The following is a 56731-nucleotide window of genomic DNA, read 5'->3' on the forward strand; positions in this document are numbered from 1 at the left end:
GCTGATTCTTTAGTCAGGTTTCCGCCATGCATCCCGCAGCCGAACATTCGCCGCTGGGCAAATCCAGCGAATACATCGCCACATACACGCCGTCCCTGCTGTTCCCGATTCCGCGCACCGCGAAATGGGCCGAACTGGGCCTGACCGCCGAAACCCTGCCGTATAAAGGTGTGGATTTCTGGAACTGCTTCGAGCTGTCGTGGCTGCTGCCGTCGGGCAAGCCGGTGGTGGCGATCGGCGAGTTCAGCATTCCGGCGGATTCGCCGAATATCATTGAGTCGAAGTCGTTCAAGCTGTATCTGAACTCGCTGAACCAGACGGCGTTTGCCGATGTTGCCGCATTGGAGGCGACGCTGGTCAAGGATTTGTCGGCCGCCGCCGGTAAACCGGTGGGCGTTCGGGTCCGCAGCTTGAAGGACGTCGAAGCGGAAGGCGTCGTGGCGTTGCCGGGCGTATGCATCGACGATTTGGATATCAGCGTCAGCAACTATGAGCATCCGCGCCCGGAACTGTTGCGTTGCGATGATTCGCGGATTGTTGAAGAGACGGTCTATAGCCACCTGCTCAAATCCAATTGCCCGGTGACCAGTCAGCCGGACTGGGGCACGGTGGTGGTGGAATATCGTGGCTCGGCACTGGATCATGCGAGTCTGCTGGAATATATCGTCAGCTTCCGTCAGCATTCGGACTTCCATGAGCAGTGTGTGGAGCGGATTTTCCTCGATCTGCAGCGCTTGTTGAAACCCGAGAAATTAACGGTATTTGCACGTTACGTGCGTCGTGGTGGTCTGGATATCAATCCGTATCGCAGCACCGAAAGCGTACAGCTGCCGAACCACCGGCTCGTACGTCAATAAAGATCCAGAATGTGCGATATCCCATGAGGGAGCGAGCTTGCTCGCGAAGGCGTCGTGTCAGTCGACATCATCGTTGAATGACTCACCGCATTCGCGAGCAAGCTCGCTCCCACAGAGAAGTGTGTTTCAAGTCCGGAAATGAAAAAGCCCTGCCAGTGATGGCAGGGCTTTTTGCGTTTCGGGGGGAATCAGATCCCCATGCTGCCCAGCGCGTTGACGATATTGCGCAAGGTGCCAGCTATGGTTGGATGGTCAACTTCAAAGCGTTCAACGGCGAGGTTCACGCCGTCGGCAATGTTCGAATCGTTGGTCTTGGTTTCGAGTTCAAGTTCCAGTTCAATCTGCTTCATCAGCGCGTGCAAATCTTCCCGTTCAGCTTCCGACAGCGGCGGATTCTGCTCCAGCTGCTCGCGCAGGGTATCGAGCTGTTTTTGCAGTTCTTGGGCGGGCATGGTGTTTTCCTTTTATCAATAGGCACTGGCATTGACCGCAGCCGCGCGCCAAAGGTCTATGGCTGACCTTTAGATTAATCCACTCCCGGCAAACCTGCATGATCCCGGTCAGGGCTTTTCGCCTTTGAGGCGGCGCAGGCGGATGTCCGCCAGGCAAGTGTCGAGTTCACCCAGGTGATCGATTACCGAATGCACGCCCAGCCCGAATAACTGCACGGTGGCCTTGCCACGCAAGTGTTCGCGTTCTTTCTGGCTCAAGGCTTGCCATTCCTGAGGTGCCAGGCCGCAGAGCGAGCCGCAGGAGGCGAGGCCGATGGTCCACAGGCCGGCATTCAGTCCAGCTTCCAGCAGGCGCGGTTCGCCACTGACCAGCACGCAACCGTCCAGGCTGCCGACGTTCAGCGTCATCAATGCTTGCCAACAGGCGTTCGGGGCGGGCCATGGATTGATTGTTGCCGAATGTTGCACAGGTTTGATCCACGCTGGCAATGAGACCGACAACGCTTGCGCGAGGGGCGGGGGCAATTCATCCAGCCAGGCGCAGGGAATCTGCTGGCGCTGCAGGCTGTGCAGGCTCTCGAGTGCGCCGGGTGTGGGCTCGGCATGCTCGGGCAGGGCGATCGTCTGTTGCCGGGCGCGAGCACCGAAATCCACCAGACAACCGCTGAGTCCGAACAGTACGGCCGTCAGGCTGGGGGCGGCGACGGGCAAGGTTTCGGCGTGTGTCATGGCAACGTCCCTGAAATAACGATCAGGCTAGGGCGTCTCAGTGACAGTTGGATGACAGAGGTGTGAAGGCGACGCGCGAAGCGTCCTACAGACTGCTTCATTGCGCAGACTGTCCAAACGGGCTTTTGCGCTTATACTAGCGACCTGAATACCCGGACCCAGAGGTCCGCGACAGTACCATTCCAAGGAGTTTTTCTATGCGCTGGAGCAATCCGCTCGCTCAGCTTTGTGTATGTGCCGGCCTGTTGCTGGCCCCGTTTGCCTCTCAGGCGGCAACGGAAGAAGACCCTTGGGAAAGCGTCAACCGTCCGATCTTCCAGTTCAACGACTTCGTTGACACCTACGCGCTGAAGCCATTGGCGCAGGGCTATGAGTTCGTTACACCGCAGTTTCTCGAAGACGGCATTCACAACATGTTCCGCAACGTCGGTGACGTCACCAACCTTGCCAACAACATCCTGCAGGCCAAACCGGCTGCCGCTGGCGTCGACACTGCACGTCTGATCTTCAACACCACGTTCGGTCTGCTCGGCTTCTTTGATGTCGGCACCAAAATGGGCCTGAACCGCAGCGATGAAGACTTTGGTCAGACCCTCGGTTACTGGGGCGTCGGCAGCGGTCCGTACGTAATGCTGCCATTGCTCGGCCCAAGCACCCTGCGTGATGCACCGTCGAAATACGTCGACAGCTACACCGGTATGTACCGCTACATCGACGACGTGCCGGCGCGTAATTCGATCTTCGGCCTGAACATCGTCGACACCCGCGCGAGCCTGCTGTCGAGCGAGAAGCTGATCAGCGGCGACAAGTACACCTTCATCCGCAACGCTTACTTGCAGAACCGCGAGTTCAAAGTGAAGGATGGCCAGGTCGAAGACGATTTTTAATCTCGACCGGTAAAAAGAAAGGCGACCTCAGGGTCGCCTTTTTTGTGTGTAGCTATTTCATCTTCAGGATGGTCAGACCGAGTTTCTGGCCGCCGTCATCCTGTGCTCGAATCCAGACCACTTCGGTCTCGGCCTCAAGGCCGCTGAGTGCGGCGTGATCGGAGTCGATGCGCACGCTCAAACGATCACCGACCGCGAACTGGCGCGGTGCTTCGATCTGCATGCCGGTGCTGGAGAGGTCGATGCACACCCCTGAAACTTCATCACCTTCATGAATCAACACGACATCGGCATCGACCCGCATGCGGATGAAATCGCGCTTTTCGCTGTAGTCCCGACTGGTTTGACTCATAGGTTCGTCCTTCCATTGGGTTACGGTTTGAGCTGTTCTTATAACTCTCGGTGATTTGACAAGTAAAGTCGTCAAGCGACCATCGGCGCATGCTTGAAACGCTCTGCGGATGGGAGTACCGTCTGCGCCTTAGAAGGGCACCTCTGGTGCAACCGCGTTTGCAGTCAATGCTCGAAAGCGGTGCAGCAGAGAGGCTAGAAAGCGAATCCAGTAGTCTGCGCAGGGCCAGATGCCCCGCCAACTACGCCAACCTAATTCTGGCGCCGTTTGCCCACATGCCAAAAACCAGTGCCACGCTGCTGATAATCGATGATGACGAAGTAGTGCGCGCGAGCCTCGCGGCCTATTTGGAAGACAGTGGTTTCAGCGTCCTGCAGGCCAGCAACGGCCAACAGGGTCTTCAGGTATTCGAGCAAGACACGCCCGACCTGGTCATCTGCGATCTGCGCATGCCGCAGATGGGCGGTCTCGAACTGATCCGTCAGGTCACCGAGCGATCGCCGCAAACGCCGGTGATCGTGGTGTCGGGTGCCGGCGTGATGAACGACGCGGTCGAGGCCCTGCGCCTGGGCGCGGCGGATTACCTGATCAAGCCTCTCGAAGATCTGGCTGTGCTCGAGCACTCTGTGCGCCGGGCCCTCGATCGTGCGCGCCTGCTGCTGGAAAACCAGCGCTATCGCGAGAAGCTGGAGAAGGCCAACCGCGAGCTCGAGGCCAGCCTGAACCTGCTCCAGGAAGACCAGAACGCCGGTCGCCAGGTGCAGATGAACATGCTGCCGGAAAGCCCGTGGAGCATCGACGAGTTCAAGTTCGCGCACCAGATCATCCCGTCGTTGTACCTGTCGGGTGATTTTGTCGACTATTTCCGTGTCGACGAGCGCCGGGTCGCGTTTTACCTGGCCGATGTATCCGGGCATGGCGCTTCTTCAGCCTTCGTCACCGTGCTGCTGAAGTTCATGACCACGCGCTTGCTGTTCGAATCCAAGCGCAACGGCACATTGCCGGAATTCAAACCTTCTGAAGTCCTTGGTCATATCAACCGGGGGCTGATCAGTTGTAAGCTGGGTAAACACGTCACAATGGTCGGTGGAGTCATCGACGAGGAGACCGGTTTGTTGACCTATAGCATCGGCGGCCATCTGCCGTTGCCTGTGTTGTACACGCCTGACAGTGTTCGTTATCTCGAAGGGCGTGGTCTGCCGGTGGGCCTCTTCAATGAAGCCACCTACGAAGACCACGTGCTTGAGCTGCCGCCGACATTCAGCCTGACGCTGATGTCCGATGGCATTCTGGATCTTTTGCCAGAACCTACGCTCAAAGAAAAAGAAGCCGCTTTGCCTCAACGGGTGAAGTCGGCGGGCGGCAGCCTGGATGGTCTGCGGCAAGTGTTTGGATTGGCCACGCTAGGGGAGATGCCGGATGATATCGCCCTGTTGGTGTTGAGCAGGAATCTTTAATGAGTACCGGTAGAATCCAGTTCGCCGAGCAGGACGGCACCTTCGTCCTGAAGTTCGTCGGTGAAGTTCGCCTGACCCTGTGTTCGGCGTTGGATGCGACTATTGAGAAAATCTTCACCGCGCTGAATTTCAACGCGATCGTGATCGATTTGACCGAAACCCGCAGCATCGACAGCACGACGTTGGGCCTGTTGGCCAAACTGTCGATCCTGTCGCGGCAGAAGGTCGGCCTGCTGCCGACCGTCGTTACCACCCACGAAGACATCACCCGTCTGCTGCAATCGATGGGTTTCGAGCAGGTGTTCAACATCGTCAACCACCCGGTGCCATGCCCGGAGTGCCTGGACGACCTGCCTGATCAGGACCAGTCGGAAGAAGTGGTGCGGATCAAGGTGCTTGAAGCGCACAAGATCCTCATGGGCCTGAACGATTCCAATCGTGAAGCGTTCCATGACCTGGTGAATGCCCTCGAGCGGCATTGATCTCATGACGTGATGTTGTCCCGGCCGGCCTCTTCGCGAGCAAGCTCGCTCCCACACTGGATCAGTGTCGATCACCAATCCCCTTGTGGGAGCGAGCTTGCTCGCGAAGGCTTAAGTTCAGTCAACGCGGCTCCCAATGCAGAATAAAAAAGGGCGAACCTGTGAAGGTTCGCCCTTTTTGCATTTCACCCACTCAAATCACAGCTTGGCCTGCAACAGCGCCTCAAGCTTCTCCTGGTCGCGAGCAAACTGACGGATGCCCTCAGCCAGTTTCTCGGTAGCCATCGCGTCTTCGTTGGACAACCAGCGGAACTGCGCTTCATTGAGGCTCAGACGGGCTTCACCGGCGTTGCCCGGTGCCAGTTTGCGCTCCAGCTTGCCGGTATCGGCCGCCAGCTTGTCGATCAGGTCCGGGCTGATGGTCAGGCGGTCGCAGCCGGCCAGTTGCTCGATCTGATTGAGGTTGCGGAAGCTCGCGCCCATGACCACGGTCTTGTAGTCATTGGCCTTGTAGTAGTTGTAGATGCGGGTGACCGACTGCACGCCCGGATCATCAGCGCCGGTGTAGTCGTTGCCGTTGGCCTTCTTGTACCAGTCGTAGATGCGGCCCACGAATGGCGAAATCAGGAACACGCCAGCGTCGGCGCAAGCGGCGGCCTGGGCGAAGGAGAACAGCAGGGTCAGGTTGGTCTGGATGCCTTCCTTCTCCAGCACTTCGGCGGCGCGGATGCCTTCCCAGGTCGAGGCGATCTTGATCAGTACGCGATCGCGGCCAATGCCGGCCTTGTCGTACAGCTCGATCAAGCGATGCGCGCGTTTGAGCACCGCATCCTTGTCGAACGACAGACGCGCATCCACTTCAGTGGAGATACGGCCCGGGATCACTTTGAGAATTTCCTGGCCGACCGCGACGCCGAAACGGTCGCTGGCCAGGCCGACATCGCCCTTGCAGTCGCTGACGCAAGCATTCAGCAGTTCGGCGTAGGCCGGAATGGCTGCCGCTTTGAGCAGCAGGGACGGGTTGGTGGTGGCGTCGACCGGTTTGACTCGGGCGATCGCTTCGAAGTCGCCGGTGTCGGCAACAACGGTGGTGAATTGTTTGAGTTGTTCCAGCTTGGAAGTCATGGGCGTGCTCTGTCCTATGGGTCTGATGACATTACCCGAGCGCTGACGGCCACTCAAGGGTAGGTGCGTGTATCGATGGCCCCTGCAGCAACAACCTGAAAACGATTGTTTGAAAGGCGGGGCGCGGTATCGATGAATACGATGCCAAAACAGCCAACAGGTTCAAAGCAACCGACCTGCGAACAGGCCGGTTGTGCATGCGCTACTGGGCGTTCAACAGGGCTTCGACGGACATACGCGCCGGTTTCGGCTGCCCGTCAGAGGTCAGCAGGCCGAAGTTCTTCTCGCGATCGTTACTGCCCGAATCACTGTTCTTCCATTCATAAATGGACGTCAGCGGAATATTGAGCTTTTTAACATCGCCGATAAACGTGTTGATCTTGCTCGCTTGTCCTTCAGGCCCACCATTGGAGGCGAGCGCCGAGATGCCCCATTCACTGATGACTCCCGGCAGATGGAAGTTTTGCTGAATGAAGTTTTGCGCATTGCTGATCTGCGTGGCGGTCATGCCGTAGGGGTGGTAGGACACGGCGCTCAGGCATTTGGGGTATTCGCTGACGATGCGGTTCAGCGCCACGGTTGCAGCCGAGCCTGCGCTAGGCGGGCGGGCGAAGCCGTAACCGATCACGGGTGTCGATGGAGGCTGCTCCTGCAGTGCCTTGCACACGCCGCTCATGAACGGCACAAACGTGGTGTCGAAATTGCGCGTCGGCCAGTAGGTTTCCAGGTCCGGCTCATTCCATAACTCGATCGCCACCAGTTGCGCGCTGTACGACTGTTGCAGCCCCGTCACGGCTTTGGCGAAGCCTTCACCGGCAGTGCTCAGCTCGGCGCTCGAGGTGGCGGGCAACGCCTTGATCGCGCGGACCGTCAGCAACACCGGCAGGCCCGCAGACTGGGCTGCGGCGAAGGCATCGCTGACCTGTTTCTGATAAGCCTTGGCTGTCAGGCTGTCGCTCCACACACCGAAGCGGACAAAACCGAAGCCTGCCGACTTGATCTGCGCGGCGTCGGCGGCCGTGAAGCTCTGGATCTTCACCTGCACACCGATGTTCTTGGCTGGAAGGTTGGGAAACACTTCGCTAGCGTGAACCTGAGTCGTAGCCCCTGCCACCATCAATGCCAACGCGCCGAGTTTTTTGAGATGTGTTGTTTTCATGTCTGCTCTCCCGAAGAGAAGTGACAACTGCGAATAAATGATCTCGTTTCTCAATTTTCGAGTGAGGTGATGGCACTTAGTGCGCGAATGTTAGTTTTTGTCGGAAAACAATCACTCGAAAATCACAGTTATTTTTAGTCCGTTAATAGTGGTTGGGGAGCTTTTAAACGCTGTGGTACTTAATGCTTCGGTACTAACAGGGCGAATCTATTTCTGAGTGCAGGAAGATCTTGAGGGTTCATTCAATTGCTCTCGGATGTTGGCCGTTTGACATTACACAGGAAAGTAAAACCTTGTTCAGAAAGATCCTTGTCGTTTGCGTGGGCAATATATGCCGTAGTCCGACGGCAGAGCTGATGTTGCGTAACGCGCTGGCCCCCTCAGCGATCACCGTTTCCTCCGCAGGCCTGTCGGCGCGGGTGGGCGAGGGTGTAGAAGCGTCCGCGCGGCAAGTGCTCGAAGACCATGGCCATAACGCCGAAGGCTTCATGGCACGGCAACTGACCGCAGACATCGTCAATGAATCAGACCTGATTCTGGTCATGGAAAAACAGCATGTTAATCAAGTACTGAAGATTGCCTCTCACGCCAGAGGCAAAGTGTTTCTGCTCGGCAAGTGGCAGAGCGAGCGCGAAATACAGGACCCGTATCGTCAAGGCAAGGCCGCTTTTATTCATGCCCATGCATTGATTGAAGATGCTGTTAGTTCATGGGCGCAGCGCCTCGGGCATTGATGAATATTCTTCAGATCAGTGAATGGTAAGAACAGACTTATGCAGTTACCGTCAGTAATCGGCACCCGTGACAACGATCAAGACAGTATTGATCTGCTCGGCATATTTGGCAGCCTGATCGATCAGAAATGGTTGATCGGCGCGCTCACCGGCGCCTTCATGGTGACCGGTGTCGCGTACGCGGTTTTGGCCACGCCCGTATACCTGGCCAATGCGCTGGTGCAGGTCGAGCCGAAAAAGAACGACATGCTCGGTTTCTCCGACCTCAACAGCATGCTCGGTGGGCAATCGCCGTCGGTGACCGAAATCGGCATCATCAAATCCCGCGCGGTGATCGGCAAAACCGTCGACGACCTGCGGCTGGACATCGATGTCACCCCCAACACCTTCCCGATGATTGGCGGCTTTCTCGCCCGGCGTTATCGCGGCGAGACTGAAACCAGTGTCGCGGCGCCGCGTTTCGGTCTGAACAGTTACGCCTGGGGCGGTGAGCGCCTGGAGTTTGCCCGGCTCAATCTGCCCAAAGAGTTGTTGGGCAAGAAACTCACCCTGATCGCCGGCGAACAGAAGCACTTCCAGTTGCTCGATGACAACGACAATCTGCTGGTCGAAGGCGTCGCCAGCGAAGCGTTCGCGCAGGACGGCGTAGAAGGGCAGATCACTCAGTTGTTGGCCAATCCCGGTACGCGTTTCGAAGTGGTGCGCAATCCGCGAATCGTGACCATTCAGGGTTATCAGGACGCGCTGGATATCTCCGAGCAGGGCAAGGAATCGGGAATTATCAAACTGGCGCTGGCCAGCAGCGACGCCGCTGAAGCGGTGAAGATCCTCAACAAGATCGCCGCGCTGTACGTCGATCAGAACGTGCGCCGCACCTCGGCCGAAGCAGCGCAGAGTCTGGCTTTCCTGCAAAGCCAGTTGCCGCAGGTCAAGCGTGATCTGGCCAAGGCCAGCGATGCGTTGAACGCCTATCAGACCCACGGCAAGACCGTGAACATCTCGCTGGAAACCCAGTCGGTGCTCGGTCAGTCGGTAGCGCTGGAAACGCGGATCTCCGAGCTGAAAATGCAGCAGGCGGAGATGGATCGCAAGTTCACCAAACAGCACCCGGCCTATCGCGCGTTGATGAGCCAGATCGGCGAACTGACCCAGCAACAGAAATCGCTGGAAGGCAAAGTCGGCGATCTGCCCGCGACCCAACAAGAGCTGCTCAACCTGACCCGCGATGTCGAAGTGGCCTCGCAGATCTACACGCAGTTGCTGAACAAATCCCAGGAGCTGGACATCGTCCGCGCCGGTGCCGTGGGTAACGTGCGTCTGGTCGACGCAGCGGATGTCGACCTGACCAGTCCGGTCAAACCGAAAAAAGCCCTGATCGTGCTGATCGCCACCTTCCTCGGCGCTTTTGTCGGGGTGGCGCTGGTGCTGTTGCGCAAATCCCTGAGCCGTGGTCTGGAAGGCCCGGAAGCCATCGAGCAACTCGGTTTGCCGGTGTACGCGTCGATTCCGTACAGCGCCTTGCAGGATGAAGAAGACAACAAAAAAGGCCGCGCCCGCGACGGTGTCGACAAACCGGCGTACCTGCTGGCCCTGCGTAATCCCACGGATCTGTCGATTGAATCGATCCGCAGCCTGCGCACCTGCCTGCATTTCGCCGGGCTCGATTCGACCAACAACCGCATCATGATTTCCGGGCCGAGCCCACAGGTCGGCAAGACCTTCGTCTCGTCCAACCTCGCCGCGGTCATGGCGTTGAGTGGTCAGCGCGTGGTGCTGATCGATGCCGACATGCGCAAAGGTCACCTGCACAAAACCCTCAACACGCCGATCACCAACGGCTTGTCCGATCTGCTGGTCAAGCGCTGCAGCATCGATCAGGCAATCAACAAGGTCGAAATCGACAACCTGCACTTCATCAGCCGTGGCCAGGTGCCGCCGAATCCTTCCGAGCTGTTGATGCACGCCAACTTCCGCGAGCTGCTGGCGGAACTGAGCGAGCGCTACGACCTGGTGATCATCGATACGCCGCCGCTGCTGGCGGTGACCGATGCGGCCATCGTCGGCCGTGAAGCCGGGATCAGCCTGATCGTCACGCGCTTCGGGGTGAACCCGGCCAAAGAGATCGAACTGACCATTCGCCGCTTCGCGCAGAACGGCATCGAGTTGAAAGGCGCGGTGTTCAACGGCGTCGAGAAGCGTGCGGCCAGCTACTACGGCAATGGCGGTTACGGCTATTACAACTACGAATACGCGTCCGACAAATCCTGACTGTCAGCGACTGTTTTTTCCTGTTTGAAGTGGGTGATTTGTGAAGAAAATACTGCACGTGGCAGAGACGATCAAAGGTGGCGTCGCGACGGTGATCCGGACGATTTCGGCTTCGCCTGAAGGTGATGCGGCGAACTACGAGTTGGTGTACCTGGTCCCGGACGATCAGGCCAAAGAGTTGCACGGCATCGGCGCGCAGCAGATCCGCACCTTTCCCCGCACTGGACGCAATGTGCCGTCGTTGCTGCGTTTCGCCTGGCGTTTGACCCAGGTGATGCTCAAGGAAAAACCCGACGTGGTGCATTTGCACAGCACCTTTTCCGGCGTGATCGGGCGATGCGTATGTGTGCTGTTGCGACCGTGGCGCAAGCCGAAAATCGTCTACTGCCCGCACGCGTTTTCGTTCCTGATGGAAAGCTCGCCGACCAAGCAAAAAATCTATGCATGGATCGAGCGGGTACTGCAGAAAGTCACCGATGTGATCATTTGCGTCAGCCAGTATGAACTCGATAAAGCCGCGCGCTTCGGTATCGAGCGCAAGCGCATGAAGCTGATCTACAACGGCATTCACCACAAGGATGACGCGCCGAAAGCGGCGAGTCCCGAGCCGATTCATCTGCTCTTCGTCGGTCGCCTCGATTATCAGAAAGGCTTCGACGTGTTGCTCAAGGCCTTCGCCAACGTGCAGCGCAAAGACTTGAAGCTGACCGTGGTCGGCAGCGCGGTGAACGAGGACGCGGTGGAGTGCCCGCCGATGGACTCTGTTGAATACCTGCCATGGGTCACGCCGAGCGAAGTGCAGGCGCTGTACCAGAAAGCCGATGCGCTGATCGTGCCGAGTCGCTGGGAAGGTTTCGCCATGGTGCCGCTGGAAGGCATGGCCATGGGTTTGCCGGTAATCGCCAGCAACTGCACCTCGCTGCCGGAACTGGTCACCAATGAAGTCTCCGGTTATGTCTTCCCGTCCGGTGATCACCAGGCATTGGCCGACGTGCTGACGATTATCCAGAAACCACGCTTGCTCGACCTCGGCAACGAAGGACGGAGCATTGTCCGCGAGCGTTTCAGCGCCGCGTTGATGATTCGCCAGACCTACGACCTGTATCGCGCTCCCACTTTTTAAGTAGAACTCAAGCATATGAACGTAACGATTTTGCATGGCTACAGTGCGTCCAACTCCGGTGACGGCTTGCTCGTCGATCTGGCCATTGCCCTGGTGCAGCGCAACTTTGGCGAAGACACCGCGATCAGTGTCGTGGCTTCCGATCCGGATTCTTTCAGCTACTTGCCGCACCCGCGTTTCGACGCGCCGGTGATGGCGGCCAAGGGTTTGGGCCGGGTCAAGCAAGCGGTGTTTCTCAATCAGTCCTACGCCGGGCTGGCGGATCTGTTGAAGAAAACCGACCTGATCGTCGGCGTCGGCGGCGGCTACATGCGCTCAAAAAGTGCTTTCGAACATATCAAGTTGAAACTCGGCCACGCCAAGCAACTGGAAACCGCGATCCTCAGCAAAGTGCCGTCGGTGTACCTGCCGCAAAGCATCGGCCCGTTCCATGGCGAAAGCAGCAAGATCGTCGAGCATTACGCCAGCGCCGACGCGGTATTCGTCCGTGACAACCGCTCTTCGGCCATTTTCGATGCCTGCGCCAACGTCTACCGCGCGCCGGATCTGGCGGTGCAATCGCTGGCGAGCAAAATCCTCCAGCAAGCAAAATTCACCCGCTGTGCGTCATCGCCAGCCACGGTGTGCGTGGTACTGCGCAAGCCGCCGGAGTGGAGCAAGGAAAAGAAAATCGCTTACGTCGCCAATCTGAAGTTGCTGCTGCAGCGCTTGAAGAACAAAAGCAAAGTGGTTTGCGCCGTACAGAGCGCGGTGCGTGGCAACGATGACGGTGCGTTCTATCGCGAGCTGGGCATTAGCGAAGACTTGCTGTCGTTGAAGGCGACGATTGCCAAGTATCAGCCGGACCTGGTGATTTCCGTACGCCTGCACGGCGCTATCGAATCGCTGCTTTCCGGCGTGCCGGCGTACCACATCAGCTACGAACGCAAAGGCTTCGGCGCCTATCAGGACATGGGCGTGGAAGACTGGGTGATCAACGGCGGCGACATCAATGTCGACACCATCATCGACACGGTTTACGCGCCGAATGCGTTGTCGAATTTCGGCAAGCGCCTGACCGATACCTGCCGTGAAATCGAGGCAAAAACCGTGGCCATGGACGAGATCATCAAAGGTGTCGTTCGATGATATTTCGGCTACTGCTTCGCGGCGGTGCATTGGGCGCGAAGTTTTTGCTGGTGTTGGCGATCACCCATTACCTCGGGTATGAAGCGCTGGGTTTTTACGGTGTGGTGGTCGCCGCTTCGTTGATCGCGTCGAAGTTCTACAGTGTCGGGTTCAGTTCCGAGATCAATCGCTTGATCAGTGTCGGCGGCAGTTCGCGCCGCGTGGTCGACAAGGTGCTGCTGCTGTACCTCGCCGTTGGCGTGATCTTGTCGGTGGTGACGGTGCTGATTTATTCACTGTTCCAGACAGTTGAAGCGAGCGCCGCGCTGATTCTCTGCGTGACGCTGGTGTTGCTCACTGAGCACCTGTCGTTCGAGATCAACTCGTTCGTGTTTTCCGCGCAGAAAGCCACGGCCGGTGCGCTGCTGTTTTTCATCAAGACTGGCCTGTGGGCGCTGTTGGCGGTGGGCGGGATGATGCTCGACTGGGTCTCGGGAATTGCCAGCGTGTTGTGGCTGTGGGTCGCCGCCAACGTGCTGGTGATCATCGCCGGTTACCTGATCGTGGTGAACGTTCATCACGGCCGGGAAACCGGGACACTGGCCACTGCTACTGTATGGAAAGCGGGATTACCGTTTTACCTCGGCACCGGGTTGATCGCGTTGAGTCAATGCGCCGAGCGGTTTCTGATCGCCGACCTCGAACCGTACGCCAAACTGGGTCAATACGTGTACGCGTGGTCAGCAGCCAACACCTTGCAGGCGCTGTCGTATGCGGTAGTGGCGGTGATCGGGATTCCGTTGTTGGCCAAGCGTTTTCAAGCCGATCAGCAGGCGTTCACGGTCAAGCAGTTGTTCGTCAACAAGTGGGTCATGCGCTCGCTGGTGGTGTCGGCGGCGGTGGCGGTGGCGATCTATGTGTTTTTCAACGTGGTGCTCGATTACGTCGCCACCAGCGTGCCGCGTCCGGACAATGCGATCCTCGGCGTGCTGATTTTTTCCTTCGCTTTGCGCGCGATTGGCGACATCGTCTGGGGCGGTTTGATTGCCTCGAAAAACAGTCGCGTATCGCTCGCCAGCGCGGCGATCTGTCTGCTGGTTTCGGTGCCGGTCAGCTATGTGTTGATCAAGCACTATTCGATCTACGGCGCGGCGTGGGGCAACGTCTTCGCGATCATCGTGCAACTGCTGGTGATTGCCGTGCTGACCCGCGCAACGGCCGGGAAAAAGGCTGCGTTGTCATGGGCCTGAAACTGCCGTGCATCGAGTTTCGCGGCAAGCGACTCGATTCGTATGTCTCGTTCCTGATCCTCTTCACCGGGCTGTTTCTGTCGGTGGCGATGCCGCTGTTGATTCCACGTGATCCGGGACCGGATGCGATGACGTTGTGGTCGTCCTACGCCCGCGCCGACAACTGCAATTTCTGGAACCCGTTCTCGCCGGATCGCTCGTCCTACGAGTGTTCGGCGTTCCTGCTGCGGCCCACCGGGATCAACCTGACCAATGCCTGGGCCTACGGCATGTTCTGCAATTTTTTCCTCACGGCGATTCCGGTGGTGGTTTTTCGGCGCATGCCGTTGGCGATCTTCGGCACCCTGTGCCTGTGGGGCATCGTGCGCTCGTTCTTCCTTGAGAACCTGACCAAGGAAATCATTGTGTCGGTGGCGGTGTTGAGCATTTTGCTCAGCTCGCTGACGCGAAAATATCGCGGCGGATTTTTCCTCTCGGCAGTGATCTACGGCGTGCTGATTCGGCCCTACTGGATTTTGTTTTCGCTGTCGTGGGTCGGCGTCTGTGTGATGAAAAAGTACGTGTCGCGCACGACGTTCTTTCTGATGCTGTTCCTGTTTTATCTGGCGGTGGCGATGTCGATCCAGCTCGCCCTGGGCTTTCCGGTGTCGTCGATCCGCGCCAGTAACAACGAGTTACGCACGGCGGGCGAGGAGGGCTCGAAATCGTTGATCGTGTCGTGGCTCAGCGGCAGCGACTTCGTTTCGCAGGCGCTGGACTCGATGATCATTTTCTTCCGCTTGTCATTCCCGGTGGAGCTGATTCTGCTGTCCGGCCCGGGTCAGGTGATCTTCGTCGCGTTGATGATCATGACTGCGTTGCTGTTGTTCAAAGTCATCACCTCGACCGACTACAAGGGCGCGCCGATCCAGACCAAACCCAAGGAACTGATCGCGATTCCGCTGGCGTTTCTGCTGGTGCAAGGCCTGTTCGAGCCGGACTTCGGCTCCTTCGCCCGGCACTTCTCGATGGTGGTGCCGGTGTTGTTCGTGGGGCTGGGCTTGATGCTGCGGGCGAACAAACCGGTGCAGGTTGAATCAAGAATTCTGAATTGAGGCAGGTGCTTTATGTCGAGCAAGAAAAAGTCCCTGGAGATCGAAACCCTGCGCGGCCTGGCGTGCCTGTTGCTGGTGCTCTATCACGTCATCGGCCCGCTGGGTGGCGGGTTGAAGATCGATATCGGCTCGCCGTTCCGGGTGCTCGCCGATTCGATGGTGTACGTGCGCATGCCGTTGTTCACCTTCATCTCCGGGTACATCTATTCGATCTACAAAATCCGCGGCAATGACTTTTCCGCGTTCTTCAGCGGCAAGGTGCGCCGCTTGATCGTGCCGCTGTTTTGCGTCGGTGTGCCGTTCTCGGTGTTGCAAGCGGTGGGGCCGGGGGTGAACAAGGATGTCGGTGTGATCGACGCGTTGTTGTCGTTCTGGGTGCCGATCAACCACTTCTGGTTCCTGCAGGCGGTGTTCATCATTTTCATGTTCGTCGGGCTGCTGGAGTGGCGCGGGATGTTGCGTTCGGCGACGCGCTTGTATGGGCTGTTTGCGTTTGCGGCAGTGTTGTTTCTGCTGCCGCCGTTCAAGTTCGACGCGTTCGGGATCAACGGGGCGATTTATCTGTTGCCGTTTTTTGTCGCGGGGATGATTGGCCAGGAGAACGTCGATGCGCTGAAGCAACGCTTCAAGGTGATCGGGCCGTTGGTGTTTGTGTTGATCTCGCTGACGTTGTTGTATGTGGCAGCGATTGATCGTGAGTTGATTGTTGATCGCCGTAGCCTGATCGGTCTGACCGTGGGTTGCGTATCGTGCATCGCCTTGCTTTCGAGTGATATGCGCTCGAAAGCGCTGACCTGGCTGGGTGGCTATTCCTATGCGATCTTTCTGTTCCATGTGCTGTTCGCGGCGACGTCGCGGTTGGTGCTGGGGCGGTTGGGGGTGAAGGATGAAAGTTTGCTGGTGCTCGGTGGTTTGACCTTTGGTTTGCTCGGGCCGGTGCTGTTGTCGATGATTTTCAGCCGATTCAATTTCACCTCGGTGTTGTTCCTTGGGGAGCGGGCGGCGAAGAACAAACCGGCGGCGCCTGTCACCCCGGTGGTGCAACCACAAAACAGCTAAGAGCTTCGCGAGCAAGTCGAATCGTCGCACCGTCGCTCCCACAGGTTTTTTTGGTGTACACAGATTTAGTGGATGACCGCGACAAATGTAGGAGTGAGCCTGCTCGCGATAGCGGTCCGTCAGTCAGCATTTCAATACCTGACCCACCGCTATCGCGAGCAGGCTCACTCCTACAGTTGATCTCTGTACATCCCGGCATTCAGTGGGCCATTTCAGACTGAAGGAAATTTTGCATGTTGGCAGTAGATGACGCGCAACCCGTCGCAGCGTCGGTGGTTCAGGTGGGCGATGCCCGCGAGCGTTTCGCGCAGTGGCGTGAAGGCAAGGCCGGTGAGGTTTTGTCGGTCTCGGTGATCGGCGACAGCTACAGCGCCGGGCAGGATTTCTACCTGAACAAACTGGTGCAGCGCGTGGCCGGGGAGGTGGGTTTTGCCGGGCCGGGTTACGTCGGTTTCAATCACGGTGCCGCGCTGGGCGGCACGCACTTCAAATACACCCGCAGCAGTGACAAGTACTTTGGCGGCGACTGGAAGGTTTCAGAGTTGGGGCAAGCAAGCCCGGACAGCCGCACAGTGACGGGCCGGCCCGGTGCGTGGTTGCAGGTGGATGCCAATCCTTCGCCGCGCATCGATACGGCGGTCACTCAGGCGAAACTGCTTTACCTCGGCACTGGCGAATCCTCTGAGATCCGTTACCGCTGGTCACCTTCAGAAGATTGGCAGCCGATGACGCTGACAGGCGCCGGGGTTCAGGAAGTGCCATTGGCAGGCCTGTCTGCAGCGAAAGACTGGTCCTTCAAACTGGAAGTGGTGAAAGGCGCCCCGACGTTGTTCGGCCTGTGGATGAGCAACGATCAGAACGGCGTGCGGGTTTCGAAACTGGCGGCCTCCGGTGCGGCGTCTGCGGATTTCTATCACCAGGATCCGCAATGGCAGGTGCAGTGGAAAGCTGCCGTGTCGAAGATCCCCGCTGATGTTTACCTGATCATGCTCGGTGGCAACGATCAGGGCTTCGGCGTGAAGCCCGCGCAGTATCTGCAGAACGTTCAGGGATTGGTCGGCATGCTGCGTGAGATTCAGCCGCAGGCGAGCATCAACCTGATCATGCGTCAGGACACCACGCGTTCCAGCGCTTATCCGATGTCGGCGTACGCGCAGGTGCTGGAACCTTGGGCGCGTGAGCAGCATTTGGGGTATGCCAATCTGCAATGTGCGTTCGGGCCGGACGTCAAACGCTACGCGGCGGCGATGATCGGCCCGGACAAGATTCATCCGGTGCCGGCCACGGGCGGGAAGGTGATTGCCGATTACTTTTATGGCTGGATTACCGGCGCCAAGGATCGGTGCGACGCCTCCCCTAAATAACACGCAAACCCCAGAGCGGTGATCGTTCCCACGCTCTGCGTGGGAATGCCGCCCGGGACGCTCCGCGTCCCTTCGCTGGGTGACGCAGAGCGTCACTGGATGCATTCCCACGCAGAGCGTGGGAACGATCAGGTGAGGGGAGTTATTCGAAGGCGTCGACCTGCTCGAGCAACTCCGCAATCTTCTGCGGCATCAACCGCGTATCGCACCGTGTCTCAACGTTGATGATGATCGCCGGGTCGTTGCAGCAAATCCGCACGCGAAAGCGCCAGTCGCTGAAGATCACTTTCAGGCCATCCTGGTCATCCATCTCCAATGCCTGCTCGCCATACAGCTTTTTCAGATGAGCAAGCAGGGGATAGGGATCACGCAGCGGCCGGCGGATATCACCGGACGCCGGAAATACGCCAATCCGCTCCACCAGCAGAATCGTGCCCAGCCAGGACTCGTTGGCGCTGGGCAACGGTTGATGGCGCGACAGCCAGCTCATCACCCCGAGGTTACCCACCTCGCGTTCAATCTCTACGGAATGTTGTGCAATGTTCAAGGTGGCCTCGTTGGGTGAAGGGAGCCGTCTCAGCGGCCCTTGAGATAGACGTTTTCGTAGCAGAAATTGGTCGCCTGCAAGTAACCCTCGGCGTCACCGCAGTCAAAGCGCAGGCCTTTGAATTGGTAGGCCAGCACGCAACCGTTCTGCGCCTGTTTCATCAGTGCGTCGGTGATCTGGATTTCACCGCCCTTGCCCGGTTGGGTGTCGGCGATCAGGTCGAAAATGTCCGGGGTGAGGATGTAGCGGCCGATGATTGCCAGGTTCGACGGCGCGTCTTGCGGGGCCGGTTTTTCCACCATGTTGTTGACGCGGTAGATGCCGTCGGACATCAGCTCGCCGGCGATCACCCCGTACTTGTGGGTCTGGTCGGCCGGGACTTCCTGGATGGCGACGATCGAGCAGCGGAATTTCTTGTACAGCTCAATCATCTGCGTAAGCACGCCGTCACCTTCCAGGTTCAGGCACAGGTCATCGGCCAGCACCACGGCAAACGGCTCATCGCCGATCAGCGGACGACCGCTGAGAATCGCGTGGCCCAGACCTTTCATTTCCACCTGCCGGGTGTAGGAGAAGGTGCAGGTGTCGATCAGCTCGCGGGTGCCGGCTAGGAATTTCTCTTTCTCGGTGCCGCGAATCTGGTGTTCAAGTTCGTAGCTGATGTCGAAATGGTCTTCCAGCGCACGCTTGCCGCGACCGGTGACGATGGCCATGTGTTGCAGGCCGGCGTCCCGCGCTTCTTCAACGGCGTACTCGATCAACGGCTTGTTGACGATCGGCAGCATCTCTTTCGGCATGGCTTTGGTGGCCGGCAAGAAACGCGTGCCATAGCCGGCAGCGGGGAACAAACATTTACGAATCATAAAAGTATCCTGGACAGTCATGGAACACAGGCGACGGATGCGAGCCATAAACAATGGCTGCAAGTTTCAATGTTGATTGAAGGCCTACTTTAATACCTGAGTCAGGTTGTTAATGGCAATTAGTTGGGCCGGTAAAACATGACAATGTTATGAGATGTCGGCGAATGCTTTATTAGTTATTTTTAGTCGGTATCGGTTGATAGTGATGAGCGCACAGGGAGTGCTAATAAGTAGCGGGCAATACAGTGTGACCTGCAAAAATATTTATTGCCAGTCATTGAACTAGTTTTGTTTTCGGTTGTTGTCGCCTGTTTGTGTGAGTTGTGACACATCTTCAATAAAACAGGCTTGACACGCTACTTGTCACTCATCCAAAGACGGATAGCACTATGAAGATTCTGGTAACGGGTGGCGCCGGCTATATCGGCTCGCACACCACACTTGCTCTACTTGAAGCAGGTTATGAAGTTGTCGTACTGGATAACCTTTGTAACAGCAGCGAAGCCGCGTTGCACGCCGTTGAGGGCATTTGCGGCAAGAGTGCCTGGATGATCCGCGGCGATGTCTGTGACCGGGCATTGCTTGACCGGATTTTCCGCGAGCACAACATCGAAGCGGTGCTGCATTTTGCCGGCCTGAAAGCGGTCGGCGAGAGCGTGCGCAAACCGCTCGAGTACTACGAGACCAACGTCAGCGGCAGCATCAATCTGTGTCAGGCGATGGCGGCGGCGGGGGTGTTCCGGCTGGTGTTCAGCTCGTCGGCCACGGTGTATGGCGAGCCTGAGCAGATGCCGATTCGCGAGGATTTTCCCACCGGCAATCCGACCAATCCCTACGGCCAGTCCAAGCTGATCGTCGAAAACGTCCTGCGTGACTTGAGCCTGGCCGAGCCGCGCTGGAGCATCGCCTTGCTGCGCTACTTCAACCCGATCGGCGCCCACGCCAGCGGGCACATGGGCGAAGACCCCAACGGCATCCCGAATAATCTGGTGCCGTACATCAGTCAGGTGGCGGTCGGCAGCCTGCAAGAGTTGTCGATCTTCGGCAACGATTACCCGACGGTCGATGGCACTGGCGTGCGCGATTACATCCACGTCGTCGATCTGGCCGACGGCCACCTGAAGGCGTTGCAGTCGATCTCCGAACGCAGCGGCATTCACACCTGGAACCTCGGCACCGGCGATGGCTACAGCGTGCTGCAGGTGCTCCACGCGTTCGAGCAGGCCTGCGGGCAACCGGTGCCGTACCGGATGATGCCGCGCCGCTCCGGGGATATCGCCGAGAGTTGGGCCGACGCCTCCAAGGCGGCAAAAGAGCTGGGCTGGAAAGCTACGCGCAACTTGCAGGACATGGTCACTGATACTTGGCGCTGGCAATCGAACCATCCCCAAGGCTACTCGCGATGATGGCCATTTAGTCCAATGTTATTTTCAGTCAGGTTGTTAGATAACGTCGGGAAATTACACTGGCAATGCCTTTTGCAAATCCGTAGATATAAACCTGCCGTTCGACTTTTATCAGTTGGGTAAGACTGTGAAAGAACGACGGATCATGTTCGCGCTTTTTGCGGACTTGAACTCACCACCGCTAACTCAGGCCGGTTTTTTAACAGGTCGAATGTTAGAAAGGAGTTGATATGAAAAAAGTGATGGCAGTTGCCCTGTTGACGATGTTGAGCAACTGGGCTGTCGCCGCTGAAGCACCGTTGACAGCGGTAACCAATGTAGGTGGCAACGTGGCGGCTTCTCAAGCGCCCGCAGCCAGTACTGCAATGGTTGCCAGTGCTGTAGCGGCGTCTAACAGCGGTGGCAGTGCCAACGGCGGTACCACCGGTACGACGGGTACCACCGGTACAACCGGCACGCATAACTAACAGGAAGTTCTGTTAGTGCAGTACAGGGTCGCCCGACGCAAGTCGGGTGACTTTGTTTTTGGATTCGCCCTTGAATAGCGTAGTGCCATTATGACTCGTAGTGTTTATCTTTTAATGTTGGCAAGTCTCGCTTTGCAAGGTTGCATGTTTTCCCCCGGTCAATACCTCAGCACCAGTGACATCACCCGCCAGGGTGCCAGCGAAAGCAGCCGGGTCGAGCTGATTCCGATCACGCCGAAGCTGATTGCCATGAACCGCGCCACGCAAAAGCGTGAGTCGCTGCCGCCGGAGCTGCTGGCGACGCCGGCCGAATACCGCATCGGCAACAATGATGTTCTGTACATCACCGTGTGGGATCACCCTGAGCTGACGGCCCCGTCCGGCGCGCAACAACAGATCGATGCCAACGGCCGTCTGGTGCGCTCCGATGGCACGCTCTATTACCCGTTCATCAAGGAAGTCCAGGCCACTGGCCGGACCATCCAGCAACTGCGCTCGGACATTGAACAACGGCTGTCGGCATTCATCGCCGAGCCGCAGGTAGATGTCGCGGTGTTGCGTTTCGCCAGCCAGAAGGTCGTGGTCACCGGCGCGGTGGCCAAGGCGGGCCCGCAAGCGATTTCCACCAATCCGCTGAGCGTGGTCGAAGCCCTCGGCTCGGCCGGCATCGACACCAACAACGCTGATCTGTCCGGGTTGTTGCTGACGCGCAAGGGGCGTACTTATCCGCTCAATCTCGACTCGCTCAATCAGGCGGATTCCGAGTTGCAGAACGTTTACCTCAAGGGCGGCGATCAGCTGTATCTGCCGTACAACGACAACAAGCGCATCTACGTGATGGGCGAGGTCAACCAGCCGCGTGCGCTGAGTTTCAAGACCGCGACGATGAACCTCACCGACGTGCTCGGTTCGGTCGGCGGCCTGGCCCAGACCACCTCCAATGGCAACGCGGTCTATGTCATTCGTGGCGTGGAAAACCTTGATGTCGAACCGGCCAAGATCTACCAGCTGGAAGCCGAATCGCCGACCGCCATGGCGCTCGCTTCGCACTTCGAAGTTCGCCCGCAGGACGTGGTGTATGTCGGGCCTGCCAACGTGACTCGCTGGAACCGTCTGATCAGCCAGTTGGTGCCGTCGGCATCGATTGTCGGCACCGGCGCTTCCGCTGCGAAGAACTGGAGCGAATACAGCAACAACAACGCCAAATAAGGTCCGACTTTGAACATTTTGAAAGTTGGCCTGTGCCTGATGGCGACCTCGCTGTTGTGCGGCTGTAACCCGCTGATGAGCGCTTCGTTAAATAACCTCAAGGCCGCAGTCGTCGGCCCGGATGAGGTCGATGTGTCGGTGGCCGAAGTGGCGGGGGTCAACTATCCGCAAATGAAACTGACCACGCCTTCCGGCTCCGGGGTGCTGGCGCTGGTGCGCGAGCGTGAAGACCTGCAGTTCTGGGTCGCCTCGGGCAAACAGGTTCTGCTGCTGCGCAATGGCCTTGCCGTGCGCTCCATTGGCCTGGGTCTGGAAGGCGATCTCGATGGCACGCGGCTGGCCGACGACTCGCCGTTCAAACAGGGCCTGCATCACGTTGCCGACGGGTTCACCACGCGGCGCTGGATCGACCTCTACAAAGGTCAGGAAGTCGGGGTGATCGTCAACAGCCGCTTCTCCCGTCGCTCGGAACAGACCCTGAAGATTCTCGACAAGGAATACACCGTGCTGCGTGTCGATGAACACATTGACGCCCCGGCCATTGGCCTGAGCGCGACCAATCGTTACTGGGTCGACCCGCGCGACGGGTTCATTTTGCAGAGCGAGCAGCAGCTGACGTCGCAGCTGCGCGTCAAGGTCGTGCAACTGACGCCTGATCGCAGGCACCTGCCGTGATGCGCCTGAAAATGTTGTCGGCGAGCTTGATGCTGGTCGCGAGTGTGAGTCAGGCGGCCGTCACGGTGTCGGGCGATGTCGCCAATCCCGGGCCGGTCGCGTTGCCACCGGGTGGGCGCTTGCTCGATGTGATCAGCGAAGCCGTGCCGAATGCCGAAGGCTATTGGCTGGCGGGCGGGTTGCTGCGGCAGTCGCTGATTGAGGCGCAGACACGACTCAAGGTCGGTGTGTTGTTTGATCTGGATGTGCTGCAACGCATGTCGATGCTGTTCGACCGGCCGAGTCGGGCGGCACTGGCGCAGCGCATTGCCGAAGAAGTGCGGCAGATGCCGGTAACGGGGCGGCAGATCGCCGATCTTGATCCGGTTGCATTGGAAGTCGGCTTCGCGCGCAACATTCGCCTCGATGACGGCGATCGTCTGATCTACCCGAAACGTGTCGACGAAGTGCAAGTGCTCGGTGCCGTCGCCGAGCCTTGCCACTTGCCGTATCAGCCGTTGCAGGAGGCGCGTGAATACCTGCAAGGCTGTTCGATCCTGAGCGATGCCGAAGCCGATTACCTGTGGCTGATCCAGCCCAACGGCGTCTCGCGGCGTGTCGGCATCGCCCACTGGAATCGTGAGTCCGGACACTTTCCCGTGGCCGGCAGCAAGATTCTGGTGCCGGTGAAAAATGATGATCTTGATCCGCCTCTTCCTGAACTGAATCAGCAGTTGGCCGAATTCATTGCCACGCAGCTGGCCGAGGTGGTTCGTTGAAGTTACGTTTTGCAGCTGTGTTGTTATTGCCCTGCGGTCTGGCTCATGCCGAACCGCGCATTACCCAGAATGATTTCGGTGGCACCGGGCTGTTGCAGACGCCGACGGCGCGCATGGCCCCGGCCGGCGAGTTGAGCGTCAACGCTAACCGCACCGAACCGTACAGCCGCTATAGCGTTTCGCTGCAGCCGCTGGACTGGCTCGAAGGCTCGTTTCGCTACACCGCGATCACCAACCGGCCGTACGGCTCGGAGGCCCTCAGCGGTAGTCAAAGCTATAAGGACAAGGCGGTCGACGTCAAAGTCCGGCTGTGGCAGGAGAGTCACTGGCTACCCGATGTGGCGCTGGGCTTCCGAGATATCGGTGGTACCGGTTTGTTCTCCAGCGAATTTTTCGTCGCCAACAAACGCTACGACAACTTCGATTTCAGTGCCGGGATTGCCTGGGGTTACCTCGGTAATCGCGGCGACATGGACAACCCGTTGGGCTACGTCAGCGATCGCTTCGATACCCGTCCGGCCCTGGAAGGCACCGGTGACGTCAACTCCGGCTCGTACTTTCGTGGCCGGCCGTCGTTCTTCGGTGGCGTGAGCTATCAGACGCCTTGGGATCGTCTCAGCCTGAAACTCGAATACGAAGGCAACGATTACAAAAACGAACCGAAGGACAACGAGATCAAACAGGACTCGCCGATCAACCTTGGCGCGGTATTCAAGGTGACCGATTCGGTCGATGTCAGCGCGGCGTGGGAGCGCGGTAATACGGCGATGTTCGGCGTGACCTTTCACACCAATTTCGTCAGCCGCAAGGCTCCGGCGAAGACTTACGATCCGACCCCGGAACCGCTGCCGGCGAAAGCACCGACCACGGCGATGGATCAGGTCAACTGGGCCAACGTCTCGCAACGCTTGCAGCAGAATGCCGGTTACAAGGTCGAGCGCATTGCGCAGCGTGATTCCGAGCTGATCGTCTATGGCGAGCAGCAGCGCTACTTCCATTCGTCCAAGGCTGTGGGACGGGCGAGCCGGATTCTCGACAACAGCGTCAACGACGACATCGACTGGTTCACCGTGGTCAACAAGCGCTACGACTTGCCGTTGGAAGAAACCAGTTTGCCGCGCCAGACCTTCCGCGAAGTGATCAACAACGAAGAGCCACTTGAATCGCTGCACCGCACCACCGAGATCAACCCGGCGATGCCGCACAACGAGAAAACTCTCTACACCGAAGCACCGCAGCATTTCAGCTATGGCGTCGGGCTGGGCTTCAAGCAGAACGTCGGTGGTCCGGATGGCTTGCTCTATCAATTGAGCGCCGATGCCGACGCCGAATACCGCTTCAACCGCAACACTTGGTGGAGCGGTTTGCTCAGTGCCAACCTGGCCAACAACTTCGACAAATTCACCTACGACGCGCCGAGCGGTCTGCCGCGTGTGCGCACGGATTTGCGTCAGTACCTGACCACGTCCAACACGACCATGCCGTTGTTCCAGGTCAGCCATGCCGAGCAGTTGGATAAAGACTGGTATGGCATGGTCTATGGCGGTTATCTGGAGTCGATGTTTGCCGGTGTCGGCGGTGAGGTGTTGTTCCGCCCGACCGGTGAGCGCTGGTCGGTGGGGGCGGATCTGAATTGGGTGCGGCAGCGCGATTTCGATCAGGGTTTTGCCCTGCGTGATTACTCGGTGGTGACCGGGCATGTCACGGCGTATACCGATTTGCCGTTCGATACGCTGGCGGCGGTGAGCGTCGGGCGTTATCTGGCCGGGGACTGGGGCGGCACGCTGGACATCTCGCGCGAGTTTTTCAATGGCGTGCGCTTCGGCGCGTGGGCGACGATCACCACGGCGGGCAGTGCCGAGTATGGCGAAGGTAGTTTCGACAAAGGCATCTACCTGTCGATCCCGTTCGACGAAATGATGAGCATGTCGACCATGCGCCGCGCCAACCTGGTCTGGGCGCCGCTGACCCGTGACGGTGGTGCGCGACTCAGCCGCAGTTATCAACTGCACTCGATGACCGATAGCCGGGAAGGGGACATGTTTTATCGGAATTTCGAGAAGATCACAGAGTAAGCGCAGATTTCCGAAGCACCTCTGAAACCTGTGGGAGCGAGCTTGCTTGCGAAGACGTCAGCACATCCAGCATCAATGTTGCCTGACCCACCGCTTTCGCGAGCAGGCTCGCTCCCACATTGGTTATTTGTCACACCACAAATCCCAAGCCAACCACAAGCCCCCTGTGGGAGCGAGCTTGCTCGCGAAGACGTCAGCACATCCAGCATCAATGTTGCCTGACCCACCGCTTTCGCGAGCAAGCTCGCTCCCACATTGGATATTCATCACACCACAAATCCCAAGCCAACCACAAACCCCCTGTAGGAGCGAGCCTGCTCGCGATAGCGTCCGTACAGTCGACATCCCCGTTGCCTGACCCACCGCCATCGCGAGCAAGCTCACTCCCACATTGGTTATTTGTCACGCCACAAATCCCAAGCCAACCACAAATCCCCTGTAGGAGTGAGCCTGCTCGCGATAGCGTTCGTTCAGTCGACATCCCCGTTGCCTGACCCACCGCCATCGCGAGCAAGCTCACTCCCACATTGGTTATTTGTCACGCCACAAATCCCAAGCCAACCACAAATCCCCTGTAGGAGTGAGCCTGCTCGCGATAGCGTTCGTTCAGTCGACATCCCCGTTGCCTGACCCACCGCCATCGCGAGCAAGCTCACTCCCACATTGGTTATTTGTCACGCCACAAATCCCAAGCCAACCACAAATCCCCTGTGGGAGCGAGCTTGCTCGCGAAGGCGTCAGTACATCCAACATCAATGTTGCCTGACCCACCGCTTTCGCGAGCAGGCTCGCTCCCACATTAGCTATTTGTCACACCACAAATCCCGATGCCATCCCAGATCCCTGTGGGAGCGAGCTTGCTCGCGAAGACGTCAGCACATCCAACATCAATGTTGCCTGACCCACCGCTTTCGCGAGCAGGCTCACTCCCACAGGTTTTTGCATCCCTCCACAATGCACTCTCGTTCCCAAATCCCACGCACAAAAAAGGGGACTTTCGTCCCCTTGCGGTAATTAGCTTCGAACCTCAGTAAATATCCTTCGACAGCAACGTAAACGGTGTTTTCACCAGGATCTTCAGATCCAGCCACAACGACCAGCTGTTGATGTACTGCAGATCAATCTCGACACGCTTCTGCATCTTGTCGATGGTGTCCGTCTCACCCCGGCAGCCGCTGATCTGGGCCAGCCCGGTGATCCCCGGTTTAATCCGGTGGCGCGCCATGTACGCGAGGATTTTCCCCGAGTAGTAGTTGTTGTGCGCGACGGCGTGAGGGCGTGGGCCGACCAGGGCCATGTGCCCCTGCAACACGTTGAACAGTTGCGGCAGTTCGTCCAGCGAAGTGCGGCGAATAAAGCGGCCGACTGCGGTAATGCGCGAGTCATTACGGCTGGCCTGCTTCACGTCACGGTCATCGTGAACACGCATCGAGCGGAACTTCCAGACTTTGATCACCTTGCCGTTCCAGCCATGGCGATCCTGTTTGAAAAACACCGGGCCTGGCGAGTTGATCTTCACCGCCAGCGCAATGATCAGCAGGATCGGGCTCAGCGCGATGATCGCCAGAAACGCCACGGTTTTTTCTACCAGACTCTTGCTCAAGGCAGCGGTAGGGCGACTGGTCAGCGGGCTTTCGTTCAAGTAGATCGCCGGCAGGCCATCCACAACCTTCACCGAGTGATTGAGCAGCGTCAGACTGTTCAAGTCCGGCACCCACACCACGTCGACGTTGGCGCCGAGCAAATCGCCATAAATCGCTTCGATTTTCGCGGCTTCGCACAGCGGCAGGGTGATGTACAAGCGGCGGATATCATGGGTTTCGATCAGCTCCAGCAACTGTTCCTGATCACCCACTACACGCGGAGCATCCGAACCCAGTGCAGACACATCGCCATTGCTGACCAAACCTACCAGCGGCAGGTTTTCCAGTTGGCTGAGCTTCTTCGCCAGACCCAACGCCAGTTCGCCAGTGCCGACGATCAGCGTCTTGTGTTCGCTTTTACGCGACCGTTGGTAGTACTTGGAAAACGCATGCAGCGGCGCGTAGAGAAACGCCTGACCGAGGAAGCCATACACCGCCCAGCTCAGAATCACCTGCCGCGAAAACAGCTCATCGGCCTGGCAGACAAAAGCGATGCACGCCAGCGCCGCCATGGTCATCGACCAACCCATGAACAGGCGACCGAGACCGGTCAGGTAGTTGTCGCGCTTGCGATAAACACCGCTAAACGTATACGCCGGCACCGACGCCAGTACCGCCAGGGTTGCACACATCCGGTAGTAGAACGCGACCGTCCCGGTGTGCTGCTCGGCGAGTATGAACAGCAGCGTCACCACAAAGCCTTGTGCCAGCGCCCATTGGCCCCAAAAGGTCAGTCCCTTGAGGCCTGTGCTTCGATTGATACTTAAAGAAAGATCCATACGGTATCCCCAAAAGACGTCCATTCAGGTTTCAACAGTTGAAAACCGAGTTGTTATCCAGACTTATTGTTTTTGTTTTAACGAGTGTCCTGAGGTAACAACATCGATATGCCGAACTGTCGTCAGTCAATAGACTAAGTTATTGGCTGGAATGGTGTCTGACGAGTTTTAACAAGATGGCACAGTGCCAACTTTTTAATAATTAAATAGAAGGGTGTTAGAAAAGGTCGTGGAGCGAGGGGTGAATAAAGTGTGTTGTATTTGTTACTGTTGGAGGGTGGAGGCAGGGAATATTTACTTCAGGGAGGAAGATCAAGCCAAACAGAGTGCTCTTGTTGTTTTTGTAATCGCACTTTTTCTGTTTGTTCTGTTCGTGGAGGTCTTGCGGGTTACGCGACGACTTCCTGAATCAGGCAATAACCGCGGTTTCTGACAGCACGAAACAGTCGCTCACCATTACTGGCGCTTTTGAATTTGTCTTGCAGGCGACTCAAGCACATTTCCAGGCCGCGATATTGTTCCGGTTCTCGACCGATGCTGAGAATCAGTTCGTCACGACTGACAACACGCTCTTCATGGCTGAGCATTTTTCTGACCAGTGCTGTTTCCAGGCCAGTCAGGCTGATTTCGACATCTTCTTTGACCAGTGCACCCTGAGCCGGGTCGAGATGCCAGGTTTCATTGCCGGGCATATCACCTTCAACGGCAGGTGGCATGTTGCGGGATTCCCCGGTAATGACCGGGACATTCTGGAAAGGATTAGCCGATTGCGCGGCGCGCCATTCGGACTCGAGCGTGGCCACTATTCGCTGAGTATCGTGTTCGATACTGCGCGGGATATTTTTTCGACTGATGCCTGGATATGTGAACTCCATCACCATTGGAGCGGAAGAGGGCGAATCAACCCCTTCAAACGAATTGAAACGTTCACTGGACAGCATGCTCTCCAGTTCTCGTTGCGACGTTGTACTGTGAGTCACGACAACAAAATATTTCCTTGGGAGGGTTGTACTAGTTTCCATGTCTCTCTCCTGAATACATACCAAAATTGGCTAAAAGATAAATCGGCAGGCGAGCAATGACTTCCTCGGAAGTAATCGATAGGCAGGGTCTGGGCCCAAGATTGGCCCTCGATAAATTCCACTCGATCTGCTGCTATGTTATGGAGTTTTATTGTTATGGGGCGTGTTGTCGCGCTCATTCAATTGCTTGATTTCAAACAGGCGTGAAGCAGAACGGAAGCTATATGGTTGCATTAGACGATCCTTCGTACGTATGCAAATGGGATGGCTGCCCGAGAGTCAGGCAGTCGATATCAGACCCCGCAGCAGGCGATAGCCATAGCCGCGAATGCTCTGAATCGCGTTTGTACCATACATGTCCTTGATTTTTCCACGCAAGCGACTGATTGACTTCTCCAGCGCTCGAGGGTCGTAGAAATTGGTGTTGAGGCCCATGATGCTGGCGATTTCATCATGGCTCAGAATGTGATTACTGGTTTGCGCGAAGGCTTCGAGGATCTTCATTTCGGCAAACGAGATATCGAGTTTCTTGCTGGTGCCCATCAGGCAGATACGCGTCGGATCAAGCGTCAGATCGATATCGCGTTGCCATTCTTCGCTGTTGAAGAACTCGCCCAGCAACTCGGCGCCATCGTCGGAAAGGGTATTGAGCTTGATACAAACATCCGCGCCAGCCAGATAATATTTGATCTTGTTGAAGGCGCCGCGACCGGTGATGACCGCGCAAATGATCGGTTTCAAGTTGTCGCTGCGCAGGTTCTCGACCAGGGCAAGATTGTCTTCGAGGGCCTGAGGGCTGTCGATAATCAGGAAGATCGCTCGATACGAACCAGACTGTTCATTCAACTGATATGAACTAGTGTACGCGCTGGCGTCGAGCGCCATATCGGTACGTATATGCTGGGCGACTAGCGCTTTGAAATGTTCAGCCACGCCACGGGTACGACCCAGAGTAAGAACACCAGGTTCGTCGTTTGTCGGGCGCGGGCTTCTAGTCGCTAAGTTCGCTGAGAGCATCATGCATTGACTCGAATTAAGTGCTGACATCGGGATGTTAAAGCACCGGTTCTCATCTGTGACTGACAATTGGTAACATTCACGCGATTTTTAGACGTGGCTCGCGAGTTTTCTAACAATAATTAAGCTTTTCAAGCTTTTAGTTGATTTTCTCGGAGGGGTGAACTACTGCTTAGATGGTGGCGATATGCAATGGTGCCACTATTTTGAGCTTATTGCGATAGCCTTATCCGTGTCCAATTGCCATTGTCTGGCCATCCTAGAATAATGTGATATTGATCACACTTTTTTGTCAGAGCAACTTTTTTCTGCAAAAAGGCCTAAATATTTTCTGCGTAGTTCGTCGGCCGACGATTACTAACATGGCTTGAGTGTGTCTTTTAATAAGACGTAATCTTTGTGGCTGATGAACTTTTGCGTTTATGTATGTCAATGGTCTCACTGCAGATACTCAACCCCTGAGTGTTATTACCCGGTCGCTCGCCACGAGCGCTCTGACGGAGGATTAATGGATTTCTGGACCCTTTTCCAGGTGTTGATATTAGGTGCGGTAGAAGGCCTGACCGAGTTCCTGCCGATCTCGAGTACCGGCCACCAGATCATCGTCGCCGACTTGCTGGAATTCGGCGGTGAACGCGCCATGGCCTTCAACATCATTATTCAACTGGGTGCCATTCTTGCCGTCGTCTGGGAGTTTCGACCGAAGATATTCGACATCATCAAAGGCCTGCCTACCGAACGTAATGCGCAACGCTTTATCCTCAACTTGCTGATCGCCTTTCTGCCCGCCGTGGTCTTGGGCGTATTGTTCGCCGACGCGATCCACGAATACCTGTTTAACCCGATCACCGTCGCCGTGGCACTGGTCGTCGGTGGCATCATCATGTTGTGGGCCGAGCAGCGCAGCCATGTGATCAGCGTCGAACACGTCGACGACATGCGCTGGTCCCACGCACTGAAAGTCGGTTTCGTACAATGCCTGGCAATGATTCCAGGCACCTCGCGCTCCGGCTCGACCATCATCGGCGGTCTGCTCTTCGGCCTGTCACGCAAAGCCGCCACCGAGTTCTCGTTCTTCCTCGCTATGCCCACCATGGTCGGCGCCGCCGTGTACTCCGGCTACAAATACCGCGACCTGTTCCAGCCCAACGACCTGCCAGTCTTCGCCCTCGGCTTCGTCACCGCGTTTATCTTCGCCATGATCGCCGTGCGCGGCTTGCTCAAGTTTATCGCCAACCACAGCTACGCCGCGTTCGCCTGGTACCGGATCGCGTTTGGTTTGTTGATTCTGGCAACGTGGCTGTTTGGTTGGGTGAACTGGACAGCAGCGGCGGCCGCCTGATCACTGAGCGCTGATCAACGCCGCAACGGCGAGATCGTTTAACGCCGAATCCGCCGACTCCTGGCGAAAGCGCTGCAAGGCCGAGGTGAAATACGCGGCCTGCAGCATGCCGTCGCTGGCCAGATAGAGTCGCGCGTCTTCCTGCTCCTCGGCGGAGTAAACACGCTTGTGACTGTCGGTCGTTTCCTGGCTAGCCGAAAAAGGTGCGAGAAATAAAGACACCAAGGTGAGCCCGGAAATCTGCGTCACCTCCCACGGCGTATCGGTACGGCCCATACAAAAGCCATCGCAGTGCGCATAAACGTCGGAAGTGAAGCTGAACAAGGCGAGGAGGGTGAAGCGCTTGAAAGCAGAAAAAGTAAACGCGGGCATAAACGAAAGACATCCTGTCAGTACAACAAAACAGCGGGCAACGCTCATGCGTCGCCCGCACACTCAAACCATCAATCAACGACCTTCAAGCAACTCAGCCGCCTGATCCAGCAACGCCAGCGGATCCTTGGCCTTGTGAATATCCACCGACAACAACTGACGGAATTTCCGCGCCCCCGGAAACCCCGTGCCCAACCCCAGCACATGCCGCGTGATGTGATGCATCGCCCCACCGGCCAGCAAATGTTCAGCTATATAAGGACGCAACTGCGCCAACGCCTCAGCCCGACTGATCACCGGCGCCGAACTGCCGAACAACTGCTGATCCACCTCCGCCAGCAAATACGGATTGTGATAAGCCTCACGCCCCAACATCACACCGTCGAACGTCTGCAAATGCTCATGGCAAGCCTCCATCGTCTTGATCCCGCCATTCAGCACAATCTCCAACGCCGGAAAATCCGCCTTCAACTGCGCCGCCACGTCATAACGCAACGGCGGAATGTCACGATTCTCCTTCGGCGACAACCCCTCCAGAATCGCAATCCGCGCATGCACGGTAAAACTCGTGCACCCGGCATCGCGAACGGTGCCGACGAAATCACACAGCTCCGCGTAACTGTCCCGACCGTTGATGCCGATGCGATGCTTTACCGTCACTGGAGTCGACACCGCGTCTTGCATCGCCTTCACACAATCCGCCACTAACTGTGGGTGACCCATCAGGCACGCACCGATCATGTTGTTTTGCACACGATCGCTTGGGCAGCCGACGTTCAGGTTTACCTCGTCGTAACCGTGCTCCTGAGCCATGCGGGCGCAGGCGGCCAGATCCAATGGAACGCTACCGCCCAACTGCAGCGCGAGAGGGTGCTCGGCCTCGTTGTGACGGAGGAAGCGTTCGTGATCGCCGTTTAGGAGCGCGCCGGTGGTGACCATTTCGGTGTAGAGCAGGGCGTTCTTCGACAGGAGGCGTAGGAAGAAACGGCAATGGCGGTCGGTCCAATCCATCATCGGTGCGACGGAGAAGCGGCGGGAGAGTGGGGCGGGTTGTAGAGGCATTTGGGGGAATCTGGATCAGAGGGGTGAAGGTTGGGGAGTTTATCAGGATTAGATAGGACGGAGGCTTACGCGTCTTTGCCACGTGCTCTTGCTCGCAGATGAAGCGAGACAAATCGACTGAATATTGTGGTCTGGCCCCTGATTTCCCTTCGTTCCGCAAAACGCGGGTGGGTTTGGGTCGATTCGAGATGCGACCGAGATTTGGATGAAGAATGAGCTTGAACCTATTCAAACTAGGTTTATGCAGGTTAATGAATGGTTGGGCGAAGAAGTACTAAAGTCTGTGTGTGTTGATGTGATTTAAGTTGTCGCGGTATAAGATACCGCGACTACATTTTAGCCAGGTATTATTTCATGCTCTGTCTTGGCGCCGCTTCGTATTATTGAGTCCATTTGCGTTGCTTCTTGGTGGCGAACAATTAGGTTGATTAATGCATTTCTGCTTTGTCGCTTTGAAGTTTGTATGCCTAAAATTTCGGCAAGTTTTTGAACACTCGCCGTCGATACAAATAGAGGGTCGGAGTCAAGATAGTTTTCGATCTCGTGTGCATTCATTGCGCCAAGCTTTTTCCGAATGTCATTCGGAAGATCAATTCTATGCTGTTTGGATTTATGAGTTTCCAAACCTTTATTATTATTGTTAACTAATTTCTGAAGAGAGTTGAGTGCTTCTGGTATGTCAGAGTTCGGCATGGAACGCAATAGCTTTGAAGTGAGTTCCATTATAAGCGCTAAATCATGAGTTTTCATAAGAGCCTCCCTTATATAATTCTTGCTACAAACTCGTCGACAACTGCACCCATATAACCAGCTTGTTTGCCCGCGTTTTGGTGTGACCGTGGTAGGTCAGTCACTGCGAAGACTGGAAGGTTCATGTCGGCAGCGGCTGAGATACCATCACCATCCGTAATGTAGTTGTCGAAAATTGCAGCTGAGCCGAGCTGCGATGCGACATTGCTCATGACTTGTTGGTGGCCGTTTTTAGGACCCTGATTATATTCGTCGACCATATTAAACACAACGCCGCCAAACTTTGTTGGGTTGTACTTGCCGGGCAGGCCAGCATAAGTCCACATGGATTCGTAATCTTTATTGAATTGGTCCATGTATTGGTTGATTAAGGTAATACCTACAGTTGACAAGAAGTCGGGTATTGAGGGGACTACGTAATAGTCGCTAGCGAAGAACGCATTTTGTGTAACAAGGTTCACGTTGGGAGGACAGTCGAGCAACACATAGTCGTATTCGTCAGCTACATCATCAAGGATCGACTTGATGATGGAGATTTTTTCGATTTCGAATTTTGTCTCTTCACGATGGTCTTTGCCGACGCGCTTTTCACGAGCCAACTTCATATCCAGAAGCGTAAGTTCTTGGTGCGATAATATCACACCTACTTTCGTGTATACCTTGCCCGCCCTTGCTCTCACGCTCTGTTGAAGAATTACATCTTCTGGCTTTGCGGGTTTGCGATCAAAGTAACCGTCAAAGATGTTCTTTAAGGTTGGTTGGTTGTTTGTGTAAGTGTGAGAGATGTATGAACTCGCCCCAATAGCCAAAAAAGAAAGGTTGCATTGCGGATCTAGGTCTATTAGTAGCACTCTTTTGTTATGGCGGGTTGCTAATCCAGCTGCCAAGTGAAGAGTTAATGTTGTTTTTCCAACCCCACCTTTCCAATTGATCATGCTCACTACTTTGGCCATTTCTCGTTCCTTGAATTTCGGGTTTTACAATCACAAAGTAGTGATTGCAGAGGGCTACCATGTCGGCGTCTCAAGCTACTCCATTGCTTGTGCTGATGTCTATGCGACGTTTTGAGCACTCTTTCCATTTATCAAGCGCCGACGTAGGTCCGGACGCTCGGCGCCTGGCGCGCGCCGTCGTCCCCCCCACCTCGCCTTCGGGCTAAATGGGTCTTTTTTTCCGCAGTCCTGCACCTGGCAAAGCGCCCCCGCAGCCGGGCGCTGTAGTAGTGGCGTCGAAGGTCAAAAAGCCTGCGGATCTCTGCAAAGGCGGGCCTTCTGATAGGGCGGATCTGGCAGAGCGGGAGGCGGGTAGACAAAACCATGCGATGCGTGTTTTCAGGAACGTCATTGGAAAGAAGTAATGTGGTAATTCGAATATCGGAACACCGGTGAAAGCCCCTGATTCATTGGCTTTGCTGGCTTCTTCAGAAAGTAATTTTGAGTGATGAAAAAAGTAATGTGACGGTAAGTAATTGATTTATAAGGGGGCACAAAAACAAGTATTACTTTCTTAAAAGGTAATTACCTTACTTCTACATTATTCATAAATTACTTTATGCCGATCCTTTGCAGCCCAGTGAAATCAATGCTCTCAGCCCGATTGACCGTTCGGCTTACCAATATTACCTTTTTCCGATACCTTTCCTGAAAAAAGCGCATCACCTATCAGGCGGTACAGCCGATCGTATCGCCACTCACTCATGCAGATGAGGAGAGACAATCGCGCACAGGTCGTTTTGCCCGCGCGGAAATGCGTGTAGAGAGTGCATGGGATTGGAGCGACACACGTTTGTGCTGACGATGCGAGGGGAACGTCGCTTGTCCGCCTGGGGGGGAAAGAAAGTGGGTGGTACGAAAGTGGTACGCGCATTTCTTGATGCTGCTGGACGGCGGAGATTTAGCGGCCTACAGGATTAGCCGTGCCAATCCATCATCGGATCGACGGACAGCGCCTGAAAAAGCACGCAGTGCTCTCTTTGCTGTTGGCGGTACTTGGATCAATCAACGTGCCAGTAAAGCCTTTCTCAACGGAAAAAACGTTTCTGTTTACATGAAGCCTGTCCCTGCAGTTCTTAGCCTACACTCCCTTGCGCCTCCCCCTACACCTAAGACAGAATCCCCCGGCTTGTGCGTCTAGCCCGTAGGTTCTATCGTCCATACGTCACTGAAAACCAGTGATCGGGTTTGGTAGCCCGTCTCCGTCAGAAGCACAAGACTACTGTCTTGCGACGACGTTTCTCGTCTTCGTTTTATGGTGGTCATGCGCGGGGCGTCTTCGGATGCGCCGGGGTTCCTGACGACCGGTCTACCAACCTGCGTATGGCCTCCACCCTTCGTTTGGTAGCGAGAGTGATGGCTCCTTTTCGTTTATCCGTCAGGAGTTACACCATGTTCAAACCAACACCGAATCCACCAGAAACCGATCCCGCATCCCCCTACGAATCCCTCAACCCCAAAAAACTCCACGAAGCCGCCGAGCGCGCGCTCGATCACTACCTCCTTCCCGCCGGCCACATCATGGCCAGCGTCAACGAACCCGAGCGCATGTACCTCGCCAACCCCAAATACGACTCGGAATCCCTGCTGGCCAATGCCAGCGAAACTCTCAGTTCCGCCTCGGAAATGCTCAACAACTTCGCCGCAGCACTAGACCCCTCACACCGCAAAACCGCGCTCGGCATTGCGCAGGTGGTGATGTTGGGGGAATTGGCGGTGAATCAGGCGTTGGATAACGTTGAGGTGAAAGCGTAAATCAGCCCCTTTGTGGCGAACGGCTGAGCCGTTGCCACGGAGGGGCTGTTGGCGCTGGGCAAAGCAGCCGGGATGAGGGCGGGGAAATGGACAGGGTGATGGCCATTTAGTAGCATTCCGCGCCTTTACTCAGGAGTCGCCGCACCATGGAAGCTACATCGTCCCAAGCTTGGTACAACACACGTCCCGCCGTTGTCTTCATGGCCGTTTTTTATTGCTTTGTCGTGTTGATTCAGGCTGGCCTGTGGGTGGCTCATGACGGGTTTCAGCAAGCGCGGGAAGGGGATATTTCGTTTCTGATGTTGTTGAACGTCTGTGTGGTGGCGTTGTTGATGTTTGTCGGCGGCTTGCTGTTGCTGGCGAGAAAGAAGGTTAGTGCGCTGTGCTTTATGCTCGCGTTGATTCTGGGGATTGCTTTTTCTCTGTCGCAGATGAACAGCGGTTCGGTTGTGCATCTGCTCACTCTGCCGATGTTCAAAGAATATGCACTGGTGTTTGGTATCTGGGTGTACAGCCTGCAATTGCGTACGACCGGTTATTTTTCTGCTAAATAACCCCCTCTGCATTGCCCGTAGCGCCCTATTGGCTCAATAGGCCGGGCGCTTGATTGTCAGCTATTTACGTGAAGAGAATTTATGTCTGCTCCTGATAAGCCAAAGCTGCCGTTGCAAGCATTCGTGATGTCGTGCCTGGTGGCCGGCTGGGGTCTGGTGTACGCCGGTCAGGTGAAGTGGGCGGTGCGTGTTGCCGCTTTGCTTTATCTGGGTGTGATTTTACTCGGTGTCTGCGGGGTGCCTGCCACGCCAGTGGGCCTGTATGTCTTCGCTACGTTTATCGTTCTGGTGAAACTCGGCTCGGCCACGGCAGCTGCGATATCGGTGCGTAGAAACGACCATCCGGTGAACAGCCCCAGCACCCGTTTCCATGTGCTTTACGTGGTGGCGCTGGTCATTCTCACGCTGATTCTTTTGGGGCCATTGAGAGGCCCGACGCTGGGGTTCAAGACTTACTTCATCCCCTCTGGCTCGATGGTTCCGACCCTTTCGATCGGTGACTATATCGTCACCAAAATGCGCATCGACGCGCCGCAGGTGGGCGACATTGTGACTTATCGCTACAACGGCACGGAGGCGGTCAAACGTGTGGCGGCAGTGGGTGGCGATACCTTGTCGATTGTTGATGGTAAGGTCATTCGCAACGGCGAAAACATGGGGCTGTTCTTTGCACCGCCAGAGCGCGTGAAGAATCCTCGTTATCTGCAAACGCCGCCGACGGTGGTCGAGAAAGATCATGTTTATCTGCTCGGTGATAACCGCGACAGCAGTAACGACAGCCGCTTCATGGGCCAGGTCGCACTCGAAGACATTACCGGTAAAGTCACCGGAATCTGGTACTCATCCGATCGGTCGAGGATTGGCACAGCCTTTCAGTGAAAACAAAAGCCGTCACCTTAAGGTGACGGCTTTCGCTTGCAGATCTAGCCAAACTGACTCGCCGACTCAACCGCAGATTTCGGCTTCCTCAACCGCGTCAACTGGTAAGCAATCGCCAACCAGACAAACCACCCCGGCATGACCATCAGCGCAATCCGCGTATCAGGCCTCAACGCCAGCAACCCCAGCACAAACCCCAAAAACGCCAACGAAAACCAAGCCATCGGCACGCCGCCGGGCATCTTGTAAGCCGACTTCGCATGTAGATCCGGGCGTTTTTTCCGGTAGGCGATGTAAGACGCGAGGATGGTCGACCAGGTGAAGATCACCAGAATCGCCGACACGGTGGAGACGATGGTGAACGCGGTCATGACTTCCGGCACGATGAACAGCACCAGCACACCCACCAGCATCAACAACGTGGTGAACGCCAGGCTCAGCAGCGGCACGCTGTTGCTCGACAGTCGGCGGAATAGGCCGGGGGCGTTGTCCTGATTGGCCAGTCCGAACAGCATGCGGCTCGATGAGAACACGCCGCTGTTGGCCGAGGAGGCCGCTGAGGTCAGGACCACGAAGTTGACGATGCCGGCCGCTGCGGGAAATCCAGCGACTAGGAACAGTTCGACGAAGGGACTTTTGACCGGGGAGACCTGCTGCCACGAGGTCACGGCGATAATGCAGGTCAGTGCTAACACGTAGAACAGGATGATCCGCAGCGGAATCGAGTTGATCGCTTTGGGCAGGGTCTTCTCCGGCGAGCGGGTTTCGGCGGCGGCGGTGCCGATCAGTTCGGTGCCGGCGAAGGAGAAGATCGCCATTTGAAATCCGGCGAAGAAGCCGAACAAGCCGTTGGGGAACGCCGCCTGTTTGTCCACCAGGTGACTCAGGGACGCGGTGACGCCGCTGGGCGAGACGAACGAGCTGGCGATCAGCACGCTGCTGACGCCGATCAGGGTCACGACGGCAATGATCTTGATGATCGCGAACCAGAATTCCACTTCACCAAACAACCTGACGGTCAGTACGTTGAGGGCGAACAGGGTTGCCAGCATGCCGACGGCGGGTATCCACGCCGGTACGTCGGGGAACCAGTATTGGAAGAATCCGCCGACCACGACGGCATCGCCGATCACCGCCACGCTCCAGCTCAGCCAGTATGACCAGCCGAGAAAGAACGCTGCGCGCGGGCCGAGGTAGGCACCGGCGAAGTCGGCGAAGGTTTTGAAGTTGAGGTTGGACAGGAGCATTTCGCCCATGGCGCGCATGACGAAAAACACGAACAGGCCGATGATCATGTAGATGAGGATGATCGACGTTCCGGAGAGGGCGATGATCTTCCCGGAACCCATGAACAGGCCGGTACCGATGGCACCGCCCATGGCCATTAACTGGATGTGACGATTGCTGAGCGTGCGCTGCAGCGCGGGCTGTTCAGGCAGCCCGGAAGGGGTCGATTTCATTGCAAAACCTCTTGATTTTATGTTTTTGAGTTTTGGCAGAAAGTAGGTGTCGAGCGTTCTTGTTAGAGGTGCAGCGGCTGATCACAAGGTGAGTCGCCCCCTGTGGCTTGGGGGCTGTCATGACCGATCAACTGACGGTGCGCAGACGCGAGGTTTTGGCCGGTTGCGGATCCAGCAGTTGGAAGAGGTTTTTGATGTTGGCCGGCGTCGGCACCAGGTGGATGCGCTGGCCGATTTGCTGTGCCTGAGCCAGGTCATTCAGGTAGCGCAGAGAGGAAAAGTCTTCCAGAGCAAAACCTACCGAATCGAACACCGTCACCTGCGCAGCGTTTTCGCGTCCGGCCACTTCGCCCTGCACAATGCGGAAAAACTCGATCACCGGGGAATCGGCGTCCAGTTGCTGAATGTCGCCTTCAATGCGAGTTTGCGGTTCGAATTCGACGATGACCCGGGCGTTGCGCAGGATGTCGGCGTGCAGTTCGGTTTTACCCGGGCAGTCACCGCCGACCGCATTGATGTGCATGCCGGGCTCGATCATTTCGGGCGTCAGAATGGTTGCGTAGGCTTTATCGGCGGTGACCGTGGTGACGATATCCGCACCTTTTACCGCGTCCTTCACCGAGGTGGCCAGAATCACTTCGATGTCCGGGAATGCCGCGAGGTTGTGCTTCAACTTGAGTGAAGCGTCGCGATCGATATCGAAAATGCGGATTTCGTTGATGCCCAACATTTCATGAAAGGCCAGCGCCTGAAATTCACTTTGCGCACCGTTGCCGATCAGGGCCATCGAGGTCGAATCCGGACGAGCCAGCGATTTCGCCACCAGCGCCGAGGTTGCGGCGGTGCGCACGGCGGTGGTCAAGGTCAGTTCGCTGAGTAACGTCGGATAGCCACTCTGCACATCAGCCAGAAGCCCGAAGGCCATGACCGTCAGCAAGTTCTGCTGGCCGTTGTTCGGGTGGCCGTTGACGTATTTGAACGAGTACTGCTGGCCGTCGTCGGTCGGCATCAATTCGATCACGCCGTCCGCCGAGTGATTGGCCGTGCGCGGTGATTTATCAAACTGCGCCCAGCGTGCGTAGTCCGCTTCGATGTAGCCGGCCATTTCGCGGATGGCGCGGCGGATGCCGACTTGGGTGAACAGGCGTGCAGCATCATCGACATCTATAAAAAGCGTCATGTTTTTATTCTCCGATCCAGTCATTGAAAGGTTGTAGAGCGGCGGGCGGCTCAGCTGCGTTTGCTCTCGAAGCCGTGCAGCACGTTGACGGCATTGATGCCGATTTCATCGACCATGTAGCCGCCCTCCATGACGAACAGGGTCGGGCAGCCGACGCTGGCGATCAGTTCACCGATGCCAATGAAGTCCTCGCTTTCCAGCAGAAAGTGGCTGATGGGGTCGTCCTTGAACGTGTCGACACCCAGGGAAATCACCAGCACTTCAGGGGCGAACTGCTGAAGCTTTTTGCAGGCGTGGAGCAGGGCGTTGCGATAGCTCTCCCATGTGGTGTTTTTCGGCAGGGGATAGTTGAGGTTGTAACCCTCGCCGACACCCGCGCCGACTTCGTGGCTGTACCCCGAGAAGTACGGATAGGACACCGCCGGTTCGCCGTGCAACGAGACGAACATGACGTCGCTGCGCTGGTAAAAAATGTTCTGCGTGCCGTTGCCGTGATGGAAGTCGACGTCGAGCACTGCGACGCGTTTGGCGCCCTGGGTGATGGCTTGTTGCGCGGCAATGGCGGCGTTGTTGAGGTAGCAATAACCGCCCATGTATTCGCGCGCGGCGTGATGGCCGGGCGGACGGCACAGGGCGAAGGCGCTGTCGTGGCCTTCATCGAGCAGGGCCAGGCCGGTGAGAGCAATATCGGCGCTGGTTTTTACCGCTTGCCAGGTCGTTGCGGTGATCGGTGAACCGGCATCCATGGCATAGAAACCCAGCTTGCCATCGATGAAGGTCGGCACCTCTTCGCCGGCCAGATCGCGCACCGGCCATACCAGCGGCAAGGCATCGTGAGTGCGACCGGTTGCGCGCCATTCGCTCCAGGCACTTTCGAGAAAACTGACGTAGCGCTCGCTGTGCGCGTTGACGTAGCACGAGCGATCAAACGCGCGCGGTTCGACGATCTGCCCGAGGCCGACCTGTTTGACGCGGTTATGCACGGTGTCGGCGCGACTCGGTTGCTCGAAAGAAGGTTTGAGCACGCCGTCTTTCAATTCGGTGCCGTGGTGCAAACGGTGGGAATCACTGAAAACTGTAAACATTCTGCGCATCCGTTATTGTTAGCCAGTGCAAATATTCTGTTCCGGCTGGGCTGCGCTTTCTTTGCTTTGTTTTCGTGGTTTGGTCGATTATTCGGGCGTTTTTACTCAGGAATGGCGGAATGCAGAAAAAAATATCCAAACGCATCAGCCTCGACGAGACCGACCTGGCGATTCTTGAGTTATTGCAGGAGGACGCCAGTATTTCCAACGCTGAACTCAGTGAGCGGCTGTCGCTGAGCCTTACGCCGTGCTGGCGGCGGCGCAAGCGCATGGAGGAGGCGGGGGTCATCAAGGGCTATCAGGCCAACCTTGATCGGCGAATGCTCGGGCTGGATATCATGGCGTTCGTGCACATTCGTTTTTCCACCCACGCCGACCACGCGCCGGACGCCTTCGAGGCGGTGATTGCGCAATTGCCGCAGGTGGTGGCCTGTCACAAAATTACTGGCGATGCCGATTATGTGTTGCAGGTGTTGGCCGAGGATCTTGATAGCTACAGCGATTTCATTGAGCAGGTGCTCAGGCGTCAGGTGGGGATTGCCTCAATTCAGTCCAGCCTGGCGTTGCGCGAGGTCAAGACTGGTAGCCGGATTGCGATACCCAAACCGGGAAAGGACTGAACGGACAGAGGGGCAATCATCTTTTCAGTTTCAACGCGTTGTATGTCGTTGATGTGCCATTGCCACGCAGGGCTGTATTAATTCCAGCCTTTGCAGTGAGCGGTAATCTCTGCCCAGACTTCCCGATAGCTGAATCGCAACCACGCGGTGTGCAGCTTATGCCGTTGCCGCCGAATCCAGCTGTTCGTGTTTGCGAGCAGCATTTGCTCGATGTCCCTGTTCAACGCATCGGGTTCGAAACCTGTCCAGATCGGCGGGAGTACACATTCCAGGTTCCAGGCGCAGACGACGGCAACTTCGGCATACAGAATGTCTTTAACCTGTTCCGGATCATAGCCTTCGATTTGCTGGGCGATGTAGGGGTAATCGACGCTGGTGTCGACGAAAATATCGGAGAGGGCTGCGCGGATTTTGTATAGATCGGCGTGGCTCAGTTCTCGTCTCAAGCTTGGGCCTCCTGGCGTTGAATTGCGCTGATCCGATTGCACGTGGCGGTTCTTGTCTGGTGGTTAGTCGATTCTGAACGCGCGCTGTCGCTCAGCAAAGTTTCATCTTGCCGCGTGCAAAGCAGGCCTAGTCTGCTGAGACAAGATCGTCGCTGTTCATCCCGAGAGGAATCGTGCCATGCGCCTTAATGTCGTCAAAGTGCTGTTGATTGCTGCTGCAGTATCGGTGTTGAGTGCCTGTTCCGGCGCGGGTGGTTTGACCACTACCAGTTGTTTCTCCAGCGACTGTCAGTCGCCGGAGGGGCGCAACGCCAATACGTTGAAGTTCGGCGGCAACAGTATCGGTAGCAGTCTCAATCAGTACAGCTCCGGGATGCTGCATGACGATTAAGGATTACTGCGCGGCCGGTACGGCAATCCATTCGCTTAGCGTTTGTTGATACTTGCCGGTGACTTTGCTCAAGTGCAGCCATTGATCGACATACAGTTTCCAGCTGATGTCATCGCGCGGCAGCAAGTAAGCCTTCTCGCCATATTGCATGTACTGATGCGGATTCACCGCGCACAAGCCCGGTTTGAGTTTCTGCTGATACAGCGCTTCCGAGGCGTCGGTGATCATCACGTCGGCCTGGTTGTCGAGCAGTTGCTGGAAGATCGTCACGTTGTCGTGCAGGGCCAGTTGCGCCTGGGGCAGGAAGGCGTGGACGAAGGCTTCGTTGGTGCCACCGGCAGGTTCGACCAGACGCACGTTGGGCTGGTTGATCTGTTCCACCGTCTGGTACTTGCTGACATCGTCGCAACGTACCAGCGGGATCTTGCCGTCAGTGTCGAGGGTGTTGCTGAAGTAGGCTTTTTTCTGCCGTTCGAGGGTGACCGAGATGCCGCCCATGCCGATGTCGCATTTACCGGCCTGCATGTCCGGCATCAGGGTTTTCCAGGTGGTTTGCACCCATTCGACTTTGACCCCGAGGCTGTCGGCCAGCGAGCGGGCCATGGCGATGTCGATGCCTTCGAAATCGCCGTCGGTGCGTTTGAAGGTGTAGGGCTTGTAGTCGCCCGTGGTGCAGACGCGCAACTGGCCTTGTTGCTGGATGTTGTCGAGGTGCGAAGGGGGTTGCTCGGCATGGGCGCCGGCGGCCAGGGTCAGCAGGCCGCAGAGGATCATCGTGCTTTTTAATGTTGTCATTGCGATCGGGGCTTCTGAGAAGGACGGTGGCCCAGTGTAGTGAAAGGCTTTCCCGGGTGTCATCCCGCGCCCGGACTCAACGTACCGGGCAACGCCTCCAGCGCCAGCTTTCAGTTGGCTGAGTAGGGGATTACAGTTTTGACAGGTTCAGCCAATTGCTCAATGCGGCGTTGCAGTTGGAAGACCTGTGGCGATAGGTGAATCGGCTTGAGAATGGCTGAGCGCAAGTGATCCCAGCCAACGACGTGTTCAGCACGCTGCTGCCAGCTGAGTAGCGGCGCAACCCCTGGACGCAACGGTTTCTGAGTGACCTTGCTGTTACGTGTGGCGATGCAAAAGTGTGTGTAGCGAGGCAATTCATAGAGGTTCAAACGCTGCAGGTCTCTGCTGCACAACAGCAAGATGTCGCCAAAGGTGAACAATGGAAACGCCGTGACTTCGATCTTTTGTTTTTCATTGAGTGTGGTTCGCCACAGTCTGTTATCCAGATCGTCCAGGCTGATGTTTTCGTCAAGTATGAATCGCGCTGGCTGCTGACGAATCGCCAGATTTCCAGCAGCCGCGTAGGTGATGCTTGGCATTGCACCTGGCGATAAAAGAAGAAACCCGCTGAACAGAACCAGTGCTGTTGCGATTCCATAAGCGATACGCGCAAAGACATGACCTTTGCTGATGTAAAAAATGAAAACGGGGAGGAGACTGAAAATGAGTGTGCCGAGGGAAAACACCCCGACAACCACTACCGCTTTCGCGTTATCTTCGCCGACGTAGGTCGAGATAATCAGCAATGTGGGGAGGGACGCACACAGAACGGCAAAGCCGATCATGCTACCGATCAAGAGTCGGAACCCGTTTTTCTTCCAGCCACCCATTCGCCGGGTGTTTTTGTTGAAGATCTTTCGAAAGCGTTTGAGCAGGAAAAGTGCGAAGTAGACCAGCAGGGTCAAGGAAAAAACAAACAGCATCGAACCTGCGGCGCTGAATGTGTTCGGGAACTTGAAAAGCAGAGAAATGAAGGTACCAAAGCCAAAACACATAGGAAGCAGCAAAAAGGCAGCGATTTGTTTGTGCCTTTTTGGCACTTTTTCGAACATCGAAACGGTGATTCCGTAGAACCATGCGCTGGCGGAGAGTACGCCGAGGTAGCCCACCATGATCAGCACGATCAGTAACAGCCAGATAGCAAGGGCTGACTTGGCATCGCTGCCTGCCAGGAAAAGGTCAGTACGACCAATTGTCCGGGTGTAGACGTATAGCCCAAGGATTGCCAACCCCGCGCCGAGAAAGCCCAGAGTGACGGTGATCTGGCTCCAGTAATCAAGAACGCGTTTGAAATTGCGTTTGAAGAACTGCGTAAACGTTGGTGCGGGCGAAGCATCCATGCGATCAAGATTCCATCGGGTTTGATTGGTGGTTCTGTAACGACAAATGGCCAGATTTCTTTAGAAATCCGGCCATTCAATGCAATTGGTCTGTTTTTCTGAGTTGTTCGTGATGGAAAGAATTTAAAGCCCCAATCCTTCCTGCACCGCCAACAACAGATTATTTTCCGTCAGCGCAATGGCATCCAACTGCTGCCCGGTTTCAATCGACTGCATCCACCAATGGCTTTCACCGTGCTCATCCACGGTACGCAGCAGATAGGTGTCCGTGGCTGACGGGATGATCTGCACCCGCCCGGCGCCATCCTCGGTAAACCGCGCAATGGGATCGAATGTCAGGCTTCGATCATTGGCCTCGATCACCAGTTGATCAATTGCGTAGTCATGCGCCTCACCATCCGGTGAAGTTTCGCAAACATGCGTAGGATTTCGCCGAATCTTCAGTCCTACTTCGGTGACGGGCTGCAACCAAGCCTCAATGCGGTGGTACAAGTCATACACCTGAGCAGGCCAGCAATCGATTTCCAGTGCCGCATCCGCATGGGTATGCCGGGTTTGTTTGAGTTTGGCGGCGAGTTCGTCTGCTTTACTCATTTTGGTTCCCTTGGTTTGGTGGCTGCCTGTTAATCGTAGACCTTTCAACGGCGTACGGCTTTGCCTTGCGTCATGCGCTTGCAACACAAGCGTGTCGAAATCAGTGCTGGCCAAGTCGGTCAGGATCAAAAACCATGGACGCAGGCGTCCCAAAGGAGTGGGTACATGAAAAAGCTGTTTACAATTTTGGCGGTGATTGCGCTGACGGCCGGTAGCATCGGTTTGAGTTCGGCGCGCCAATCACAGTCCAGCAAGGCCCAGGCAGAATCGGTGGCGGGGGTGTTCGATTACTACCTGCTGGCGCTGTCCTGGTCGCCGACCTTTTGTTTGACGCACAAAGATGACTCGCAGTGCACGGGCAAGGGCTACGGCTTCGTGCTTCACGGTTTGTGGCCGCAATACGCCAAGGGTGGCTGGCCGCAATCCTGTCCGCCGTTGACCATGCTCTCGGCGGCGGAAACCAGCCAGGGCCTGACGCTGTTCCCGACCAAAAAACTGCTCGACCACGAATGGTCCAAACACGGCACCTGCAGCGGTCTCGGCGCGATGGGTTATCTGGATGAAGCGGACAAAGCGGTGGCGGCGGTGAAAATCCCGCAGGAACTGCAACCGTTCAGCTCCTCGTATTACTTCCAGGCCCAGGAAATTGCCGACCTGTTCCGCAAGGCCAACCCGGGCATTCCGGCCGATGGCATCGCGGTCATTTGCAGCGGCCCGGAACTGTCGGAAGTGCGCGTGTGCATGGGCAAGGATCTGCAGTTCGGCGCGTGTGGCAAGGGCGTGAAAACCCAGTGCCGGGCGGGGGATATTCGCGTGCCGCCGTCGCGTTGATGTGCCAGAACTGATCGGCTGAACACTAAACTTGTGGCGAGCGAGCAAGCTCTCTCGCCACAGGGTTTCGACAGGCCTGGGTCATCAGGTCAATTCCCGCGCATCCACCCCCAACTCCCCACGCAAAAACTCCACCAGACCGCGCTGCAAACTGCTCACACGCCTTCACAACTGACTAACCCTAAAGAGGCATCGAAAATAAATCTGCGAACAGCGATCATCCAAATTCGCTGCGCGCCGATATACCTGGGCGGGAGCGGGGCGTTTGCCCCGTAGATTCCGGTGGGCTACGCTCACAAACATAAGGGTTTCCCTGCTGGCGCCCTTGTCGTACCTGCCCAGGACTTGCTTTTGCCTATCCCCATTCACGATCCACATCAGGCCCCCGGAGGCACCCTTAAACGCCTGCCGCTACGCAAAGCGGCGGTGCTGTTTATCGTTGCGGTGGGGTTGTGCCTGTCCGGTTTGCTGTACCTGCAACTGGAGCAGTCGCGACGCCAGGATCTGGCGGTGGCAAAAGTCGCGTCGAGCAACCTGACCCGGGCGATGGCCCAGCAGGCCGAGGACACGTTTCTGGCTGCCGATCTGGTGATGACCAGCCTGGTTGACTGGATTCAGGAGGACGGTTACGGCGCCGCGCAGAAGCCGCGTCTGCAGAGAACCTTCGCCCGGCGCGTGCAGCAACTCGATCAGTTGCACGGCATGTTCCTGTTTGATCGTGATGGGCAGTGGGTGATCACCTCATTTACTGATCTGCCCCGTGGCAATGGCGTGGCGGACCGCGAGTATTTCAAATTCCACCAACAGAACGCTTCGACGCTGGCGCACATCGGTCCGGCGATTCGCAGCCGCGAGAACGGCGAGTGGATCATCCCGATTTCCAAACGCGTCAATGATCACGCCGGCAATTTTCAGGGTGTGTTGCTGGCCGGGATCAAGATGTCGTACTTCGACCGCTTCTTCGAAAGCTTCAGCCTCGATGACCAAGGCATCATGTTTCTTGGCTTGAGCGACGGCACTTTGCTTGCCCGCCGTCCGTTTGATGAGAGCCTGATCGGCACGTCGCTGGCGCAAGGACGGATTTATCGCACGTTGCTGCCCGAGGCGGCGGCCGGCACGGCGATGATCAATTCGGTGGTCGATGGTGTTGTGCGTTTGTACGGTTATCGACGCTTGTCGGCGTATCCGTTGGTGGTGTCGTCTGCGACCTCGCGCGACACGATTCTCAAGGGTTGGTACGAGCGTGCGTTCCAGTCGAGTGTGATTGTCGCGCTGGTGATTCTCGGCGTCGGCCTGTTTGGCTGGGTGTTCATTCATCAGGTGCGCGACGGCGAACGGATCGAGAAAAACCTGCGCAAGGCCCAGCGCGCACTGGAGCAGATTGCGACCCACGACAGCCTGACCGGATTGGCCAATCGACGTTTGTTCGAGCGTTCGCTGGAGATCGAATTTGCCCGGGGCGCGCGGCAGGTCAGTCCGGTCAGCCTGATCATGCTCGATATCGATTTCTTCAAACGCTACAACGACGCCTATGGCCACGTCGCCGGGGATCACTGTCTGACCCAGGTTGCTCAGGTGCTGCGGGCGTGCTGTCAGCGCAAATCCGATCTGGCAGTACGTTACGGTGGCGAGGAGTTTGCGGTGCTGTTGCCGGACACCGACATCAACGGCGCGTTGGCAATTGCCGGGCAGATTCGACGCAGCGTGATCGACAAGCACATCACCCATAGCGGCTCGCCGACCGGGTATCTGACGGTGAGTCTGGGCTGCTATTCATTTATCCCGAGCGGCAATGACAGCCTGGAAGTGTTTATCCAGCGCGCCGATGCGGCGCTGTATCAGGCGAAAAATGCCGGGCGTAATCGTGCGGCAGTGTTGTCGCTGGACAGCGGCCTGGCCGAATTGATGCGCTCGGACCGCTGATCCAAAACCTGGCACAAACCCTGTGGGAGCGAGCTTGCTCGCGAAAGCGCAGTGTCAGGCGATGAAAATGTTGGCTGATCCACCGCCTTCGCGAGCAAGCTCGCTCCCACAGGGATTTTCATCAGGCCAAGGTTATGTGAATACCCAAACAATCAAGGGTTTTCACCACGGATGGCTCTTGTTCGTTCAGCCGCCCGTGCCACCGCCCGCACCGCCAGTCCCGCCACCTGCCGAACCTGTGCCGCCGCCAGCCCCCGAACCAGAACCACTGGCGCCACCATTGGTGCCAGTCCCGGAACCCATCCCCGAAGACCCGCTGCCACCGGAAGGCGCGCCCGGCGTGTTGTCTGGCGGCGTGGTGGTGCTGGTCGGTCCGCCGGATTTGGTGCCGGTAGCGTCAGCGCCGTCGTTGACGGCGAAGCTCGCGGTCGATGCCGTGGCCAGCAGCCCGGCGAGTAATAGCGAAGTGAGTTTGCGCGTGATCATGATCCGTCTCCACAAGGGGTCTGTACCTGATATTGGTCTGACGCGCAGAACCCTTGGTGCCGGGTGGCTGACGAGCGGTCAGCAGCGAAACCGAGTGGCCTCCTGATCTTCGGCAATATTGGCTATTTGCCGGACCGGGTGTGAGGGCTAACGTAACCACACATTCACTTGCTACCCGGAGCTACCATGCAACCTCGTGCCGATTTCTACACCGCTTCCCCAGACGCCTTGAAAGCGATGATGGCTTTGGAAACGGCGGTGTCCAAACTGCCGCTGGAAAAGACCCTGATCGAACTGGTCAAGCTGCGCGCTTCGCAAATCAACGGCTGCGCGTTCTGCATCGACATGCACACCACCGATGCGATCAAGGGCGGTGAAACCCCGCGTCGGCTGTTCGCGGTCACCGCCTGGCGGGAAGCGCCGTTCTTCAGCGACCGCGAACGCGCCGCGCTGCTGTGGACTGAATCGCTGACCCAACTGAGCCTGACCCACGCACCGGACGAAGATTACGACGTGGTTGCGGCGCAATTCACGCCGAAAGAAATGGTCGATTTGACCGTGGCGATCAGCACCATCAATAGCTGGAACCGTTTGGCCGTAGGTTTCCGCAAAACCCCACAAGCTTAAGCCTCAACGCATAACCCCTGTGGGAGCGAGCTTGCTCGCGAAAGCGGAGTGTCAGATAACAACCATGGTGACTGACACGACGCCTTCGCGAGCAAGCTCGCTCCCACAGGGGAACTGGGCATGGCCAGAAAATAGTGATCAATGCCCATCCGCACTCGGCGCCGCCGGTGGTTGCACCTTGCGCATCAAGGGCACCATCGCCGTGGCGATGACGAAGCACACCCCGATCATCAGAAAGGTGTCGCCGTAGGTTTGCGTCTGCGCCTCGCGGTAGGTCAGTAGCCACAACTGGCGCAGGCTGGCGGTGACACCGACGTCGCCACTCTGGCCCAGATTCGCCAGGTTGCCGCCGACCTGCGACAGCCACTGATTCATCGCTTCATTGCTGCTGTTCAAGTGTTCTGCCAACCGTGTGAAGTGCAGGTTGGTGCGGTCATTGAGAATGGTCGCGCACGCCGCAATACCAATCGCCCCGCCCAGATTGCGCATCAGGTTGAACAGACCCGAAGCATGCTTCAAACGTGCGGGCGCCAACCCACCCAAAGTCAACGTCACCGCTGGCGGCACTGCCAGTTGCTGGGCGATCCCGCGCAACGCTTGCGGCAGCATCAATTGCCCCGCACCCCAGTCGTGGGTGATCGGGCTGAACTCCCACATCGACACCGCGAACAAACCCAGACCGATCATCATGATCCAGCGCAGGTCCATGCGATTGGCCAAAAAGGCATACAGCGGAATCGCCATGATCTGGAACACCCCAGTGGAGAAAACCGCCAGACCAATGTCCAGCGCGCTGTAGCCGCGTACCCGGCCGAGGAACAGCGGCGTCAGGTAAATCGTCGCGAACAGGCCGATGCCGGTGACAAACGAAAAGAAGCAGCCGAGGGCGAAATTGCGATCCTTCAAGGCGCGCAGATCAACGATCGGATTGGCCACGTGCAAGGTCCGGCCGATGAAGGCCAATCCCGCAAGGCCGCTGATCCACGCCGTGGTCAGAATGGTCTGGTCGCTGAACCAGTTCCAGCGCGGGCCTTCTTCGAGGGTGTATTCCTGGCAGCCGAGAAACAGCGCGAGAAAGACCATGCTCAGGTAGTCCGCGCCCTTGAGCAGGGACAATTCCGGCTGGTCGATTTTCACCAGCATCGGTACCGCTACAGCGACGAAAATCCCCGGCACCAGGTTGATGTAGAACAACCAGTGCCACGAAGAAATATCAGTGATCCAGCCGCCGATCACCGGTCCCAAGGTCGGTGCCAATGACGCAACGGCGCCGATGGTTGCCGCAGCGATCACCCGCTGTTTGCCGGTGAAGAAAAAGAACGCCGTGGTGAACACCAGCGGAATCATCGAGCCGCCGAGAAAACCTTGCAGCGCCCGAAAAGCAATCATGCTCTGGATGTTCCAGGCGACGCCGCAGAGCAGGCTGGCGAGGGTGAAACCGACCGCCGAAGCGCAGAACAACCAGCGCGTGGAGAACACTCGCGACAACCAGCCCGACAGCGGAATCACGATGATTTCGGCGATCAGGTAACTGGTCTGCACCCATGCGGTTTCATCAGTGCCGGCGGACAGCCCACCGCCGATATCGCGCAGCGACGCCGAGACGATCTGGATATCCAGCAGCGCAATGAACATGCCGATGCACATGGTCGCGAAGGCGAACACCTTGGTCGCGGTCGCCATGTCCGCCGCGTTGAATGGCTGCGCCGGGGCGGCGAGGGTGGTGCTCATGGCGCGACAGCCACGGCGCTGGTTTCCGGTTGCGCGCGGGTGTCGACTTCTGCCGTCACCGAGAGGCCCGGACGCAAGTGGCCGAGTACGCCGTCAGCCGGGTCGAGGAGGATCCGCACCGGCACGCGCTGGACGATTTTGGTGAAGTTGCCGGTGGCGTTTTCCGGCGGCAGCACGCTGAACTGCGAGCCAGTGGCGGGGGCGAGGCTGTCGAGGCGACCGTGGAATTCCTGGCCGGAGAGCACGTCGGCACGGATGCTTACGCGCTGCCCGGGTTTCATCCGCGCCAATTGGTCTTCCTTGAAGTTGGCATCGACCCACAAGCCGCTGGCCGGCACCACGGACAACTGTTGTGAACCGGCCTGAGCGTAAGCGCCAACCCGCGCGCGGCGATTGCCGATCACCCCATCGACCGGCGCGCGAAGTTCGGTGTAGCCGAGGTTCAGTTGCGCCAGATCACGTTCGGCGCGGGCTTGTTGAAGGGCGGCGCGGGCCTGTTGTTTTTGCGTGTCGATCACCGCCAGTTGGCGTTGCGCGGCGAGCAGTTCGGCCTGGGCGCGGGCACTGAGGGCTTGCGCTGTTTTGAAGGTCGCGTCGGCGCGTTGTGCGCTTTCCACCGACACCGCATTGGTCGTCACCAAGCGTTTGTAGCGCGCGTTGTCATCCCGCGAGCGTGCGGTTTCTGCGCCAGCGGCGTCGATGCCGGCGCGGGCCTGACCGATCACCGCTTGTTGCAGTTGTTCGGTGGCGTCGAGGTTGGCCAGCAGGGCTTCTTCGGCGGCAACGGCGCCTTCGGCCTTGGCGAGGTTGGCGCGATAGTCGCGGGCGTCGAGGCGGATCAGCACATCGCCGGCCTTCACGTGCTGGTTGTCGGTGACCAGCACTTCGTCGATGTAACCGGCGACTTTCGGCCCGATCACCGTGACGTCGCCACCAATATAGGCATCGTCGGTTTCTTCAAGAAAACGCCCCGCGCCCCACCAGTGCATGGCGTAAATACCGGCGAAAATCAGCGCGAGCAATCCTGCGCCCGGAAGCAAAACGCGTTTAAGCAGAGGCGGCTTGGTCTTTACCACAACAGGTTCGAGGGTGGGCATGCTGGTCATGGCGGATTACCTGCGTAAGCGGATCGTTATTACGGATGTAATATGACGCAGGTAATATTTAGTGGCAAATTATTTCTGGTGCCAATCGTCAGTTGTTCACTTGAGCCAGTGGCCCGGCGTGCTGCCGGTCATGGTTTTGAAGAAGGCGATGAAAGCGCTGTCGCTGGCAAAACCCGATTCGAACGCGCAGTAACTCAGGCTGCGCCCGGTGGCGAGCAATTCCATCGCGCGCATCAAGCGCCACTGCTGGCGCCATTGCTGATAACTCATGCCGGTTTCGCGCTGGAAGATTCGCCCGATGGTGCGGCTGCTGGCGCCGACCTGCTGCTCCAGCACTTGCAACTCCGGAGGCAGACGTTCAGGCGTTTTCAACAGTGGTGCCAGGCGCTTGTCCTGAGGTAACGGCAGCAGCATCGGTTGCTGCGCCGCTTCAGCGATTTCGCTCAGACACAGGCCGAGCAGGTGGGAGAGTTTGCCCTGCTGCCAATCGCTGGCGAAATCTGCCAGCGCCATCGGTTCCAGCACCGCACGCAACAACGGGCTGACTTCAATCACGCAAACCTGCTGCGGCAGTGCGCTGCACAGCTCGGGGATCAAGTAGATCGAGCGGTAGTCGACGCTCTGTTGCATCACCGCGCGATGGCTGACACCCGGTGGAATCCACGCCGCCCGCGACGGCGGCAGCAGGCACAGTTGCTGCGCCAGGGTAATCCGCGTGCAGCCTTGGCGCGTGTACAGCAGTTGGCCGCGTTGATGACGGTGCAGACCGGAATCGTGATCGCCCAAGGTCGAGGCGATACCGATCACGGGTGCGTCATAGCGATCTGCATCAAACGTTGCGTGGGCGTCGAGCCAAGCCATGGGTTGTCCGGTTTCAGCGATAAATTGGCAGGATCTGGATAATACGCCAGTCAGCGATTCTTAAACTCCTCGGCGGTTTATGAGAGGAGTGATGAAGCATGAACAACAGACATTTCTTGTGGCTGGCGATTGCGCTGCTGATGTTTCCGCAGATCGCGCAAACCCTGTACAGCCCGGCGCTCGGTGATATCGGGCGGGTGTTTAACGTTGGCCCGCAAGCCGCCGCGCAGACGTTGTCGGTGTATTTCCTCGCGTTTGCCGTCGGGGTGGTGGTGTGGGGGCGTTTATGTGATCGCATCGGTCGGCGCCCGGCGATGCTCGCGGGCCTGGCCATCTATGCGATTGCCACGCTTTCAGGCCTGCGGGTCAGCAGTTTCAACGGCTTGTTACTGACGCAGATGTTGGCGGCCTTCGGTGCGGCGGTGGGTTCGGTGGTTACGCAGACCGTGTTGCGCGACCGCTTCAAAGGCGCCGAACTGGCGCAGGTGTTTTCGTTGGTGGGCATCGCGTTGGCGGCCAGCCCGGCGCTTGGCTTGTTCACGGGGGCTAGTCTGGTTCAGGCCTTCGGTTATCGCGGTGTGCTTGGCGCGTTGCTGTTGTTGGCAACGCTGTTGTGGCTGTGGAGTTGGTACACCTTGGCGGAAACCCGGTCCCAGCCAACGTGCCATGTCGGTCTGTTCGAAACCCTCGGGCGCATGCTGCGTGACCTGGGTATCTGGCGTTCGGCGCTGTGGATCGCCTCATTCAACGTGGCGCTGTTCAGCTATTACAGCCTCGCTCCGTTCATGTTTCAGCGGCTGGGCGTGGAAGCCAGCGGGTTCGGCTACAGCGGTGTGATCCTCGCGCTGGGCTCAGGTTTTGGAGCATGGCTGAACCGGCGTTTATTGACGGCCGGGTTCAAGGCATTGCAGTTGATTCGCCTCGCGGCTGGCATCGCCTTGCTCGGTGGTGTGGGCGTGTGGTCGCTGCAGAACAGTGTCGCGTTCGTCCTGCCGATGCTGTTGGTGGTATTGGCGTTTGGCCTGGCGATCCCGAACATTCTCGGTTCGGCCCTGGCCGATTACGCTGATCGATTGGGCACTGCCGGGGCGTTGTTGGGCTTGATGTATTACCTGCTGATCGGCGCCGGGCTGATGCTCGCCGGCTGGTTTCAGGCCCTCGGGGAAACCCTGATAACGTGCAGCGCCGTGGCCTTGCTGCTGACAATAAAGCCAGGCAAAGCAATTGTTTAAGAAATGTAAGCGCTGTAGGAAGCGTCTTGCTTTTGTGTGGGATGGCTCCGACTATCACGATCATTGATGACATGGCATTACGCCATTTTATGATCGCAAGGAAGTTGCGTGCCGTTTCCGTTTCGCGCTGTTTTTCGTCGTTGTTCCACGCGCTGCCCGCTGTTGTCGGCCTTTGTGTTGAGTGTCTGTGCCTCCTCGATTGAAGCTGCCGAACCTGTCGCGCCGGGCCAGGAAGTGCTGCGCCAGCAGCAACAGCAGCAGCGCGATCTGCAGCAACTGCAACTTGAGCAAAGAAAGCGGCAACTGGAACGCGGCGCGTTCGGCCCGGCGCCGGTCACCCCGGCCATTCCGCCAACCGTCTCCCCCGATGAACGTTGCTGGCCGTTGAGCGGTGCGCGCATCGGCGGCGTCACGTTGATCGACAGCGACCAGCTCAACGCGCAGATCAAACCGTTGTTGGCGCCGTGCATGGGCGTCGGCCAGATCAATCACCTGCTGGCCACCATCACCGCGAGCTACGTCGACAAGGGTTACATCGCCAGTCGTCCGTATCTGCTCAGCGCACCGGCAGCGGGGCAGTTGCTGGATATCCGCATTGACGAAGGCTACATCGAGTCCATCGAACTGGCCGATCAGAGCCTGCCGGTGTCGCTCGGAGGCGCGTTTCCAGACATGCTCGGCGAGCCGCTGAATCTGCGCGATCTGGAGCAGGGCCTCGATCAACTGAATCGCCTGCGTTCGATCGATCTCACCGCCGACATCGCCCCCGGCAGCCAGCCCGGTGCCTCGCGGATCATCCTGCGGTCGCGCACCTCTGCGCACTCGCGCTGGGCCTTGAACGCGGGGTTCGACAACCTCGGCAGCGCCAGCACTGGACGTGATCGCGACACCGTCAGCCTGAGCCTCGACAGCCCACTGCAACTCAACGACTTGTTGAGTCTCAGCGCCAGCGACACCCTCAATCAGGGTGACCGTTACAGCCGCAATGCCAGCCTGTATTACGCGATCCCTTACGGCTACTGGACCTACAGCGTGTTCGCCAGTCACGCCGAATATCGCGCGCCGTTCAAACTGCCGAGCGTGACCTTTCATAGCACGGGCATCACCGATCAGGTCAGCCTGCGCGCTGACCGTGTGTTGTGGCGCGACCAGAGCCGTCAGCTCAGCGCCAACCTGCAACTGGCGCACAAGGATGTCGACAGCTACTTGCAAGACGTTCGCCTCGGTATTCAAAGCCCGACCCTGACCGTGGCCGAGGCCGGGCTCAATCTGTTCTGGCTCGACCGCGCGGTGTGGAACCTTGACGTCAATTACGCCCAAGGCTTGCGCTGGTTTGGCGCCGACGATGACTCGCAACATCAGATCAATAACCTGCCCAGAGCGCAGTTTCGTAAGTACCGCGCCGGCCTCAGCCAATGGCGTAACGGTCAGTTCGGCGCGCAGGCCTGGCAATGGCAGAGCCAACTCAATTTGCAGTACAGCCCGGACCCGTTGCCGGCCATCGAACAGTTGCTCGGCACCGACGACTCGGCGGTGCGCGGCTATCGGGTCAGCAGTGCCTCCGGCGCCAGCGGCGCGATCTGGCGCAACACCTTGCGCCTGCCGCTGCGCAGCGAGTGGCCGCTGCAGATCACCCCGCGGGTGGGCCTCGACCACGGCTGGATCAAGGCAGATCACGGTGCGCAGGGGCAACGCCTGAGCGGTGCCAGTGTCGGCCTGAATCTGGGCTGGAAGAACCTGCAAGTGGACGTCGATTACCAGCGCGCCCTCAACACCCCGAACGGTCTGCAGCACGAGCCTGAAACCTGGCTGATGCGCGTGGGCCTGCAAATCTGAACAACGCAGTGAATAAACAGCCGTCGGATCTGAGCGCGTCAGCCACGGCCGAGACTAAACGCGCAACGTGATGCCGTACTCACATGGAGACGTTTTTATGCCAGCACACACCTTTGCATTTCATCTTTCCCCTCGGGGCAAATTGCGCTGGGCGATTGCCAGCCTGTTCTTCGCCGTGCATCTGCCGAGCGCGATGGCCGGCGGCGTCGTGGTCGCACCGGGGCCCGGCGGCACCGCGCAATTGCAGACCCAGGGCGGTGTGCCCATCGTCAACATCGTCGCGCCCAACGGTTCGGGCCTGTCGCACAACCAGTTCCTCGACTACAACGTCGACCGCCAGGGCCTGGTGCTGAACAACGCCTTGCAGGCCGGGCAATCGCAACTGGCCGGGCAACTGGCGGCCAACCCGCAACTGCAAGGCCAAGCGGCGAGCGTGATCCTCAACGAAGTGATCAGTCGTAATCCGTCCGCGATCAACG

General features: G+C 57.5%; 55 protein-coding genes (1 of these 55 running past the window's edge). 30 read left to right on the forward strand and 25 right to left on the reverse strand.

Annotation, left to right across the window (positions count from 1 at the left end):
* Positions 1-26 precede the first annotated feature (26 nt).
* Positions 27-857 carry an NADPH-dependent 7-cyano-7-deazaguanine reductase QueF gene (gene queF, locus BMY54_RS14275; protein WP_093433711.1) on the forward strand — a complete coding sequence of 277 codons (831 nt, stop codon included), beginning with the start codon at positions 27-29 and terminating at the stop codon, positions 855-857.
* Positions 858-1045: 188 nt separating this feature from the next.
* On the opposite strand, the gene BMY54_RS14280 is transcribed toward queF, so the two are convergent.
* Positions 1046-1309, reverse strand: coding sequence for a DUF4404 family protein (locus tag BMY54_RS14280; protein WP_034156421.1), 264 nt, complete (start codon positions 1307-1309; stop codon positions 1046-1048).
* Between the two features lie 108 nt (positions 1310-1417).
* Positions 1418-2038, reverse strand: coding sequence for an HAD superfamily inactivated hydrolase PcrP (locus BMY54_RS14285; protein WP_093433714.1), 621 nt, complete (start codon positions 2036-2038; stop codon positions 1418-1420).
* A gap of 197 nt (positions 2039-2235) precedes the next feature.
* Here BMY54_RS14285 and BMY54_RS14290 point away from each other — a divergent pair, with 197 nt between their 5' ends.
* The gene (locus BMY54_RS14290) at positions 2236-2925 is read left to right on the forward strand and encodes an MlaA family lipoprotein (RefSeq protein WP_093433716.1); all 690 of its coding nucleotides are present in this window, start codon (positions 2236-2238) and stop codon (positions 2923-2925) included.
* A gap of 52 nt (positions 2926-2977) precedes the next feature.
* Here BMY54_RS14290 and BMY54_RS14295 read toward each other — a convergent pair whose 3' ends face one another.
* Entirely contained in the window at positions 2978-3277 is a 300-nt protein-coding gene (locus BMY54_RS14295; protein ID WP_093433719.1) for a PilZ domain-containing protein, read from the reverse strand.
* A 275-nt stretch (positions 3278-3552) separates the two neighbouring features.
* On the opposite strand from BMY54_RS14295, the gene rssB reads away from it, so the two are divergent.
* Both rssB and rssC read left to right on the forward strand, forming a co-directional pair.
* Positions 3553-4734, forward strand: coding sequence for a two-component system response regulator RssB (gene rssB, locus BMY54_RS14300; protein ID WP_016986724.1), 1182 nt, complete (start codon positions 3553-3555; stop codon positions 4732-4734).
* Positions 4734-5216, forward strand: coding sequence for an anti-sigma factor antagonist RssC (gene rssC / locus BMY54_RS14305; RefSeq protein ID WP_003226553.1), 483 nt, complete (start codon positions 4734-4736; stop codon positions 5214-5216). Before rssB ends, rssC begins: the two co-directional genes overlap by 1 nt.
* A 198-nt stretch (positions 5217-5414) precedes the next feature.
* Here rssC and tal read toward each other — a convergent pair whose 3' ends face one another.
* Together tal and BMY54_RS14315 are read right to left on the reverse strand one after the other, a co-directional pair.
* A complete protein-coding gene (gene tal / locus BMY54_RS14310; RefSeq protein WP_016986723.1) occupies positions 5415-6341 on the reverse strand; it encodes a transaldolase in 927 nt (308 codons plus the stop codon).
* A gap of 202 nt (positions 6342-6543) precedes the next feature.
* Complete coding sequence (locus BMY54_RS14315) at positions 6544-7500, reverse strand: cellulase family glycosylhydrolase (RefSeq protein ID WP_093433722.1); 957 nt, start codon at positions 7498-7500, stop codon at positions 6544-6546.
* A 293-nt stretch (positions 7501-7793) separates the two neighbouring features.
* Here BMY54_RS14315 and BMY54_RS14320 point away from each other — a divergent pair, with 293 nt between their 5' ends.
* The 8 genes from BMY54_RS14320 (at position 7794) to BMY54_RS14355 (ending at position 17499) form a co-directional block, all read left to right on the forward strand.
* A complete protein-coding gene (locus tag BMY54_RS14320; protein WP_093433725.1) occupies positions 7794-8234 on the forward strand; it encodes a low molecular weight protein-tyrosine-phosphatase in 441 nt (146 codons plus the stop codon).
* A gap of 39 nt (positions 8235-8273) precedes the next feature.
* Positions 8274-10502, forward strand: a complete 2229-nt coding sequence (locus tag BMY54_RS14325) for a polysaccharide biosynthesis tyrosine autokinase (protein ID WP_093433728.1) — start codon at positions 8274-8276, stop codon at positions 10500-10502.
* A gap of 40 nt (positions 10503-10542) precedes the next feature.
* Positions 10543-11625: a glycosyltransferase family 4 protein gene (locus BMY54_RS14330; RefSeq protein WP_093433731.1), complete on the forward strand. Its 1083-nt coding sequence runs from the start codon at positions 10543-10545 to the stop codon at positions 11623-11625.
* A 15-nt stretch (positions 11626-11640) separates the two neighbouring features.
* Entirely contained in the window at positions 11641-12753 is a 1113-nt protein-coding gene (locus BMY54_RS14335) for a polysaccharide pyruvyl transferase family protein (protein WP_093433734.1), read from the forward strand.
* The gene (locus BMY54_RS14340; RefSeq protein ID WP_093433737.1) at positions 12750-13982 is read left to right on the forward strand and encodes an MATE family efflux transporter; all 1233 of its coding nucleotides are present in this window, start codon (positions 12750-12752) and stop codon (positions 13980-13982) included. The genes BMY54_RS14335 and BMY54_RS14340 overlap by 4 nt, the downstream gene beginning before the upstream one ends.
* The gene (locus BMY54_RS14345) at positions 13973-15076 is read left to right on the forward strand and encodes a hypothetical protein (protein ID WP_016986717.1); all 1104 of its coding nucleotides are present in this window, start codon (positions 13973-13975) and stop codon (positions 15074-15076) included. The genes BMY54_RS14340 and BMY54_RS14345 overlap by 10 nt, the downstream gene beginning before the upstream one ends.
* Positions 15077-15088: 12 nt before the next feature.
* The gene (locus BMY54_RS14350) at positions 15089-16135 is read left to right on the forward strand and encodes an acyltransferase family protein (RefSeq protein ID WP_093433740.1); all 1047 of its coding nucleotides are present in this window, start codon (positions 15089-15091) and stop codon (positions 16133-16135) included.
* Between the two features lie 233 nt (positions 16136-16368).
* Positions 16369-17499, forward strand: coding sequence for an SGNH/GDSL hydrolase family protein (locus BMY54_RS14355; protein ID WP_093433743.1), 1131 nt, complete (start codon positions 16369-16371; stop codon positions 17497-17499).
* Positions 17500-17641: 142 nt separating this feature from the next.
* Here the strand turns inward: BMY54_RS14355 and BMY54_RS14365 are convergent, their stop codons facing one another.
* Together BMY54_RS14365 and galU are read right to left on the reverse strand one after the other, a co-directional pair.
* On the reverse strand, positions 17642-18046 hold the full coding sequence (locus BMY54_RS14365; RefSeq protein ID WP_093433750.1) for a phosphohexomutase domain-containing protein: 405 nt from the start codon (positions 18044-18046) through the stop codon (positions 17642-17644).
* A 29-nt stretch (positions 18047-18075) separates the two neighbouring features.
* Positions 18076-18909 carry a UTP--glucose-1-phosphate uridylyltransferase GalU gene (gene galU / locus BMY54_RS14370; RefSeq protein ID WP_093433753.1) on the reverse strand — a complete coding sequence of 278 codons (834 nt, stop codon included), beginning with the start codon at positions 18907-18909 and terminating at the stop codon, positions 18076-18078.
* 389 nt (positions 18910-19298) lie between these two features.
* Here galU and galE point away from each other — a divergent pair, with 389 nt between their 5' ends.
* The 6 genes from galE to BMY54_RS14400 all read left to right on the forward strand — a co-directional run bounded on the left by galE (position 19299) and on the right by BMY54_RS14400 (position 25499).
* Positions 19299-20315, forward strand: a complete 1017-nt coding sequence (gene galE, locus BMY54_RS14375) for a UDP-glucose 4-epimerase GalE (RefSeq protein ID WP_093433755.1) — start codon at positions 19299-19301, stop codon at positions 20313-20315.
* 230 nt (positions 20316-20545) lie between these two features.
* Entirely contained in the window at positions 20546-20782 is a 237-nt protein-coding gene (locus BMY54_RS14380; RefSeq protein WP_093433758.1) for a hypothetical protein, read from the forward strand.
* Positions 20783-20926: 144 nt separating this feature from the next.
* Positions 20927-21991, forward strand: a complete 1065-nt coding sequence (locus BMY54_RS14385) for a polysaccharide biosynthesis/export family protein (RefSeq protein WP_093433760.1) — start codon at positions 20927-20929, stop codon at positions 21989-21991.
* Between the two features lie 9 nt (positions 21992-22000).
* A complete protein-coding gene (locus tag BMY54_RS14390; RefSeq protein ID WP_093433762.1) occupies positions 22001-22666 on the forward strand; it encodes a YjbF family lipoprotein in 666 nt (221 codons plus the stop codon).
* Complete coding sequence (locus tag BMY54_RS14395) at positions 22666-23424, forward strand: capsule biosynthesis GfcC family protein (protein WP_093433764.1); 759 nt, start codon at positions 22666-22668, stop codon at positions 23422-23424. Before BMY54_RS14390 ends, BMY54_RS14395 begins: the two co-directional genes overlap by 1 nt.
* Positions 23421-25499 (forward strand): YjbH domain-containing protein, encoded by a 2079-nt coding sequence (locus BMY54_RS14400; RefSeq protein ID WP_093433766.1) that lies wholly within the window; start codon positions 23421-23423, stop codon positions 25497-25499. The genes BMY54_RS14395 and BMY54_RS14400 overlap by 4 nt, the downstream gene beginning before the upstream one ends.
* A 1027-nt stretch (positions 25500-26526) precedes the next feature.
* Here the strand turns inward: BMY54_RS14400 and BMY54_RS14415 are convergent.
* From BMY54_RS14415 to BMY54_RS14425, 3 genes are all read right to left on the reverse strand, one after another.
* Positions 26527-27921 carry an undecaprenyl-phosphate glucose phosphotransferase gene (locus BMY54_RS14415; RefSeq protein ID WP_093433772.1) on the reverse strand — a complete coding sequence of 465 codons (1395 nt, stop codon included), beginning with the start codon at positions 27919-27921 and terminating at the stop codon, positions 26527-26529.
* 389 nt (positions 27922-28310) lie between these two features.
* On the reverse strand, positions 28311-28943 hold the full coding sequence (locus tag BMY54_RS14420; protein WP_093433774.1) for a winged helix-turn-helix domain-containing protein: 633 nt from the start codon (positions 28941-28943) through the stop codon (positions 28311-28313).
* Between the two features lie 279 nt (positions 28944-29222).
* Positions 29223-29963: a winged helix-turn-helix domain-containing protein gene (locus BMY54_RS14425; RefSeq protein ID WP_093433776.1), complete on the reverse strand. Its 741-nt coding sequence runs from the start codon at positions 29961-29963 to the stop codon at positions 29223-29225.
* A gap of 505 nt (positions 29964-30468) precedes the next feature.
* Here BMY54_RS14425 and BMY54_RS14430 point away from each other — a divergent pair.
* Positions 30469-31302: an undecaprenyl-diphosphate phosphatase gene (locus BMY54_RS14430; RefSeq protein WP_093433778.1), complete on the forward strand. Its 834-nt coding sequence runs from the start codon at positions 30469-30471 to the stop codon at positions 31300-31302.
* Here BMY54_RS14430 and BMY54_RS14435 read toward each other — a convergent pair whose 3' ends face one another.
* From BMY54_RS14435 to BMY54_RS14450, 4 genes are all read right to left on the reverse strand, one after another.
* Complete coding sequence (locus BMY54_RS14435; protein WP_256573896.1) at positions 31303-31722, reverse strand: DUF2388 domain-containing protein; 420 nt, start codon at positions 31720-31722, stop codon at positions 31303-31305.
* Positions 31723-31749: 27 nt separating this feature from the next.
* Complete coding sequence (dusA, locus tag BMY54_RS14440; RefSeq protein WP_093433782.1) at positions 31750-32736, reverse strand: tRNA dihydrouridine(20/20a) synthase DusA; 987 nt, start codon at positions 32734-32736, stop codon at positions 31750-31752.
* 336 nt (positions 32737-33072) lie between these two features.
* The gene (locus tag BMY54_RS14445) at positions 33073-33486 is read right to left on the reverse strand and encodes a hypothetical protein (RefSeq protein ID WP_093433784.1); all 414 of its coding nucleotides are present in this window, start codon (positions 33484-33486) and stop codon (positions 33073-33075) included.
* Positions 33487-33497: 11 nt separating this feature from the next.
* Entirely contained in the window at positions 33498-34439 is a 942-nt protein-coding gene (locus tag BMY54_RS14450; RefSeq protein WP_093433786.1) for a ParA family protein, read from the reverse strand.
* Positions 34440-35870: 1431 nt separating this feature from the next.
* On the opposite strand from BMY54_RS14450, the gene BMY54_RS14455 reads away from it, so the two are divergent.
* From BMY54_RS14455 to lepB, 3 genes are all read left to right on the forward strand, one after another.
* On the forward strand, positions 35871-36233 hold the full coding sequence (locus BMY54_RS14455; protein ID WP_093433788.1) for a DUF6124 family protein: 363 nt from the start codon (positions 35871-35873) through the stop codon (positions 36231-36233).
* A 146-nt stretch (positions 36234-36379) separates the two neighbouring features.
* Positions 36380-36787 (forward strand): hypothetical protein, encoded by a 408-nt coding sequence (locus tag BMY54_RS14460; protein WP_093433790.1) that lies wholly within the window; start codon positions 36380-36382, stop codon positions 36785-36787.
* Positions 36788-36868: 81 nt separating this feature from the next.
* The gene (gene lepB / locus BMY54_RS14465; RefSeq protein WP_093433792.1) at positions 36869-37666 is read left to right on the forward strand and encodes a signal peptidase I; all 798 of its coding nucleotides are present in this window, start codon (positions 36869-36871) and stop codon (positions 37664-37666) included.
* A 44-nt stretch (positions 37667-37710) separates the two neighbouring features.
* On the opposite strand, the gene BMY54_RS14470 is transcribed toward lepB, so the two are convergent.
* The 3 genes from BMY54_RS14470 to BMY54_RS14480 all read right to left on the reverse strand — a co-directional run bounded on the left by BMY54_RS14470 (position 37711) and on the right by BMY54_RS14480 (position 41391).
* A complete protein-coding gene (locus tag BMY54_RS14470; protein ID WP_093433794.1) occupies positions 37711-39126 on the reverse strand; it encodes an amino acid permease in 1416 nt (471 codons plus the stop codon).
* A gap of 127 nt (positions 39127-39253) precedes the next feature.
* Positions 39254-40306 carry an ornithine cyclodeaminase gene (locus BMY54_RS14475; RefSeq protein WP_093433796.1) on the reverse strand — a complete coding sequence of 351 codons (1053 nt, stop codon included), beginning with the start codon at positions 40304-40306 and terminating at the stop codon, positions 39254-39256.
* A gap of 50 nt (positions 40307-40356) precedes the next feature.
* Positions 40357-41391, reverse strand: coding sequence for a histone deacetylase family protein (locus BMY54_RS14480; RefSeq protein ID WP_093433798.1), 1035 nt, complete (start codon positions 41389-41391; stop codon positions 40357-40359).
* Between the two features lie 119 nt (positions 41392-41510).
* Here BMY54_RS14480 and BMY54_RS14485 point away from each other — a divergent pair, with 119 nt between their 5' ends.
* A complete protein-coding gene (locus tag BMY54_RS14485; protein WP_093433799.1) occupies positions 41511-42011 on the forward strand; it encodes an Lrp/AsnC family transcriptional regulator in 501 nt (166 codons plus the stop codon).
* 77 nt (positions 42012-42088) lie between these two features.
* On the opposite strand, the gene BMY54_RS14490 is transcribed toward BMY54_RS14485, so the two are convergent.
* Complete coding sequence (locus BMY54_RS14490) at positions 42089-42457, reverse strand: DUF7079 family protein (protein ID WP_256573897.1); 369 nt, start codon at positions 42455-42457, stop codon at positions 42089-42091.
* Positions 42458-42635: 178 nt separating this feature from the next.
* Here BMY54_RS14490 and BMY54_RS14495 point away from each other — a divergent pair, with 178 nt between their 5' ends.
* Positions 42636-42848: a hypothetical protein gene (locus tag BMY54_RS14495; RefSeq protein WP_016984584.1), complete on the forward strand. Its 213-nt coding sequence runs from the start codon at positions 42636-42638 to the stop codon at positions 42846-42848.
* A gap of 3 nt (positions 42849-42851) precedes the next feature.
* Here BMY54_RS14495 and BMY54_RS14500 read toward each other — a convergent pair whose 3' ends face one another.
* From BMY54_RS14500 to BMY54_RS14510, 3 genes are all read right to left on the reverse strand, one after another.
* Positions 42852-43643, reverse strand: coding sequence for a transporter substrate-binding domain-containing protein (locus BMY54_RS14500; RefSeq protein ID WP_175559611.1), 792 nt, complete (start codon positions 43641-43643; stop codon positions 42852-42854).
* Positions 43644-43753: 110 nt separating this feature from the next.
* Positions 43754-45025, reverse strand: a complete 1272-nt coding sequence (locus BMY54_RS14505; RefSeq protein WP_093433803.1) for a V-type ATP synthase subunit I — start codon at positions 45023-45025, stop codon at positions 43754-43756.
* A gap of 123 nt (positions 45026-45148) precedes the next feature.
* Entirely contained in the window at positions 45149-45619 is a 471-nt protein-coding gene (locus BMY54_RS14510; protein WP_093433805.1) for a hypothetical protein, read from the reverse strand.
* A gap of 165 nt (positions 45620-45784) precedes the next feature.
* On the opposite strand from BMY54_RS14510, the gene BMY54_RS14515 reads away from it, so the two are divergent.
* Together BMY54_RS14515 and BMY54_RS14520 are read left to right on the forward strand one after the other, a co-directional pair.
* Positions 45785-46450 carry a ribonuclease T2 gene (locus BMY54_RS14515; RefSeq protein ID WP_093433807.1) on the forward strand — a complete coding sequence of 222 codons (666 nt, stop codon included), beginning with the start codon at positions 45785-45787 and terminating at the stop codon, positions 46448-46450.
* Between the two features lie 351 nt (positions 46451-46801).
* Entirely contained in the window at positions 46802-48373 is a 1572-nt protein-coding gene (locus tag BMY54_RS14520) for a sensor domain-containing diguanylate cyclase (RefSeq protein WP_093433809.1), read from the forward strand.
* Between the two features lie 186 nt (positions 48374-48559).
* On the opposite strand, the gene BMY54_RS14525 is transcribed toward BMY54_RS14520, so the two are convergent.
* Positions 48560-48859, reverse strand: a complete 300-nt coding sequence (locus tag BMY54_RS14525; RefSeq protein ID WP_093433811.1) for a hypothetical protein — start codon at positions 48857-48859, stop codon at positions 48560-48562.
* A 186-nt stretch (positions 48860-49045) separates the two neighbouring features.
* Here BMY54_RS14525 and BMY54_RS14530 point away from each other — a divergent pair, with 186 nt between their 5' ends.
* A complete protein-coding gene (locus BMY54_RS14530; protein WP_093433813.1) occupies positions 49046-49486 on the forward strand; it encodes a carboxymuconolactone decarboxylase family protein in 441 nt (146 codons plus the stop codon).
* Between the two features lie 138 nt (positions 49487-49624).
* Here BMY54_RS14530 and BMY54_RS14535 read toward each other — a convergent pair whose 3' ends face one another.
* The 3 genes from BMY54_RS14535 to BMY54_RS14545 all read right to left on the reverse strand — a co-directional run bounded on the left by BMY54_RS14535 (position 49625) and on the right by BMY54_RS14545 (position 53184).
* On the reverse strand, positions 49625-51217 hold the full coding sequence (locus BMY54_RS14535) for a DHA2 family efflux MFS transporter permease subunit (RefSeq protein ID WP_093433815.1): 1593 nt from the start codon (positions 51215-51217) through the stop codon (positions 49625-49627).
* On the reverse strand, positions 51214-52323 hold the full coding sequence (locus tag BMY54_RS14540; RefSeq protein WP_093433817.1) for an HlyD family secretion protein: 1110 nt from the start codon (positions 52321-52323) through the stop codon (positions 51214-51216). The genes BMY54_RS14535 and BMY54_RS14540 overlap by 4 nt, the downstream gene beginning before the upstream one ends.
* Positions 52324-52419: 96 nt before the next feature.
* Positions 52420-53184, reverse strand: a complete 765-nt coding sequence (locus BMY54_RS14545; RefSeq protein WP_093433819.1) for an AraC family transcriptional regulator — start codon at positions 53182-53184, stop codon at positions 52420-52422.
* Between the two features lie 98 nt (positions 53185-53282).
* Between BMY54_RS14545 and BMY54_RS14550 the strand changes: the two genes are divergently transcribed.
* The 3 genes from BMY54_RS14550 to BMY54_RS14560 form a co-directional block, all read left to right on the forward strand.
* Positions 53283-54416 (forward strand): MFS transporter, encoded by a 1134-nt coding sequence (locus BMY54_RS14550; RefSeq protein ID WP_093433821.1) that lies wholly within the window; start codon positions 53283-53285, stop codon positions 54414-54416.
* A 108-nt stretch (positions 54417-54524) separates the two neighbouring features.
* A complete protein-coding gene (locus BMY54_RS14555; protein WP_093433823.1) occupies positions 54525-56252 on the forward strand; it encodes a ShlB/FhaC/HecB family hemolysin secretion/activation protein in 1728 nt (575 codons plus the stop codon).
* 97 nt (positions 56253-56349) lie between these two features.
* On the forward strand, positions 56350-56731 hold the start of the coding sequence (locus BMY54_RS14560; RefSeq protein WP_093433825.1) for a hemagglutinin repeat-containing protein. It continues 4088 nt past the right edge of the window; the window shows 382 of its 4470 coding nt (coding positions 1-382); the start codon lies at positions 56350-56352; the stop codon falls past the right edge of the window.

This window comes from Pseudomonas sp. ok266 (genome assembly GCF_900110195.1).
In the GTDB taxonomy this organism is placed as follows: Bacteria; Pseudomonadota; Gammaproteobacteria; order Pseudomonadales; family Pseudomonadaceae; genus Aquipseudomonas; species Aquipseudomonas neuropathica.

Bases quoted from the DNA above. Each gene is read 5' to 3' on its own strand.
- BMY54_RS14345 (WP_016986717.1), top strand. From the start codon at position 13,973: ATGGGCCTGAAACTGCCGTGCATCGAGTTTCGCGGCAAGCGACTCGAT.
- BMY54_RS14335 (WP_093433734.1), top strand. From the start codon at position 11,641: ATGAACGTAACGATTTTGCATGGCTACAGTGCGTCCAACTCCGGTGAC.
- galU (WP_093433753.1), bottom strand. From the start codon at position 18,909: ATGATTCGTAAATGTTTGTTCCCCGCTGCCGGCTATGGCACGCGTTTC.
- queF (WP_093433711.1), top strand. From the start codon at position 27: ATGCATCCCGCAGCCGAACATTCGCCGCTGGGCAAATCCAGCGAATAC.
- BMY54_RS14485 (WP_093433799.1), top strand. From the start codon at position 41,511: ATGCAGAAAAAAATATCCAAACGCATCAGCCTCGACGAGACCGACCTG.
- BMY54_RS14455 (WP_093433788.1), top strand. From the start codon at position 35,871: ATGTTCAAACCAACACCGAATCCACCAGAAACCGATCCCGCATCCCCC.
- BMY54_RS14470 (WP_093433794.1), bottom strand. From the start codon at position 39,126: ATGAAATCGACCCCTTCCGGGCTGCCTGAACAGCCCGCGCTGCAGCGC.
- BMY54_RS14475 (WP_093433796.1), bottom strand. From the start codon at position 40,306: ATGACGCTTTTTATAGATGTCGATGATGCTGCACGCCTGTTCACCCAA.
- BMY54_RS14285 (WP_093433714.1), bottom strand. From the start codon at position 2,038: ATGACACACGCCGAAACCTTGCCCGTCGCCGCCCCCAGCCTGACGGCC.
- BMY54_RS14385 (WP_093433760.1), top strand. From the start codon at position 20,927: ATGTTTTCCCCCGGTCAATACCTCAGCACCAGTGACATCACCCGCCAG.
- BMY54_RS14350 (WP_093433740.1), top strand. From the start codon at position 15,089: ATGTCGAGCAAGAAAAAGTCCCTGGAGATCGAAACCCTGCGCGGCCTG.
- BMY54_RS14445 (WP_093433784.1), bottom strand. From the start codon at position 33,486: ATGAAAACTCATGATTTAGCGCTTATAATGGAACTCACTTCAAAGCTA.
- BMY54_RS14380 (WP_093433758.1), top strand. From the start codon at position 20,546: ATGAAAAAAGTGATGGCAGTTGCCCTGTTGACGATGTTGAGCAACTGG.
- rssC (WP_003226553.1), top strand. From the start codon at position 4,734: ATGAGTACCGGTAGAATCCAGTTCGCCGAGCAGGACGGCACCTTCGTC.
- BMY54_RS14530 (WP_093433813.1), top strand. From the start codon at position 49,046: ATGCAACCTCGTGCCGATTTCTACACCGCTTCCCCAGACGCCTTGAAA.
- BMY54_RS14525 (WP_093433811.1), bottom strand. From the start codon at position 48,859: ATGATCACGCGCAAACTCACTTCGCTATTACTCGCCGGGCTGCTGGCC.
- BMY54_RS14540 (WP_093433817.1), bottom strand. From the start codon at position 52,323: ATGACCAGCATGCCCACCCTCGAACCTGTTGTGGTAAAGACCAAGCCG.
- BMY54_RS14515 (WP_093433807.1), top strand. From the start codon at position 45,785: ATGAAAAAGCTGTTTACAATTTTGGCGGTGATTGCGCTGACGGCCGGT.
- lepB (WP_093433792.1), top strand. From the start codon at position 36,869: ATGTCTGCTCCTGATAAGCCAAAGCTGCCGTTGCAAGCATTCGTGATG.
- BMY54_RS14325 (WP_093433728.1), top strand. From the start codon at position 8,274: ATGCAGTTACCGTCAGTAATCGGCACCCGTGACAACGATCAAGACAGT.
- BMY54_RS14290 (WP_093433716.1), top strand. From the start codon at position 2,236: ATGCGCTGGAGCAATCCGCTCGCTCAGCTTTGTGTATGTGCCGGCCTG.
- BMY54_RS14505 (WP_093433803.1), bottom strand. From the start codon at position 45,025: ATGGATGCTTCGCCCGCACCAACGTTTACGCAGTTCTTCAAACGCAAT.
- BMY54_RS14500 (WP_175559611.1), bottom strand. From the start codon at position 43,643: ATGACAACATTAAAAAGCACGATGATCCTCTGCGGCCTGCTGACCCTG.
- BMY54_RS14420 (WP_093433774.1), bottom strand. From the start codon at position 28,943: ATGGAAACTAGTACAACCCTCCCAAGGAAATATTTTGTTGTCGTGACT.
- rssB (WP_016986724.1), top strand. From the start codon at position 3,553: ATGCCAAAAACCAGTGCCACGCTGCTGATAATCGATGATGACGAAGTA.
- BMY54_RS14450 (WP_093433786.1), bottom strand. From the start codon at position 34,439: ATGGCCAAAGTAGTGAGCATGATCAATTGGAAAGGTGGGGTTGGAAAA.
- BMY54_RS14435 (WP_256573896.1), bottom strand. From the start codon at position 31,722: ATGAGCGTTGCCCGCTGTTTTGTTGTACTGACAGGATGTCTTTCGTTT.
- galE (WP_093433755.1), top strand. From the start codon at position 19,299: ATGAAGATTCTGGTAACGGGTGGCGCCGGCTATATCGGCTCGCACACC.
- BMY54_RS14425 (WP_093433776.1), bottom strand. From the start codon at position 29,963: ATGATGCTCTCAGCGAACTTAGCGACTAGAAGCCCGCGCCCGACAAAC.
- BMY54_RS14280 (WP_034156421.1), bottom strand. From the start codon at position 1,309: ATGCCCGCCCAAGAACTGCAAAAACAGCTCGATACCCTGCGCGAGCAG.
- tal (WP_016986723.1), bottom strand. From the start codon at position 6,341: ATGACTTCCAAGCTGGAACAACTCAAACAATTCACCACCGTTGTTGCC.
- BMY54_RS14495 (WP_016984584.1), top strand. From the start codon at position 42,636: ATGCGCCTTAATGTCGTCAAAGTGCTGTTGATTGCTGCTGCAGTATCG.
- BMY54_RS14480 (WP_093433798.1), bottom strand. From the start codon at position 41,391: ATGTTTACAGTTTTCAGTGATTCCCACCGTTTGCACCACGGCACCGAA.
- BMY54_RS14550 (WP_093433821.1), top strand. From the start codon at position 53,283: ATGAACAACAGACATTTCTTGTGGCTGGCGATTGCGCTGCTGATGTTT.
- BMY54_RS14295 (WP_093433719.1), bottom strand. From the start codon at position 3,277: ATGAGTCAAACCAGTCGGGACTACAGCGAAAAGCGCGATTTCATCCGC.
- BMY54_RS14545 (WP_093433819.1), bottom strand. From the start codon at position 53,184: ATGGCTTGGCTCGACGCCCACGCAACGTTTGATGCAGATCGCTATGAC.
- BMY54_RS14510 (WP_093433805.1), bottom strand. From the start codon at position 45,619: ATGAGTAAAGCAGACGAACTCGCCGCCAAACTCAAACAAACCCGGCAT.
- BMY54_RS14460 (WP_093433790.1), top strand. From the start codon at position 36,380: ATGGAAGCTACATCGTCCCAAGCTTGGTACAACACACGTCCCGCCGTT.
- BMY54_RS14355 (WP_093433743.1), top strand. From the start codon at position 16,369: ATGTTGGCAGTAGATGACGCGCAACCCGTCGCAGCGTCGGTGGTTCAG.
- BMY54_RS14395 (WP_093433764.1), top strand. From the start codon at position 22,666: ATGCGCCTGAAAATGTTGTCGGCGAGCTTGATGCTGGTCGCGAGTGTG.
- BMY54_RS14340 (WP_093433737.1), top strand. From the start codon at position 12,750: ATGATATTTCGGCTACTGCTTCGCGGCGGTGCATTGGGCGCGAAGTTT.
- BMY54_RS14315 (WP_093433722.1), bottom strand. From the start codon at position 7,500: ATGAAAACAACACATCTCAAAAAACTCGGCGCGTTGGCATTGATGGTG.
- BMY54_RS14415 (WP_093433772.1), bottom strand. From the start codon at position 27,921: ATGGATCTTTCTTTAAGTATCAATCGAAGCACAGGCCTCAAGGGACTG.
- dusA (WP_093433782.1), bottom strand. From the start codon at position 32,736: ATGCCTCTACAACCCGCCCCACTCTCCCGCCGCTTCTCCGTCGCACCG.
- BMY54_RS14430 (WP_093433778.1), top strand. From the start codon at position 30,469: ATGGATTTCTGGACCCTTTTCCAGGTGTTGATATTAGGTGCGGTAGAA.
- BMY54_RS14535 (WP_093433815.1), bottom strand. From the start codon at position 51,217: ATGAGCACCACCCTCGCCGCCCCGGCGCAGCCATTCAACGCGGCGGAC.